We start from the raw sequence: 49151 nt of genomic DNA, 5'->3' as shown, positions 1-49151 counted from the left end.
GCGTATAAAAGGCCGTTTTGCTCAAATATAAAGGCCTTAACAAGGAGAAAAAATGAAAAGGTTTGCCTCTATTTTGTCATTCCCGAGTGTCGTAGTCGGGAATCTGTCGTCATTTAACAAAGGCAACTACAACAACGGATCCCCGACTAAATTCCTCGGGGATGACGACACCTACTACAACGACAACAACAGATCCCGGATAAAGACCTTCCGGGATGACGGCTTAACAGCACCCAGCCATATGCCCACAACCGCAGGTTTTACCCTCATAGAACTTCTGGTCGTTATCCTTATCATCGGTATTTTGGCGGCGGCCGCTATGCCGTCGTACCGGGTGGCGGTGGGCAGCAGCCGCGCGGCAACGATGTATAACCTCGTCCGTGCGGTGGACCAAGCCCAACAGCATTTTTATATGCAAACTAACCGCTATGCCGCCAATTTGGATGCGCTGATTATTGCTATGCCCGCCGGATTTAAAAAGGAAAGCCCAAGCAAAATTTCCAGCACGGATGTTAGTTGCAATATTAGTGGACACGGGGGCACTAACACAGCCTTTTTATGCGAGGATATTAAAGATTTAGTCCTGATAGAAAAATATCACAGAGATACCTTTTTTATTTGCTGGGCTGATATGGATAGCCAGATTTCCAATAAAATCTGTCAAAACCTGTCCGGGCGGGACACCCCAACGAGTCAAGGAGATGCTGTTGGCTCTTGGGCGCATCGTCAATCTTATTTTATGAACAAATAAAAAAACTCCCTAGGATTTCCCCGGGGAGTTTTTATATTTGCCCAATTTTATTTCTGCAATCTGTCCAAACGTCCTTGGGCGCGGGAAGCCAGTTTGTTAGTCGGGTGATTGATAATCAACCGTTTGTACATTTCCACGGCCTGGGCTTTTTTATCCTGCTGTTCGTAGGCGGAAGCCAAATCAAACATAATTTGCGGGGCGCGCGGTCCGGCGGGATGCGCCACGAGGGCTTTTTCCAAGGCCTGCATATATTTGGCTTGGTCGCGCATACGCTTTTTGGCCACATTGGCGGCTTCCAAAAGCGAGAAAGTGCATTTTTCTTCGTCCGTACCAAACACATTAGCCGTTTTTAATAAGGTATTATATGCTTCGCCGTAGTTCTTGGTTTTTACATACACATCCGCTTTGCCGCGGTACGATTCGTACGAAGCCGCGGTGTTGCCCAACAGTTCAATGGATTTATCATAATTGATAAGCGCGCTGTCAAACTGTTTGTTATTCTCGTCCAAAATGGCCATATGCTTATACACTACGCCCGTTTCGGACGAACCCGGAAACTCCCGCAGTACGCGCGTATAGTACGCGGTGGCGTTGGCGGTGTCCTTTAAATTGTCGGCGTAAATATCGCCGATAAGGCGCAAACTGGCGGCTTTATACGGCGTTTTGGGATAAAGTTCGCCTGCTTTTTTGTATTGCGAAATAGCGGCCAAATAATTGCCGTTTACGCGGTGCAAATCCCCGTACCACAGTTCCACCTTGTCGCCGTCTTCGTATTTGGGATGAAACGCAAAAAAGGTTTCAAACGCTTGCGCGGCGGGGGCATATAAGGAACGGCCCGGCAATTTGGAAAGCGCATATAAGGCTTCGGCTTCACGGTCCGCTTCGGTATCGGCTTCGGCGGGGAGCGGAAGCGCAAAGAGTTGGCTGACTAAATTGCGCGAGTCCGACTGCACGGCTTCGGCGGCTTGCGGCAACAGCGCTTTTAAAGTGCTTGTATCAGCCGACGGAAAGCCCTTACGCAGTTTAAGGAGCGTAACGAGCGCGTCGGCATTGTCTTCCGCGCGCAGATAAAGGCGCGTTTGGAGCAAAAGCGCGTCGGCTGTGGCGGATTGGCCCGGGTTTTGCAAGGCCCAAGTGCCTAAATTATCCGCCAAGGCTTTGGCAAAGGCGCGGCCTTCCCGGCCGGGATCGGCGGAAATCGTAAGCGCCTGCTTTTTATAAAAATCCAACGCGGCGGACATATCAGCCGCTTGCAGGGCCGGGGCGGCAATCAAAGCCGCACTTAAAATAAGTAATAGTTTGCGCATAAGTTATCTGTAATTGGTGAATTGGAGTTCCACGCCAAAGTCGCGCCCTCTTAAAAGGGCCATCGTGTTTTGGAGTTCGTCCTTGGATTTGGACGATACACGCAACTGGTCGCCCTGGATAGAAGCGGAAACCTTCAATTTGGCGTCTTTAATGGCCTTGGAAATTTCCTTGGCTTTGTCGGACGGGATACCCTGCTGGATTTTTACCGTTTGTTTGGCGTTCCCGCCCAAAGCGGCTTCAATTTTTTGCGGCAGCATATTTTTAAGCGGAATACCACGTTTGGCAATACGCGTAAAAATAATGTCGCGCAAGGTGTTTACCTTATATTCGTCGCTGGAACCGAGTTTCAGTTCGTTATCCTTTTGATTGAGTTCAATCGTAGAATTGGTGCCTTTAAAATCGTAACGGTTGGTGATTTCTTTATTTGCGGCGCTGACGGCTTCCGCAATTACGTTCAAATCCACTTTGGATACGACGTCAAAACTGTAATCTGCCATATGAAATTTCCTCCTAAAAACGGCGTTTTTCAATTTATTTCCTATATTATATCTTTTTTTGTACAATGGTTTTATCGGCGGGGGCAGTTGCGCCAAGGGCGTTTCCCGTCAATTCTATGGAGGTTTGCAGCCGGAGTTTCCCTGCTTCGGCGGTAATTCGCTTATGAACATCAAAATTCGTTTGACTGCAATGAACTTTCTCCAATACGGCGTTTGGGGTGCGTACCTTACTTCTATGGGTACCTTCCTGGCTGGTGCCGGATTGGCGGAAAATATCGGTTGGTTTTACGCGGTACAAGGCTTTGTATCGCTCTTTATGCCGGCTATTATCGGCATTGTGGCGGACCGTTGGATTCCCGCGCAGAAACTGCTGGGCCTGTGCCATTTGTTGGCGGCGGCCGGTATGGCCGGGGCGGCTTATTTTGGTTCGCTCCCCCAGGTAAGTTTTGCGCTGGTTTTCGCCTGCTATACGTTTAGTGTGGCTTTCTATATGCCTACGATTGCTCTTTCCAACTCCGTGGCTTATACGGCCTTGCGCCAAGGCGGCTTTAATACCGTTTCCGCGTTCCCTCCCATCCGTGTATTCGGTACGGTTGGCTTTATCTGCGCGATGCTGACCTCCAACTTTACGGGCTTCCAAAATACCTATATGCAATGGTATTTCTCCGGCATTTTGGGCGTGCTTTTGGGCTTGTATTGCTTTACCTTGCCCGCCTGCCCCACCTGCACGGAAAAGGCCAAATCGCTGGCCGAAGCCTTGGGCCTCAAAGCGTTTGCGTTGTTTAAAGAGAAAAAGATGGCTATCTTCTTTATCTTTTCTATGCTGCTGGGGATGTCCTTGCAGGTTACCAACGCTTACGCCAACCCGTTTATTAACGGCTTTAACTCCTTGGCGGGTTTTGCGGGCTCTTGGGGGGCCAATAATGCCAATGCGCTTATTTCCCTTTCCCAAATGTCCGAAACGCTGTGCATTTTGCTGATTCCGTTCTTCTTGAAACGCTTCGGTATCAAAAAGGTAATGCTTATCAGTATGTTTGCGTGGGTGCTGCGCTTTGGCTTCTTTGGTATCGGCAACCCGTCCACCGCGGGCGGTATTGTGCTGCTGGTGGCTTCTATGATTGTATATGGGGTGGCGTTTGACTTCTTTAACGTGTCTGGCTCCTTGTATGTAGATAAAGAAACCGACCCGGCCATCCGTTCCAGCGCGCAGGGCGTGTTTATGCTGATGACCAACGGTTTCGGCGCGATGATTGGTACGCTGGGCGCCCAATGGGTCATTAACAAGTTGGTAAACGTCCACATCAACGAATATACGGCGGCAAACGGCTTTTTGCCCAGCGGCGCGGTATATCCGGCGGATGTCTCCCATACCATTATGACGGGGTGGAGCGAATCGTGGTTTATTTTCGCGGGATTCTCCTTGGTAGTGGCTATCTTGTTTGCCTGCATCTTTAAATACAAACACGTCCCGGAAGCATAAGGTTTTGCGTGTGAAAAAAGGCGCCTCTTATCGGGGCGCCTTTTTTGTGGGCAAGTTTTTAAATTGCCATATGGAGAGTGGAAAAATTGCCATAAAAAAACCGCCCGGTCAAGGGCGGTTTTAAAGGTTATTGCAAGACTTATTATTTGGCGGCAGCGGCTTTGTTAGCGGCTTTGGCCAAGCGGGATTTCTTGCGGGCGGCCGTTTTCCAGTGGATTACGTTCTTTTTGGCGGCCTTGTCAATGCAAGATTCGGCTTTTTTCAAGTCTTCTTTCAGCGTGGCGGCTTTCGTGGTAGCGGAAGCGTTCACAGTCTTGGTGGCTAAGCGGACTTTTTTAATCAAGCCCTTGTTAGCGGAAGTTCTTTTTTCGGCTTGGCGCTGCGCTTTGATAGCGCTAGTGTGCCGACCAGTTTTAAGTTTTGCCATTATATAGTTCCTCTAATAGAAAAATCGGGTTACTAATATTTTATCCTTTTATTGCCGCGGGGTCAACTGATTTTTTTCGTTTAAGCAGGCTGCGCGCCTGAAATGTTACAATACTTCTATGGACCCGCGCCTAGATATTTTACCAAATAAACCCGGTGTTTACATAATGCGCTCCAAAGAGGGCACGATTATTTATGTAGGCAAGGCCAAAAATTTGTCCGACCGGGTGAAGCAGTATTTCCAGGAATCCAACCTGTATTCCCGCGGGTGGAAACTGCCGTGCCTGCTGCCGATGATTGCCAAGATTGACTATATCACCACCGCCAGCGAACGCGACGCCTTGGTGCTGGAAGAAAAATTAATCAAGCAGTACCAGCCGTTTTTTAACTCCCTTGGCAAGGACGGCAAAAGTTACCCTTATTTAAAACTGACGATGGGGGAGGACTTCCCTCGCTTGCATTTAACGCGCCGCGTGGTGCGCGGAAAGGACTTATATTTTGGCCCATATCCAAAATCTAGCATTGTAAAAAGTTTAATGCGCTTTTTGTGGAAGAGTAAATACGCGCCCTTGCGCCCGTGCAAGTGGAATTTTTCGCGCGAAAAGGAATTGGACCCGCGCAAAATTAATACCTGTATTTATTATCATACCGGGCAATGTCCGGCGCCGTGTGCGGGCAAAATTTCGTATGAAGATTATCGCAAAATTGCCGAGCGTATGGCGCAATTTTTGGACGGACACTTTGGCAACATTACCGAAAATATCACGCGGCTGATGAAGGAACACTCTGCCAAGTGGGAATACGAACAGGCGGCCGTTTACCGCAATTTTTTGCACGCCTTGGCACATATGCAGGAGCGCGTGCTGGTGGGGCGGTTTAAGGACGATAAAATTACTACCGCTATGGAAAATACGGACAAGTTAAAACGCCTGGCGCAGGTAATCGGTTTAAATAAACTGCCCGCGCATATTGAAGCGTTTGATAACTCCCACTTGTTCGGGCGCGAGGCCGTGGGGTGCGTGGTGTGCTACATTAACGGAGAAAAGAACCACGAGCATTACCGCCGCTTTAAAATCCGCTCCAAACTGCCCGAGCGCGGGGGAAGCGATTTTACGATGATGGAAGAAAGTGTGTTCCGCCGTTTGCGCCAAATAAAAAGGGATCCCACCCAAGCGCCCGATTTAATTTTGCTGGACGGCGGGAAAAGCCAAATTACCGCGGCCTTAAACGCGTTTGACCGCGCGGGCATTTATATCCCGTTTATAGCCCTTGCCGAAACGCACGAGGGTATTTACCTGCCCGGAGCGGCGGAAAGCATTAAACTGCCCATTGGCGACCCGGCTTTAAACTTATTAATGGAAATCCGCGATGAGGTTCACCGCTTTGCCATTACGTACCACCGCACCCTGCGCAACAAGGAAACACTTTCTAACGGACCTATGACCTCCTAGGTCCTTTGGCCCTTGTTTCGGGCCCTGGGCAAACTTATAATAACAGTATGAACAAAACACTTACGCTGATGCTAACGTCTCTTTTTATCCTCGCTTTTTCCGGCGCGGCGCAAGCCCAGCGCGGAAAACCCCCGGCCGTAAAAGTGCCGGCAAGAACCTTGGAAAAGGCCGCCAAAAGCGCCTTGCCAAAAAATTTTTATAACCCCAGTATCAGTTCTGCCATTACCCAAGCCCAACATATGTGGAAACTGCGTGCCTTGCGACAGCAGCGCGATGTAAACGCCGTAAAAGTATGGGCGGGCCAGCAAAATATTCTTCCCGATTCTAAACTTTATAAGGCGGCCACAAAGGATATGTCCTATTTGCGCACGCATTTAAAAAAGGTGGACGTGCTGATTGATAGAAATGTCGTGCACGTTAATTCCGTGCCGTATGCCAAATTACTGCGCGACAAAAACCGCATTTTTATTGCGACGGATTGGAACGAAGGCGCTAAATTGCAACTTTCCAACTTGCTCACGGATTTGCGGATGTTAAACCCGGAGAAACAAATTGTAGTGGCAAGCCCGTATTTCCCAGCGGAAGAAACGTATAAGTCCGGCTCGTATGTGGCTTTTCAGCAGAAGAACGGCTCCGACGCGTTTGTGAAAACGGTCTTGCGCGATTCTAACGCAATGCTAATCCCACTGACGACCGAAGAAGGCGCTACCGTGCAAAACACCTTGGCCTCTTGGAGCGATGAATTGCAGCCCTATTACGCGGCGGCTTCCTTCGGCAAGACGGATGAAGTGCTGGTGATTATTGCTCCGCCGATGTTTATTGAAGGCGGCGCGGGTTCTCTGCGCCGGGCGCATATGCACTCCCCGATTTTGAATAGAGACCAATCGGTTACGTTTTCTATCCGTACCAAGGACGAAAACAATTTGACCGATTACAAATGGGGCATTTTGGCTACCAGTGTAAGACGTCTGTTGCCGCCACCGTATGTTTCCGGCTGGACGCAGAACGCCTTTGTTGATACCGTTGCACCGGAACTTTCCGATGCGGTAGGCACGGATATCTTTATCCGGGTGTGCCCGCAAGTGGTAAGCAACCGTCCTCAGCAATAAAAAATTTTACGGAAGAAAAAGCCGCCCTTTACCGGGCGGCTTTTTTGTGCGTTTTTATACATAAAAAACGGGGTTACCCGAAAGCAACCCCGCAAAAGTAAAGAGCCTTTTATTTGAAACTGGCGGTTCCCAATTTCTGTTGCAAGTAGGTCTTCAAGCCGGACGGGTCGCCCGTGTGAGAAATGGCCTCTTGGTAACTGATTTGCTTGCGGATGTACAAATCGCCCAACGCCTGGTTCATCGTAATCATACCCATACCCACGCTGGTTTGCATTGTGGAGATAATCTGCTCGGCTTTGCCGTCGCGGATTAAACTGCGCACGGCGGAGTTGGCAAGCAACACCTCGCACGCCATCGCGCGCCCGCCCGTTAAGGTGGGGATTAACTGCTGGGACAAAATAGCCTCCAACACGAAGGACAACTGCGTGCGGATTTGCGGCTGTTGGTTGGCCGGGAAGACGTCAATAATACGGTTGATAGACTGTACGGCGTCGTTGGTGTGCAAGGTGGCAAACACCAAGTGCCCGGTTTCGGCCAATGTCAGGCAGGCTTCCATCGTTTCGCGGTCGCGCAACTCGCCGACCAGAATAATATCCGGGTCCTGACGCAAAAAGTGTTTCAACGCATCGGCGAACGAAAGCGTATCGGAGCCCACTTCGCGCTGGTTGACGATACTGCGTTTGTGCGGGTGCACAAATTCAATAGGGTCTTCTACCGTCATAATGTGGTTGCTTTCGTTCATATTCAGGTAGTTAATCATACTGGCCAAAGAGGTTGATTTACCGGACCCCGTGCAGCCCGTTACCAACACAAGGCCTTTGTTTAACTTCATAATGTTATACACCACGGGCGGTAAGTTGAGTTGTTCAAAGGATTTAAATTCGTTCGGAATAGAACGCAAGGCGGCGGCCACGCAACCTTTTTGCTTATAGACGTTTACACGGAGACGCCCGAGCGATTTAAGGCCGATAGAGCAGTCCAACTCCAATTTATCTTCAAACTGCTGGCGTTGCTCGTCGGAGAGAATAGAATAAATTAACGTCTGGGCGGTTTCTTTGGTTAAGGCTTCAAACGGCGTGGCGTACAAGCGGCCCTGAATACGCAGTACGGGCGGTACCCCTACCGTTAAGTGAATATCGGAAGCGTTTTTGGCTTTCATCATTTTGAACAAGTCGTCCATCAATATCATATATAACCCTCGTAGTTATTGAATTTTGCCCAGCAAATCCAGCGCCACATTGTTTAGCGCGCCGGTTAAAGTTCCTTTTGAAACATCCGCCTGGAAGACATATACAATGGGTTCCATACGGGTTTTGGTTAATCTGTATTTTACAATATATGCGTTTTTATGCAAAGGTTCAGCGGACCAATTCCCGGTGTATCCCTGGGAAAGTTTGTCCCGGTACAGGCGGTCCAAATACGCGGCCACTGTACCGCGCCCGCCGGAAAGTGTATAGTTTTGCACCGCCGATAAAGCCTTGTCCGCGGCGGAAACCGTTTGCGGCTTAACCGCAGGCGGCGGGGCTGGCGGTAAAATTTCCTGGTCCGTGGCCGATACGGTTTTTTCTTCCGGCACCAGTTCGGTGGATACCGGGGCGTTTTGCGCGGGTTTTTCCTGTCCGTCTGCGGGGGCTTGGTTAAACATTAATACCAGTCCTAGCGCAATTAAGGCCACCAGTACCGCTAAGGCCGCCATTGCCTTTTTATTATTGCGGGTGGCGGCGATGCGCTCGTTTTGCGTATCGGTTAAAAATTGTTGAATTTCCGGCGTGGGTTTTAGCCGCGGACGCACTTGGTTGACTTCCGGTATTACGGGCACGCTTTTAATGGGCTCCTGTATTTCCGGCGTAGCCTTTACCTTTAAAGCCCCTACTAAAATATCCTCTATGGGTTCAGTACCGGGTTTAGCCAGTTCCTCCACCTCGCCCTCTTGGTTGGCTGCGGGTTCGTCGGGCGTTTCCAGTACGATAGTAGTTTCCGGGTCCGGCTCCGCTTTTGCTTTCTGCGGGGCAGGCGCGGGCTGGTCCGCGGGCGGCGTAACAGGTTCCTCTGCGGAAATTTCCGGCTCGTCTTGTGCTGGTTGAACAGGTGCCTCTGTTACAGGGGCGGGTTCGTTCACCGTCGGGGCGGCAATGTCGGTTAAAGGAGTTTCTGTTACGGTTTCCACCGGGCCTTGCGGTATAGGCGGTAACTCGCTTTCGGGTTGGTCCACTACGGGCAAGGTAAACGTAGGGGCCGCTTCGGGCTCCGTTTCCGTTTGCTCGTTTTTTTGTTCGGTGGATTTCGTCGGCTCGGTTTCTGTTAATTCAGGTTCCGCTTCTTGCGCAGGTTGGGCCGTTTGTTCAGGCTCGGCTTCTGCTTGCTCGGGTTCGGATTGAGCCTCTTCTTCGGTGGGCTCATCCGGTAAAATCTGTGTTTTGGCCCCGTGAACGGTTAGTTCCATTTCCTCTTCCGGATCAGCGGAGATAGGGATAGAAGCGGGTTCCGGTTTTTTTTCTTGTACCGGCGCAGTCGGCGGAACAGGCTGCTCTTTTGCGGGAGCAGCAGGCGCCTGCTCAACCTTGGCTTGCGGTTCCTCTTCTTCCGGCTCCCCGGTAAATTCGTCAAAGGGGTCGTTATCCACCACCTTATCGGCAGGCGGAGTAGTTTTATTAAATTGTTTGGCTAGTGCCCGGGCCAAGTTCATATCCGAATTTTCGTTCGGGTCCGGGATGCCCAAAATATTGCCCAAGTCGCCCCCTTGCATATTGTTGAAATAATCCTCAATCGGGCCGGGTTTGGCTGGCTTTTGGGGCATTTGGAGTGAAGACGGCGGTTCTGTGGGCGGTTCCTGCGGCTCGGATAAGGGGGAACGCTCCTTTAAAAGCGTGTCCATTTCCTTATCAAAGGTATCGGTGTCTAATTCTTCTGCGGCAGGAGCAGATGTGGCGGCCAGTTCCTCAAAGGCGGAGGCCATTTTCCAACTGTCTTCCTGGTCGCTGGTGTTTTCGGGGCAGACTAGACTGGTGGGGGCGAAGCCGGGCCGCGCCGCAAGTTCCTGCGGCGTAAACGGCCCGACTACATCACTTCCGTCAAAAAGCCAATATTTCACGGCTCTCCCTGCCCCCCGGGGCGGTGCTGTTATTTGCAGAATTTCAGCGCGTTATTTAAGCGCGCGAGGACTTTTTCCTTACCCATATATTCCAACATTTTGAACAAGGTCGGTCCGTGCGTGCGGCCGGAAACGGCCACGCGTACCGGGTGGAAGATTTGTCCGGCCTTCATCCCGTTGGCTTTGGCATAGGCGCGTGCGGCGGTTTCCAAGTTGGCTTCGGTGAAGTCGGTTAAATCGCCGTACACTTTAATAATGCCTTCCAACACTTGTTTGGCTTCGGGCTTGGCAAATACTTTGTCCAGGGCTTCCTGTTCAAATACGGGTTCTTCAAAGAAGAAGCGGATTAAATCCGGGATTTCGGTTAAGAGTTTATATTTTTCCTGTTCCAAACCGATAATGCCTTCCAGTTTGGCACGGTCCACGCCGGATACGTTAATGCCCGCTTTCTCAATAAAAGGCATAGCCAAATCGGTCAAGCGGTTTAAGGGCGTGGCGCGGATATATTCCCCGTTCATCCAGTTCAGTTTTTCCGGGTCCATTACGGCCGGGCTGGGCTGGCAGCCGGAGATATCAAATTTCTCTTCCAGTTCGCCGGGTTTAAAGAGTTGCTGGGAATCGGGCGTAGCCCAACCGAGCAAAGCCAAGTAGTTTTTAAGCGCTTCGGGCAAATAACCCATATTGCGAAATTCCACTACGTTGGTTGCACCGTGGCGTTTGGAAAGTTTTTTGCCGTCCGGTCCGTGAATCATAGACAAGTGGGCGAAAATCGGTTCCTTCCAGCCCAAGGCGTGATAAATTTGAATCTGCGCCGGGGTGTTGGAAATGTGGTCATCGCCGCGGATGACGTGCGTCATACGCATTAAATGGTCGTCCACTACTACGGCAAAGTTGTAGGTGGGGTAACCGCTCGTTTTTTGGATGACGAGGTCGTACAAATCCTTGCTGGCGAATTTAACGTGCCCGCGGATCATATCGTCCCACTCCACGTCGCCTTCCTGCGGCATACGGAAGCGGATAACGTATTTGCGGCCTTGGGCTTCCAACTCTTTTTGCTGTTCTACCGTCAGGTGGCTGCACTTGCCGCTGTATTTGGGCGGGCGGTGTTCAGCCAAGCATTTTTGGCGGTTTTCTTCCAATTCTTCCTCGGTGCAATAGCATTTATAGGCTTTGCCTTCGGCTAACAGTTGGTCAATGTATTTTTTGTAAATGCCCATATCGGCACGTTGGGCCTGATAGTACGGAAAGTCCGGCCCCTTGTTGGTACCGTCGGGCATCGGGCCTTCGTCCCAGTTCAAATTCATCCATTGCATACCTTCAAAGATAGCGTCGGTAGAGGCCTGCGTGGAGCGTTCCTCGTCGGTATCTTCAATGCGGAGTAAAAAAGTGCCTTTATTTTTTTTAGCGAAAAGGTAGTTGAAAAGCGCGGTGCGCACGCCGCCGATGTGTAAGAAACCAGTCGGGGACGGGGCAAATCTAACTCTTACGGTCATAGTGTTGTTATGTCCTCTTTTAAATATGATACGTATATAGGTATATTATACTTATTATGGAAAATTTTTTAAAATATAAAAAAGAGTTTTTTAGAAAAAGGAGGAGTTTGTGGGAGCATTTTTTGTGGTAGCCTCGGTGATTATGTGGCTGATGCAGGTAACCATTGGGGCTTGGTTGTTTACGTCTTTTCCGCAGATTGGGTGGAAATACCCGGTTGTATTATTACCTGTTTTATTCTCGGTACTGATGTTTGGGGGGCTTGGTTATACGCGCACGCATTGGGGCGTGTGGGAGAGTGGGCTCTATTATTTTGCCTATACTTGGATGGGGCTTGTGTTTTTGGGCTTTTGCATTTGCGCGGGTTTTGCCGTGCTGCATTGGATTTTAAATTTGTGCCATTTGCATTGCCGCGTATGGCTGGGTGTTTTAAGCGTGGCTACAATGGGCGTGGTGTTTGGTATGGCCATTTACGGGGGAATTTCTGCCCCGAAGTTAAAACATATTTCCGTAACCGTGCCCGGTGCGCCCAAAATGAAACTAGCCCTCTTGTCCGATTCCCACTTGGGGATGGGCGTATCATACAGGCGGTTTGATAAGGCGATGAGCCGCATTGAGGCCGAAAAGCCGGATGCTTTGCTTGTTTTGGGAGATGTGTTTGAATACGGCCCGGCGCGTGAAAAATACGCCGAACGCATTAAAAATTTAGTTACCCCGCAGGGCACTTATGGCGTATTTGGCAACCACGAGTATTATGTCGGGTACGAAAATTCCAAGGAATTTTTTAAGGAAGCGGGCATTACGCTTTTGGAAAACGACCTTGCCCAAATGCCTAATGGCGTGCAAGTGGCTGGTATAAAAGACGCCAAAACCGTGCGTATGAGCGTGCAAGAGGCCGAAGATGTGCTTAAAAAAGCGGATAACAAAAAGCCGCTTATCTTTTTAAGCCATACGCCTGTGTTTGCCGAAGAAGCCGCCCAACACGGGGCCGTTTTAATGTTTAGCGGGCACACCCACAACGGGCAGATTTTCCCTTTCAAATATTTAGTGCGCTTGCAATTCCCGCGTGTGTATGGATTGTTTGAAGTGGAACAAATGAAATTCTACATTACGTCCGGTATGTTCTATTGGGGTATTCCGCTGCGTTTTTTGGCTCCGGCGGAAATCCCGGTGGTAGAGGTTAATTACCGATGAAGAAACTCCTGTTGGCCGCCCTGCTTTTATGTACCTTGCCCTTGGCGGCCGAAACGCGCTTTGAGGATTTGACCCCGCAGGAAAAACTGGGGCAGACCTTGGTGGTGTTTGTGGACGTGGACAGCGCGGAACAGGTGCGCCCGGCGATTGAGCAGGGCAAAATTGGCGGGGTGCTTATCCAATGGGGAAATTACTCGCTGGCGGAAACCAAAAAATTGGTGGATAAACTCCAATCTTGGGCCGCCGTCAGCCCGCATAAAATTCCGCTGTTTATTTCTATTGATTACGAGGGGGGCACGGTCTATACGCCCATTACGCTGGGTTTTGACTATTTGCCTACCAATATGATGCTCTCCGCCTCGCGCGACGAAGAAGGTGCGGCCGCCATAGCCTATTTGGCCGGATTAGAGTTGCGCCGCGCGGGCGTGCATATTAATTTTTCCCCGGTGCTGGATGTAAACAGCAATCCGCATAACCCTATTATCGGCGTGCGCTCCTTCGGCTCCGACCCGGCCAGCGTAACGCGTATGGGCAGTGCGCTTATTAACGGCTTTAAGGCGGCGGATATCGTTAGTGTGGTAAAGCATTTCCCGGGCCACGGCGATACATCGGCTGATTCCCATTACGATGTGCCGGTCGTGCGGGCCAGTTATTCACAACTGCAAAAAATCCATTTGGCTCCGTTTGAAGCAGCCGTTAAACAAGGCGTGCCCGGTGTGATGACGGGGCACATCTTATACCCGGCGTTAGACAGTAAAAATGTAGCCACCTTTTCGCGCCCGATTTTGCAGGATTTACTGCGCGGAAAAATGGGCTTTAAGGGGTTAATTGTAACCGACAGTTTGGATATGAAGAGCGCTACCACTTATTGCACGATTGCCGGGTGCGCCGTGCGTGCGCTGGAAAGCGGGGCGGATATGATTTTACTCGGGCGATATGTAAAGCCCGTATCGGTTTTTGACCAAGTATGGCGCGATGTGCAAGCCAAGCATTTGGAGCCCGTGGTGGAGGAAGCCGCCCGCAAGGTGTTTGAGTTAAAAAAGCAAATGGGGTTATTAGATAATTCCCGTGCGGTTCCTGCGCCGATTGAAGAGGCGTACCATACGGCACTTGCCAAAATAAGTGCGGAATCGGTAACCTTGGTGCGCGACAGAAAGAAATTGCTTCCGTTTAAACCTGTTTCCAATAAAAAACCGACGGTGTGTGCGGTGTTCTTTGCTCCGGCGCGCTTTGCGGATCAACTGATGAATTTTTCCAAACCGTTCTTGCAAAAGGGGTGGACGATACGCAGTTACAATGCGGCCTTAACTCCGCGCAAAAAAGACAGTCAGCGTGCCGCCGCTTGCGCCAAGGGGGCCGATTTGCTGATTGTAACCAGTTTGCAATGGGCCGATAAAACCAATATCAACCAAAAGAACGCCATTAACGGATTGATAGAGGAAAACCCGAACACGGTGTTTATCTCTACAATGAGCCCGTACGATATAAAAAATTACCCGGAGGCGGACGTGGTTATGGCCACCTACGGGTTAAATAAATATGTCTTGCAAACGGCCGCGGACATTATTTTGGGCAACCAATCTGCCCAGGGCGTATTGCCCGTTGCCTTGCCGGACGTACAGGATTAAGACTTCTTTTCCTGCCGCTTGGCGTTGATAAATTCATACACCGCGGGCAAAAGCGAGAGCACAATAATCGCTACAATCACATAGTGAAAATGATTTTGAACGACGGGCAAATCGGCAAAGAAATAACCGCCCAGCGTAAAAAGCATTACCCACAGCGCGGCGCCGATTAAGTTAAACGAAGCAAAATGGAAGTACGTCATTTTGCCAATGCCCGCTACAAACGGGGCAAAGGTGCGGATAATGGGGATAAAACGCGCCAAAATAATGGTTTTTCCGCCGTATTTTTCGTAAAACGCGTGCGCCTTATTTAGGTGGTCTTTATTTAAAAAGATACTGTCTTTCTTGGTAAATACCTTGGGGCCCAGCCATTTGCCAATTTCATAATTGCAAAAATCGCCCAATACCGCTGCCGCAAAGACAATGGGCATCAGCCAAGGCAGGTTAATTGCGCTGTCGTGCGAGGCCGCCAAGGCCCCACAGGCAAACAATAGGGAGTCGCCCGGCAAAAAGGGCGTAACCACAAGCCCTGTTTCGCAAAAGACGACTGCAAAAATAACAATATAGAGCCAAATACCCATCCAGGCGGCCCAAGCGTTCAAATGCACGTCCAAGTGCAAAAAAATATCTGCTAGTTGCGCTAAAAATTCCATATAGTAATTGTAGCAAAAATAAATTTTAAAAATTTGTGCCCGACGGGGCTCATAATATGGTATAATTTTTATAGTTACCTACCGGTAAGTAAAAATAACAAAGAGAGGAAGAAATGAAAAAGTTTTTAGCAGTTGCCGTATGCTTGTTGGGTTTTGCGTTTACTGCGCAGGCCCGCGCCTATCAAACGGGTGATGTTTTATTGGGAGCGGCTTTTGTGGCCTCGCCGCTTGAATTAGGGACCGATTGGGGCGAGGTAAATGTAGATGACCAAACGGATAATATTTCGCACGATGCCAAACTGGGGCATCCGGGCCTTGGGGGCGAAATTTCCGCCTTGTACTTTGTGCATCCGCGCGTAGCCTTGGGCGTACTGGCGGAAGACCAAAATTTTGATACCGACCTTTCCAGCGGCTGGGAAATTAACACCAGCACCCGCCAACGCAACTATATGTTGGCCTCGCGCGTGTTTTTGACCGATACGGAAAATTTGTATAAGGTTTATTTGCCTTTGGCCGTAGGCGTGGCGCGTACCGATATGACGGTAGATTTTACCACGAACGAACATTTCCGTTATACGGGCTTTGCCGGACACGCGGGTTTAGGGGTGGAACGGGCTTTAACGGACCGCTGGGCCGTGGATTTGGAAGTGCGCTACAACGTAAACCGCTTTCACGCGTCTAAACAAATTTCCTCGGGCCCGCACGCGGGGCACCACGTTACTATTTATCCGCGCGCGGCGTATGTAACTACCTCCTTGCGGGTGTTGTACCGGATTTAAGTATCGGGGGGTAGAACCGATAAAAAGGGGCGACTTGTAAAAGCCGCCCCTTTTGCTATTTGTTAAAAAGTGTTAGCAAAATGCCCTTTAAAACGATTTTAGGGTCGGATGCCGTAGAAGATTTAAAGGCGCTGTCTGCATCAATAATGCGGTTTAGCGCGTTTAAAAAATTTTTGGACGGGGGAAACGTCCGGGCCGAACTGACAAGGCGGTTTTCCCAGTACATTAGGCCTGCCGCGCGCAGAATTTCGGACGGAGCCATACCGGCTTCGGATAAGCGTTTAATGCGCGCCATTTTTAAAATAGGGAACGTCATTTTGCTCAAAATACCTACGGGTTCCTCTCCGTCATCCACCAGTTTATCCACCAGTTGTACGGCGCGGTTTTTGTTGCAGGCGGTAATCGCGTTAGACAGCTCAAAAGGGTTTTCCTCTTTGCTAAAACCGATACAGGCAAGTACGTCGTTCTTGGTAATGGTTTTATTTTCCCGGTCTAGGGTGTAGAGGTACAACTTTTCAATTTCGTTATCCAGGGCCGCCAGTTCCCCGCCAATGCTTTCGCACAGTAAATCTACGGAATCAAAATCCGCCTTTAAGCCTTTTTCTTGCATTTTTTGGCGGACCCAAGTATTTAAATCGTCTTTTTTGAGTTCCTCAAAACTAACCACGCGCCCAGCGTCGGAGCAGATTTCCGCCAGCACCTTTTCCGTCTTCATTTTTTTGGAATCGTTATGCGTTAAAATAAGCGTGGTGGTGGGGAGCGGGTTATCCAAATAGCGGATGAGGGCTTCCTTGGGCTCCTTGCGCAGTTTTTCTATACCCGTTAGTACGATAAGGCGCGCATCGGAAAATACCGGGGCCGTGTTGGCTAAGGCGAGAACCTCGCCGAGGTCCGCCTTGTCCGCTTCGCTTTGAAAGGCGTTAAAATCGTCCGGGTGGAGAATTTCGCGGATTTTCTTAATAATTAAATTTTTGCGATAGACATCTTCCCCCGTCAGTAAATAGACGGGGGAGATGATATTTTGTGCAAGTTCTGCGGATAATTTTTCGGCGGTAATTTTAGGCATTTTTAGTGCGTAATGGTGGTATATTCCGGGTTGTTCATTACTTTCTTTTTGTTTTCGCTCATTACCGAGCCAAAACCGTCCACCGTGCGTTTGACGATGTCTTTGGATAGTTTTTCAAAGACCACGTCGCGCGCCTGTACTTCCGTCATCCCGCCTGGAAGCGTGGAAGCCGAGTAAATCTGCGTGCCCAAAAAGGCGGGCTCGCGCCATACGGGGGCGTTGGTGGTTTTATCCATAAACACCACATCCAGCCAAATATCCATACGGTAAACGGTGGGAATCAACTGGCTGTCGTACTGAATAGGAACATTTAAATAGCGCGAAATGGTGGTAACAACCACGCCCTCGGCATTGGAATTTTCGGAAACGATTTGATAGGACCCGTTGCGCAAAAACTCATCATAAAGTTCATTGTAAAATTTATCTTCCAGCGCAAATACTTCCGTTTTATTTAAAATAGGCCGTACCGCAATTTTTTTGATATGCTGCGGCATAATTTGGGCCTGCGGTTTATACACCGCCCCTTCGCTGGCACAAGCGGCCAACGCCGCTACGGCACACAAGGCACAGATAAATTTCTTCATACAGACTCCCTTTATTTTTTAGGTGCGGCCACAATGCTTACCATACGGCCGGGCACGACGATAATCTTTTTGATTTCCAACCCCTCCAAACTGCGGGTAACCTTGGGGCTGGCAAGCGCAATTTTTTCAATTTCCGCGCGTTCGGCGTTTCTGGGCACGGCCACACGGTCGCGCACCTTGCCGTTTACCTGCACGCCGATTTCGGCGGTATCGTCTTGCATTAAGGCTTCGTTGGGTTTCGGCCAGGCCGATTTAACTACAAAGCCTTCGTAGCCCTTTTGCTGCCAGATTTCCTCGGTCAGGTGCGGGGCAAACGGGTGCAAGAGTTTCAGGAACGTTTGGAACGTATCTTGGCTGATTTGCGGCAGTTTGCTGATGTCGTTAAACAATACCATTAAAGAGGAAATAGCCGTGTTGAAGCGGAAGTTTTCAATATCTTCGCCCACTTTGGCAATGGTTTTATTCTTTAAAATTTCGCTCTTGCGCGGGTCTGCTTCGGCTACGATTTTGATAGTATCCGCCCAACCGCAAACGCGTTTTAAGAAGCGCGTTACACCCTCAATCCCCTTCATATCCCAGGGTTTGCTGGCCTCAAACGGGCCCATAAACATTTCGTACATACGGAACGCATCGGCGCCGTACTGCGTAAGGATATCGTCGGGATTGACGACGTTCTTTTTGGATTTGGACATCTTTTCCACCATAGGGGAAAGTTCCTCTCCGGTGGTTTTTAAATAGGCTTTGCCGTCTTTAAAGTCAATTTCGTCATAGCCGTGGTAGTTGCCCATTTTGTCGCGGTACGAGAAGGCTAAAATCATCCCTTGGTGGCGCAACTTGTGGAACGGCTCCTTGTGGCTGACATAGCCCAAATCGTAGAGTACGCGGTGCCAGAAGCGGGCATAAAGCAGGTGGAGTACGGCGTGTTCCGCGCCGCCAATGTAGCAATCCACCGGGCCGTAGGCCTTTTCAATGGCTGGATCCACAAAAATTTTATCGTTGTGCGGGTCCATATAGCGCAGGTAGTACCAGCAGGAGCCTGCCCATTGGGGCATAGTGTTGGTTTCGCGCTTGGCCGGGCCGCCGCAATGCGGGCAGGTGGTGTTGACCCAACTGTCCACCGTGGCCAAGGGGGATTCCCCGGTGCCGGAGGGTTCAAATTTCTCTACTTCCGGCAGCGTAAGCGGCAGTTGGTCTTCCGGCAACGGCACTACCCCGCATTTGGGGCAATGCACTATCGGGATAGGTTCGCCCCAGTAGCGTTGGCGGGCAAACACCCAGTCGCGCAGTTTATAGGTGGTTTTGGCCTTGCCTAAACCGCGTTCTGTGAGCCACTTAATCATAGCGGCTTTGGATTCTTTTACGCGCAGGCCGTTTAAAAAGCCGGAGTTAATGAGTTCCCCGTCGCCCGTGAAGGCTTCCTTTTCCACGCCTTGTTCGCTTTTAATAACTTCAATAATTTCAAGACCGAATTTTTTGGCAAACGCGTAGTCGCGTTCGTCGTGGGCGGGCACAGCCATAATGGCCCCCGTGCCATAACCCATAAGCACATAGTCGGACGTCCACACCGGGATTTTTTTACCGTTTACCGGGTTAATGGCATACGCCCCCGTAAATACGCCCGTTTTAATTTTATTTAAGTCGCCGCGTTCCAAGTCGCTCTTTTTGGCGGCTTCGGCCTGATAGGCGGATACCGCGGCTTGTTGGGCGGGGGTTACGATTTTTTTAAGAATCGGGTGTTCGGGCGAAACCACCATATAGGTAGCGCCGAAGAGCGTGTCCGGGCGGGTGGTAAATACGGTCAAAGTCTCGTCCGTGCCGTCCACCTTAAAGGTTACTTCGGCCCCGTTGGATTTGCCAATCCAGTTGCGCTGCATTGCAAGCGTACTTTCCGGCCAGTCCAATTCGTCCAAGCCTTCTAGGAGTTTTTCGGCGTAATCGGTAATGCGCAAAATCCATTGGCGCAGGGCCTTGCGTTCAATTTCGTGGCCGCAGCGTTCGCACTTGCCGTTAAAAACTTCTTCGTTGGCGAGCCCCGTTTTGCACGAGGGGCACCAGTTTATCGGTACGGTGGATTCGTAGGCCAGGCCCTTTTTAAAGAGTTGCAGGAAAATCCATTGCGTCCATTTATAATACTTGGGGTCCGTGGTGTCAATTTCCCGGTTCCAGTCGTACGCGAGGCCGATGGATTTAATTTGGCGTTTAAAATTTTGAATATTTTTATGAGTGGTAATCCGCGGATGAATCCCCGTGGAAATAGCGTAGTTTTCCGCGGGCAGGCCGAACGCGTCCCACCCCATCGGGTGCAGTACGTCGTAGCCGTTCATTAGTTTGTAGCGAACAAGGATGTCGGAAGCGGTGTATCCTTCCGGGTGGCCGACGTGCAGGCCCGCGCCCGACGGATACGGGAACATATCCAGACAATAAAACTTTTTGCCTTTCGGCATTTTGGGGCTGGCAAAGAGGTTTGCTTTTTCCCAGCGTTCTTGTTGCTTTTTATCAATTTGCGGAAAATTATCAATACTCATAATACCTTTATTTTAACAATTTTTCAGGGGGAAAGGGCAGGCTTTTTACGGGATAACGGTTTATTCGGGTCTGCGCTTTAAAAAAGCGGCTATTTCCTGTTGGTTCCCCAAAAAATAATCTTTGACCGCGTGGCAGGTGTCGTCCAATTCCATTACCCACGGGGTGGCGGGCGGAACGACCAGTTCTTCTACGGCTTGTGGCGGTAATTTTTTGAAATATACGGCAAGGGCGCGCAATAAATCTTCGTGGGCGGCGAGCAACTGGATATCATAATATTTGTATGCCGGGAAAAGCACTTGGTCCAAAAAGCCGGCGGCCCGCTGTTGGGTTTGGTGTAAAGATTCCCCATTGGGAGGCACAACTCCTGCCGGCACCAGTTTTTTGGCCGCCGAATTATCATCAGCGGGCGGTGGGGCACAAAAGAACGTTTGCCTCCAAGAAAGCACCGCGGTAAGCCCGTATTTTTGGGCGGCCTCTTGGCGGGTTTTATCTTGTAAATCGCCATAGTGGCGTTCGTTTAGCCGCCAATCGGTTTGCAAGGGAATTTTATTGGGCATACACGCCAAAACAGCCTGCGCGGTTTGCCGGGCGCGCAGTAAACAGGAGGAATAGGCGGCTTGCGGCAAAAGGCCCGCTTCCTTTAATAATTCCCCGGCTTGCGTGGCTTGGGCGTGCCCTTGCGCGGTCAGCGGAGCATCGGCCCAACCGGTAAAGCGGTGGGCTAAATTGTAGGTGCTTTGTCCGTGGCGCAATAAAATGAGTTTCTTCATAATCAGCCGTGTGGGTGATACTTTTTGTGTTTGGCCTTTAAGTCGCTTACGTCCAAATGCGTGTAGATTTGGGTTGTTGTCAAATTGGCGTGGCCCAGCATTTCCTGCAAACTCCTCAAATCGGCCCCGCCCTGCAACAGGTGCGAAGCAAAGGTGTGGCGGAAGAGGTGCGGGTGGAGCGGTTGGGAGATATTGGCCTTGCGTCCCAAGGCGGCAAGGTCCTTCCATACGGCCACACGGCTTATCTTTTTGCCGTTTTTGTTTAAAAATAGTTCAGAGCCCACCTCTTTGGCCGCAAAGTGCGCCTCGCGCTCCGCCAGATATTGCTTGATACGCGCTACGGCGCGGTCGTGGATTGGCACAAAGCGTTGCTTGCCGCCCTTTCCCAGTGCTAAAACCCACTTTTCCACCAAGTTTACGTTTTCCAACCGCAGGTTGATAAGTTCGCTTACGCGCAGGCCCGCCGCGTACAAAAGTTCAATAATGGTTACGGTGCGAATTTCGTCAAATTTTTCGGCCGGGTAAGAAAGAAGGCGCTCCATTTCCTCGTGCGTGAGTTGGGTGGGGATTTTTTGCGCCAGTTTGGGCGATTTTAAAAAGCGGGTTGGGTCGTCCTTTATTTTTTCCTCAATCAGCAGAAATTTGTAAAAGCATTTAACGGCTTCCATTTTGCGGAAAATACTCGTAGCGGCCAGTTTTTCAATGACGCGCAACTGGTAGTTGTATTGGTCCAAAAATTCGGGCGTAATAGTTAAGGGGTCCTTTTCGTTGGCTTCGCAATATTCCAAAAAGTGTTCCGCATCGCTGCCGTAGGACGCGGTGGTGTTGGGCGATAGTTGGCGTTCAAAGGTTAAATGGTTTTTAAAATCTTCCAGTAAGGTTTGGTTAGTCATTTTTAATAATCCGTCCCGGTTTGGCGGATAAAATGCAAATATCCGGCGCAAAAATAAGCGGCTCTTGGGCTTCTTCCAGTCCGTAGGTGGTTTCTGTAAAAATAAGATGATGAACCGAACAAACCGGGATTAACACGGGCAGTTTTTCGCCCGTGAACGCAAGTTTGCGGTTTTGTAGAGTAAGCGGAATTAATTCCAGCGCGTAATTTTTAGGCGCATAAAAGGTGTACATCACTTGCAGAGCGGCGGGCGGATAGCCCGTTTTTGCCGTATCTACCAAAAGAGTATGGCGTTTTTCCAACTGGGTTAAATGCGTGAGCGCGTTTTTAAGCCCGGTGGGCTCTTGCTTGGCGTTATGCACAAATTCCCAATGTTCGCCTATCCAACCCATCAGCAAAAGCGGCAATAGGACAATTAATATTTTGTGCCGCGCTTGTAAATGGAACAGGGCATAAGCCAGTAATAATAAAAAGGAGGGCATTGCGGCCAAAAAGTAACGGTCCAGCCACAAGTTGTATTTGTGCGAAACTGCCGCCACCACGCCTAATAAAATAAGGCTTTGGCCCAAGGGTACAATAAAATCGGTGCGGAGCAGAAGCGTTTTTTTGTAGGCAAACAGAATAGACGTTCCCGCCAAAACGGTTAAAACAACAAGTCCGCCCAAGAGGCGGTCCGAGCCAAAGAGGAATTGGGCAATTTCAAAACTGGCCTGCAAGGGGGGCGTAGCGTACCACCAAGAGGACCCCGGAGAGGCCATTAGGGTTACTGTATGATACACCCATGGCAGCCAGCACGCAAAAACGGCGGCGGTTCCCCAAAAAACAGTTTTGCGCCCTGTTTTAAAATAGCAGGCATAGAAGAATATAAGTAGCGCCGTGATAAAAAAGAGAGCGGACGAAAAGTAATGCAGGTATGCGGCAAAGAGCCCGGTAAGGAAAAACGCCGCCCACCGTTTGGCGGACGGGTTTTTATGGGTGGCCAATAAGTCCAAAAGTGAAAGTGCCTGCAAGGTGAGTGTGGCTACCGCCAGCACCGCAAACGAATAGGCGCGGATTACGCCCGCAAATTGCACCAAGGCAAACGAGCCTGCCATTAGCGCGGTAAAAATAAAGCGTTGGATAGGGCTCCACCGTTTGGGCGCTAAAAACCAAACCAAAGGAACCGTGGCTGCCGAAACAAGTGCGCTTAACAGCCGCATATAAAAGGGCGTTAGCGGGAACAGGTGGTTCCAGCCGTAAAGAATAAAGTTATAAAGCGGCAGATTTACGTCTTTTAACAGCATTTCCCGCCAAATGTACGCCCACGAAAACCCCGGAAAAGCCGTAGCCATAGAGTAGAGTTCATCGTATAGCAGGCCCAAATGCAGGAGCGCAAAGCGTTGGCAGAACATATAAACGCCCAGCACGCCGGAGACCGCGAGCGAAACGGCCGTGATAATGGAATAAAATTTCTTCATACAGGTTATCCATATTATAGAAAATTCCGTTTACGGAAAGGGACAACGCGTGCGGGTCGCCAGTTCAGAATGCCCTCTATTTTTATAATACCTTTTTTCTTTGTCATCCCGTAGTGTTTTTATACGGGATCTGTCGTTTCGGAAGAGAACAACCACGGCAAAAACAGATTCCCGACTACAACTTTCGGGAATGACGGCTTTTCCTCTTTTGTTTGTCATCCCCGAAGGTTTCTGTCGGGGATCTGTCGTTGTTGTTTGGCTGTTTATTATAAAGGGGTTGTTTCGTTTTTTTTTTTGTTAAAATTTTGATAAATTGCGGTAGTCGTACCCGGATGTATCCGCCATATAAAAACGCGTATAAAAGGCCGTTTTGCTCAAATATAAAGGCCTTAACAAGGAGAAAAAATGAAAGGATTTAGTAATGTTTTGTCATTCCCGAGTGTTGTAGTCGGGAATCTGCCGTTATTTAAAAAAGAAAACGACAACAACGGATCCCCGACTAAATTCCTCGGGGATGACGGCTTAACCACAAGTGGTTGCCCGGCGAATATTTCTTGTACAGCAACGTCAGGTTTTACCTTGATAGAACTTCTTGTCGTTGTTCTTATTATTGGAATATTATCAGCGGTGGCATTGCCGCAATATACCAAGGCGGTTACTAAATCTCGTTTTACAGAAGCGATGAGCAATTTAAAAACTATTGCCCAAGCAGATAAAGTTTGTCGCTTGGCAAAAGGTGGAGACGAGACTTGTTCTATGGACGAATTGGATATTTCTATTGCTGGTAGTAATGAGGACGGTTGGGCAGAAACAAAAGATTTCTATTATTATGCGAGTGGAGGTCCAAGCGGTATTCCATCTGCCCAGTATAAGAAAGAAGGAGTCTGTCTATGCTATTTAGATTCTGGTGAATTTGCAGTTTGGTATGATGAAAGTTGTATAAGCAGCGGAGTAGAACATTCTATGGATTATGCCAAATTACTTAATGTAAAGCCCAGTACTAATGATGACCCTTGTTGCTGTTGTTAGTTGGTGAATTTAAAAAATGCCCTAGGCTTTTAGTCTAGGGCATTTTTTGTAGAGTCTATTTCTTTGTAGCCTTTTTCGGTTCTTTGGCGGGTTCGGCTTGCGCTTGTTCCGCCGCGTCGGCCTTTTTGCCGTTGTAGTGGTGGCCAAGATATTTTACATACAATTTATCTTCAATCTCGGCGGCCAGTTCGGGGTTGTCCTTTAAATACTGGCGGGCGTTTTCGGCCCCTTGGCCCAGTTTTTCATCCCCATAGATAAACCAACTGCCGCTTTTTTCAATAAATCCGGCCTCTACGCCTTTATCAATAATGCAGGCTTCGCGCGAAATACCGTGGCCGAGAATCATCGTAAATTCGGCTTGGCGGTACGGCGGCGCCACTTTGTTTTTGGTTACTTTGGCGCGCACGCGGGTGCCGATGACTTCGTCGCCCTTTTTCAGGTTTTCAATGCGGCGTACGTCAATGCGGACGGACGCGTAAAATTTAAGCGCAAGTCCGCCGGGGGTGGTTTCCGGGTTACCGAACATTACGCCGATTTTTTGGCGCAACTGGTTAATAAAAATAATGCTCGTTTTGGTTTTGTTGAGCAGGCTCGTCAGTTTGCGCAGGGCCTGGCTCATCAGTCTGGCCTGCAAGCCGACGTGGGAATCGCCCATTTCGCCTTCAATTTCGGCTTTCGGCACAAGGGCGGCCACGGAGTCCACCACGATTAAGTCAATCGCGCCCGAGCGCACGAGTTTTTCGGCGATTTCCAGGGCTTGTTCGCCGGAATCGGGCTGGGAAACCAATAATTCGTCCACGTTTACGCCCAAATTAGCGGCATAAACGGGATCCAAGGCGTGTTCCGCGTCAATAAAGGCCACGGTGCCGCCCATTTTTTGCGTTTGGGCCGCCACGTGCAAGGATAATGTCGTCTTGCCGCCGGCTTCCGGCCCGTAAATTTCAATCACGCGCCCGCGCGGGAGCCCGCCCACGCCCAAGGCCAAATCCAAGGACAGCGCGCCCGTGGGGATGGCTTCCACGTTCTTTACGCCGCCTCCGCCCAGTTTGCAAATCGCTTCTTTGCCAAACGCTTTTTCAATCTGGCCCAGGGCCAAATCAAGCGCTTTTTGTTTGTTTGCGTCCATACAACTCCTCCAAGTAGGTTTAAATGGTTACGGCGTCTTTTTGTTCCACCGCCGCGCCGTGAAAGGTCAACTTTCCGGCGGATTTATCAAAATCTACAATAATTTTGGTGTGGTCCGGGTAGCGGCTGATAAGGATATTTTCCGCCAGCGGGTCTTCCAGTTCGCGCTGTAACGTGCGAAGTAAAGGGCGCGCCCCGTATTTCACGTCAAAGCCCTTTTCCACCAAGAAGTTTTTGGCTTCCTTCGTAAGTTCCAAGGACAGGTTTCTGTCGGCCAGTTTGTCGTCCACTTCGTCTAAGGCCAAGTCCAAAATCGCGCCGATGTTCTCTTTGGTGAGCGAGTGGAAGACGACAATTTCATCAATACGGTTGATAAATTCCGGATTGAAGGTTTTTTTGACCTCTTCCATTACGTTCTTGCGCATATCTTGGTATTCTTGTTCCTCGGTGTGGTGCGCGGCAAAGCCCAAGGTGTTGCCCTTGTTGGTAATTTCGCGCGCGCCGACGTTAGACGTCATAATAATCACGCAGTTTTTAAAACTTACTTTATGGCCCAAATTGTCGCTCAAAGCCCCTTCGTCCAGCACTTGCAATAAAATATTGTAAATGTCCGGGTGGGCTTTTTCCAGTTCGTCCAGTACCACCACGCTGTACGGGCGGCGGCGGACGGCTTCGGTCAGTTGGCCGCCTTCTTCATACCCCACGTAGCCGGGCGGCGCACCAATCAGGCGCGAAACGGCAAACTTTTCCATATATTCGGACATATCCAACCGGATCATAGCGTCTTCGTCGCCAAACAGGAAGGTAGCCAAACTTTTGGCCAGTTCCGTTTTGCCTACGCCCGTAGGACCTAAGAACAAAAATCCGCCAATCGGGCGGTGCGGATTGCCTAATCCGGTGCGGTTGCGGCGGATGGCCTGCGAAACGGCCTTTACGGCATCGTTTTGCCCGATAATGCGCTCGTGGAGATGTTCCTCCATATGCAAAATCTTATCGGTTTCGCTTTGCGTAAGGCGCGTAACCGGGATGCCCGTCCATTTGGAAGCGACAAGCGCAATGTCCTCTTCGGTTACTTGCGGTACTTGCTTGTCGTGCTCCTCGTGCCATTTTTGTTTTAAATGGTCAATATAACCTTTCAAGCGGGCTTCGGTATCCTTGGCCGCGGCGGCTTTTTCAAATTCTTTGTTCGCCATTGCTTCGTCTTTTTCCTGCACGGCCTGGTTGTATTCCAGTTGCTTTTGTTTGATTTCGGGCGGAAGTGCGGCGTTTTTCAGGCGTGCGCGGGCCCCGGCTTCGTCAAACAGGTCAATGGCTTTATCCGGCATAGCGCGGTCGGTAATATAGCGGTCCGCAATAGAGGCCGCGGCGCGGACGGCGCCGTCCGTATAGTGCACCTTGTGGTGCGCTTCGTATTTGGAGCGGACGCCCTTTAAAATGTTAATGGTGTCTTCCACGTCCGGCGGGTCGGCCACCACGGGCTGAAAGCGGCGTTCCAAGGCGGCATCTGTTTCAATGGATTTGCGGTATTCGTCAAAGGTAGTAGCGCCGATGCACTGCACTTCCCCGCGGGCCAAGGCCGGCTTTAAAATATTGGCTGCGTCAATAGAGCCTTCCGCCGCGCCCGCACCGATAATGGTGTGGAGTTCATCAATAAAAATAATCGCATCTTTGGCGGCGGCGAGTTCGTCAATAATGTTTTTTAAGCGTTGTTCAAATTCGCCGCGGTACTTGGTTCCCGCCACCACAGAGGCTAAATCCAACGCCAAAATACGCTTGTTGGAAAGCACGTCCGAAATTTCCCCTTGGGCAATTTTTTGCGCCAAGCCTTCCACAATAGCGGTCTTGCCTACGCCGGGTTCCCCGATAAGCACCGGGTTATTTTTGGTGCGGCGGGCCAGAATTTGTACCAAGCGTTCAATTTCTTCCTCGCGCCCGATGACCGGGTCCAACTTGTTTTGGGCGGCCAATTTGGTCAGGTCGCGCGTGTATTCGTCCAGCGTGGGCGTTTTGCTCTTGTTGACGGTGTTTTCGCGTTCTTTTTTAGGGGTGTTTAAATTGATTTCCTGCGAAAAAACGGCGTTGTCCTCGTTTAAGTCGCCGGGTTCCGCATCGCCGATAAAGTTAAGCACGGTGTCGCGCACGGAATCCAAATTAAGGCCTAAATTGGCTAAAATTTTGCCAGCCATCCCCTCTTCTTCGCGGATGAGGCCCAGCAAAATATGCTCGGTGCCGATATGGTCCGAGCCCAGCATTTGGGACTCCTCTACGGACAGTTCCAGCACTTTTTTGGCGCGGGGCGTAAAAGGAATTTCGCCCAGCAACATAATTGTATCGCCAATGCCCACCATTTTTTCAATTTCTTGGCGGACCTTGCGGAACGTTACGCCTAGGCCGGATAAAATTTTATTGGATACGGTGCCTTCCAAGGCGGAAAGCCCCAGCAAAATGTGTTCGGTACCCACATAGTCGTGGTTGAGGCGTTTGGCCTCTTCTTGCGCAATGAGGATAATTTTTTGCGCATTTTCGGTAAATCTTTTTGCCATCTGTATAAAACCCCTTTCAAACGATTACTACCATTATATAAAATAACGTGCCTGTCCGCGGGGATTACACCGGGCCCGCCAAAAGGGGGTAAAACTTGCAGCGGGGGGATATTTTGTATAATACCTTATATATGGAACAAGCAATAGAACGTGCCCGCAAAATCCGGGCCATTTTAACCGACGTAGATGGTATTTTAACGGACGGAAAAGTAAACTTTTTCGTACGGGACGACGGCAAAATAGACGAATTTAAATCCTTTAACACGCAGGACGGCTTGGCAGTAATGCTTTGTAACAGTACAAATATTGTGTGCGGCATTATTACGGGCCGCCGCCACCCGACCACGGTGGACCGCGCCCGCAACTTGGGCTACAAATATATGTACCAAGGGTTTTTGACCAAAATGGGGCCGCTGAACGATATTTTAAAGAAGGAAGGCCTTACGCCTGACCAAGTGGCGTATATCGGCGATGACATTACCGATATGCCGCTTTTAAAGGCTGTGGGCTTTGCGGCTACCGTGCCCAACGCGCTAGACGTAGTCAAAAATTGCGCGCATTACGTTACCAAGCGCAACGGCGGGGACGGCGCCTACCGCGAGATTATTGATTTTATTTTAAACGCCCAAGGCAAATTGGCCCCGCTTTTGGACCAAGTGAATAATTCCGCCTGGAAGGTAAACAAAAAATCTCAGTTGGAAATCGTTACGTCGCAGGAAGGCATTGCGTAATGAAAGGCAAGTTTATTGTTTTAGAGGGGCCGGACCGTTGCGGCAAATCCACCCAAGCCAAGTTGCTCTATAACCGGCTGGTGGAGTGCGGGCACGAGGTAATTTTAACGCGCGAGCCGGGCGGCACGCCTACGGCGGAGCGTATCCGGCAGATTGTGCTGGAACCGGGGCTGGATATCCGCCCAATGGCGGAGTTAATGCTGTATGAAGCCTCCCGCGCCCAACATACGCAGGAAAAGATTTTGCCCGCGCTGGAAGCCGGTAAAACCGTCATTTGCGAGCGTTATACAATGTCCACCTGCGCCTATCAGGGGTATGGCCGGGGCATTGATTTAAAAGTAATTGATGCTTTAAATAAAGTGGCTTCGCTTAGTTTACAGCCCGATTTGACGCTTGTATTTTTAATGTCGGATAAGTATTTTACCGAACGCGGCGAATATTTATTTTCGGACCGTTTGGAACAGGAAGACATCGCCTTCCGCCAAAAAATGCGCCAAGGGTATTTGGAAATGGTTAAAACCACACCCAATGCCTATTTGGTAGATGCAGATAAACATATAGACGAAATTCAAAACCAAGTGCGCCAACTGCTGTTGGAACGCCATATTATAGACTAATGCCGTTTGCCGATATTTTGGGGCAAGAAAAAGCCTCCTCGTACTTAAAGCAACTGGTCCGGAGCCAAAAGGTTCCGGGGGCTCTTTTGTTTTTTGGTCCGGACGGGGTGGGCAAACGCTTGGCCGCGCTGGAATTTGCCAAGGCGCTTAATTGCTTGGACGAAACCGCCCGCCAAAACGGCGATGCCTGCGGCGTGTGTGCCAACTGCGAGGCTATTGATAAAGGCACAAACCCGGATGTAACGTTCGTAGATTTTACCTATCAGGCACGGCTAGAAGTAAAAAAAGATTTTACCAGCAAGGGCTACGCCGAGGAACTGGAAAAGGAAATTACCAAACAGCAGCACATCAGCGTAGATACCATCCGCGATGTTACCGCCAAATCCCAGCAAAAGGCGGTGGGGAACGGGTGGAAGGTGCTGATTATTGACCAAGCCCAAACAATGCAGGGCGCGGCGGCCAATGCGCTTTTAAAATTTATTGAGGAACCGCCCGCCAAGACGGTGTGGATTTTAATTACCAATAAGCGCGCGGCTATGTTGCGGACGATTTTGTCGCGCTGCCAGCCCTTATCGTTTGCACCGTTATCCTTGGAAAACGTCAAAGACATTTTAACCAAAACGCAGGCCGATGTGTCCAATGCGGACTTGTGCGCCAAGTACAGCGCGGGCTCGGTCTCCGGTGCGTTAAAGGCCGCGGAAGCGTTGGATTTGTTGCAGGCGGGCGGCTTTGGCACCCCGCAGGGACCCAGCGGCGTGGCGGCGGGGCTTTCCCGCACCTTGGTAACGGCCAGGCAGGAAGCGCAGGCTATTTTGGACGTGCTGATAATGGCCTTGCACCAAGCCTGGATAAACGAGCCAGACGAAAACAAGCAATATGCTTATCAGGCAATGCTAAAACGATTTGAAAATTATAAACGCAGTATCGGGCGGAACGTATCCCCCGCGCTGGTGTTGGAAACCGCTCTAATGAGTTTGGACGGTTTAAACTTGCAGATTTTTTAATACGGAGAGAATATGACTAAGAAATTCTATATCACCACCCCTATTTATTATGTGAACTCGGTTCCGCATATCGGGCACGCCTACACGACGATTGCGCAGGATGTGCTGGCCCGCTACAAACGCTTAAAAGGCTTTGACGTGCGGTTTTTGACGGGTACCGACGAGCACGGCGCCAATATTGAAAAATCTGCCGCCGCCGCCGGCGTAACGCCCAAAGAGTGGACGGACCAAGTTTCGGCCAAATACAAAGAATTGTGGAAACTGCTTAATATTTCCTATGACGATTTTATCCGCACCACCGACAAAAAACACGAGCAAGTGGTGCAGGCTATTTTTGAAAAATTATTAAAAAGCGGCGATATTTACTTGGGCTCCTATTCGGGTAAATATTGCTTGTCTTGCGAACAATATTACAACGAAAGCGAAATTTTGGAAGGCAACCTCTGCCCTGTTCACAAAAAACCGCTGACCGAAGTGCACGAAGAAACCTATTTTTTTAAACTCTCCCGCTACGAAAAACCCCTCTTAAAATATTACGAGGAACACCCGGACTTTTTAAGCCCCAAATACCGCGCCAACGAAATTATTAACTTCGTTAAGGGCGGCTTGCAGGATTTGTCCGTTACCCGTACCAAAGTGGCGTGGGGTATCCCGGTGTTAAGCAACCCCAAACATACCATTTATGTATGGTTTGACGCTCTTATTAACTATATTTCCGCCGCGGGCTACGGCACACACATTTGCGAGGATAAAACCTTGCACGAAGCGCAATTAAAGCAAATCAAGGCCGATAAGTTTGAAGACTTGTGGCCGGCTGATTTGCATATGGTGGGCAAAGAAATCTTCCGCTTCCATACGGTTATTTGGCCCGCTGTGTTAATGGCGCTCGGGTTGCCGCTTCCTAAAAAGGTGTTTGCCCACGGCTGGTGGACGGTGGAAGGGGAAAAGATGTCCAAGTCCTTGGGCAACATTGTGGACCCCGCCAAAGTGGCCGCCGAATACGGCGTGGACCCGCTCCGCGCGTTCTTATTCCGAGAGGTTCCCTTTGGCCAGGACGGGGACTTTTCTATGACGAGTTTCAAAAACCGTTATAATTCCGATTTGGCCAACAACATCGGCAACTTGCTTTCCCGTACGCTTAATATGGCGGCCAAAAACATTGGCGAATTGCCGGAAAAAATTGAAGGCGATTACAAATTGCTCGCGCACGCCAACGAGGTGGACGAAGCCATTGATAAGGCCTATGACGAATTGGCCTTTGATAAAGTGCTTGAAAACATTTACGGCTATGCCAGCGAATTGAACAAACTGGTGGACGAGAAAAAACCGTGGGAACTTGCCAAGCACGATGTGGAAGCCGCCAAGGCTGTTTTGCTGGAACTAGTGGCCTGCCTGCGCAAAGTGGCGGTGTGGTTGGAGCCGTTTATGCCGACGATTGCCAAGGAAATGCAGAGAAGACTCCTGCCCGGCAAGATTGAAAAGTACGCTCCGCTCTTCCCGCGTTTGGATAAATAAAATAGAGATGTTTTTCGGGTGGCACGCTTATAAACAGGCGTGCCGCTTTTTTATCCCTTGCTAATTGGGGTAAAATAGATTACACTAACCTTATGAGAAAATTCTTCCTCCTCTTGCTTGCTTTAATGTGTACGGCGGCTGCCCGGGCTGACATTTTGGGCGCGTCGTTTTTTGCCGTGGTGCGTTCTGGTGATACGGATAAGGCGGAGGAAATGATTCGCGCGGACAAAACCTTGGTGTTTGTGGAAGAGCCCGGCGGGACAACGGCCTTTTTGGCGGCTGTAAAAAATAAAGACGTCAAAATGGCGCAGTTGCTGGCGGATAGTTTTTCCCGCTTGGATGTCCGCACCGATGAGGGCAATGCTATTCATTTGGCGGTTATCAATAACGACGAAGCAATGCTGCGTATGCTTTTTGCGTTTATGGACGAGGTGGAGCCGGATTTGTTTGAGTATTTGGTTAATGCCCCGCGCGGCAGCCGCACTTCGCCCGCCAGCGACCGCAATACGCCGCTACACTTGGCCGCGTTAAATTGCAACCGGGCTATTTATGATTTTTTGGTTCAGCACGGGGCGAGCGAAAAAGCCTTAAACCGCCGCCGCCAAACGCCCAAGCGGTTACTTTCTTTTTGCAAACAAACTACGGCTCCCAAAAGCACTCCGGCCCCGACGCCCGTTCCCGCGCCGGAAAAACCCACCTTGCAAGAGCCAGTTCCCGCTCCCGCGGCTGTTTCTGTACCGGAAAAATCCACCTTGCAAGAGCCAGTTACCGTTCCCGCGGCGGCTGTGCTTTCCAACTAATTTTAGGCTAACTTAAATCAATCAGGTGCCAGTTCTTTTGGTAGAGTTCCGTCAGTTTTTGGCGGAATAAAAAGTGTTCCGGTTTTGTTAGAGCGGGGTCCTGCGCCAGCAGTTCGTCGCGGTCCTCAATGGCTTGGTATAAAATATCCCGGTCCTGAAAAATATCCCCGGCTTTAAATTCCAGTTCGCCGCTTTGGCGCGTGCCTAAAATTTCGCCCGGTCCGCGCAACTGCATATCGCGCTCGCCGATTTTAAAGCCGTCGCGCGTGGCGCAAATAATGTCCACACGTTCCTTGGCAATGCTTCCCGCGTGCTGGGGTACCAAAATACAGAAACTTTCGTGCTCGCCACGCCCCACGCGTCCGCGCAACTGGTGCAAACTGGCCAGCCCAAAGCGCTCTGCGTTTTCAATGACCATTACGGTAGCGTTTTTTACGTCAATGCCTACCTCAATTACCGGGGTAGCCACCAAAATATCGGTTTTGTGCGCGGCAAAATCGGCCATTACGCTTTCCTTTTCCGCTTGGGACATTTGCCCGTGCAAAATAGCCAGGCGGAAATCTGGGAATACCTTTTTTAATTTTTCAAATTCTTCCGTAACGGCCTTGGCAGAAACTTTTTCGCTTTCTTCAATGAGCGGGAAAACGATGTACGCCTGTCTCCCCTTTTCCACTTCCTCTCGCACACGGTCGTAGGCCAGTTTAGAAGTGGCCGATTCCGTTTTAATCGGTTGGCGGCCGGGGGGAAGTTCGTTTAATGTGGAAACATCCAAATCGCCGTAGAACGCAAGCGCCAGGGTGCGCGGAATAGGCGTAGCCGTCATTGTCAAAAGGTCCAACTTGGCGGTTTTTTCTTTTAGTTTACTGCGCTGCTTCACGCCGAAGCGGTGCTGTTCATCAATGACCGCGAGGCGTAAATTGTGGAATTTTACATCGTCTTGTATGACGGAGTGCGTGCCCACCAAAATATCAATTTTTCCTTCGGCCAGTTCCTTTAAAATTTTCTTTTTGGCCGCGGCTTTGGTGCTGGACGAGAGCACCGCCAAGTTTACCTTTAACCCCTTTAAAATGCGTTTAAAGGTTAAAAAATGCTGTTCGGCCAAAATCTCCGTCGGCGCCATTAGCGCGGCTTGGTAGCCGTTTTCTACGGCCAGCAACATTGCGCACAAGGCCACCACCGTTTTGCCGGAACCCACATCGCCTTGCAACAGGCGGTTCATTGGGCGCGGGGAGCATAAATCTTTAAAAATTTCGTTGATAACCTTTTTTTGGCTGTTTGTAAAATCAAAGCCCAGTTGCTCGCGGAACGGCGTTAAAAGATTTTTTTTGATTTCGTAGGAATAATCTTTTGCTAAAATTTTTGTTTGCGTGCGCTTAATGCCCCAAGCCGTAGCCAGAAGCAAAAACTCCTCGTACGCCAAACGTGCGCGGGCGCTTTCCAACTCGGCAATGGAGTTGGGGAAATGGATGGCCTTTAAGGCTTGCGGGGCGCTTAACAGTTTGCGCTTGGCAAGCAAGGTGGGGGGCAAGGCTTCGGGCTCGGCCGCCAAAGAGGGCGTTTGCAGGGCCTCATACACAAATTGCCTAAATTGCTTGTTGGTCAGCCCCTCGGTAAGCCCATAAATGGGCGTTAAGCGGCCCGCGTGCAATTTTGTCAAAACATCTTCCGCGGGATAATGTTCGTCCACGGTAACTTTATTGCCGAAGAAATTGTTTTTGTCCTCGCGCTTGCCGATAATCCACACTTCGCTGTTGATATGAAAATCTTTTTTAAGCGTTCCGAACGGGTCAAAGCGGAACGCCTTAAAGGTGCGTTTTTTAAACCAGGTGCATTCAATTTGATGGCCCTTTTCATCCTCTAAAAACGCCTTAAAAATCAGCACGCTGCGGGCCGGAATTTGCTGGGTGCGCAACACGCGGCCTTTAAAAACCACGAGAGATTCGGAATTGTATTCGTTGGGCGTGGAGTTTAAACGGCGGTCCTGATATGTCCGCGGATAATAATGCAGTAAGTCCTCTACGGTTTGGATTTCCAACCGCTCAAACAGTTTTGCTTTGGCTGGGCCGATGCCCTTTAAATATTGGATTTGCGTGCTTGTCGTCATACCTATATACTTATTTTACAAATAATATATGCTACAATTTAAAAAAAGGAGGACATTTTATGGATTTGGAATTAATTTCCGCGCAAGTTAGTGAACATTTATTGCAGGTAGGGCAGAGCAGTTTGAAGGTATTGGGCGCGTTGGTGGGCGCTGTTTTGATTTTGGTGGTGGGGTTGTACATTTCCCGCTTTGTGGGCTCTTATGCCAAAAAGATTTTAAACAAAATTTCGTTTGATGACAAAACCTCTAAACTCGGCATTAACGAATTGTGCGTGCGCTTTGGGTTGGGCAAATCGCCGACGTACATCATTTCGTTTGTGCTGGCTTGGGCGGTAATTTTTTACGCCATCGTATTGGCGGCGGATGTGCTCCACTTGGCGATTATCCGCAACTTGTTTACGCAATTTTTGGAATTTATCCCCACGCTCTTTGTGTCCGTGCTGATTTTGTTTGCGGGCTTGCTGTTTGGCAAATTGATGGGGAATATTATTGAAAACTCCGCTAAGGCCAACAACTTAAAGGGCGGGTTTTTTATCTCCCGTGCGGTCAATGCGTTTATTGTGTTCTTCTGCGCGCTCGTGGCGGTGGAAAACTTGGGCTTTGCCAACCAGTTGGTAAATAATGTGGTAATTATTGTGCTGGCTTCGTTAGGATTGGCCTTTGGTATCGGCGTAGGGTTGGGCTCCAAAGAATTGGTGGCTGAATTTTTGCGCGACTTGTTTAAAAAAGAAGAAAAATAAATTTGTCTGAAAAAATCCCGGGGCGGTAAATGCGCTCCGGGATTTTTTTGTCTATACAAGTTTAAAACATTGTGGCGAGTAGCAAGATAAGCAAGCCCAAGAACACACAGCACAGCAAGAACTTGGTAAGCCCCAAATGCTTTTTGAGCCACTCGTTAAACGTGGCTGATTCTTTGCCGCACAGCGTAAGCACAAATACGAGCACCAGCGGCAAGATAAACATCAAGTTGTACAGGAGCAAAAACTCCGTGGCGCGCCAGAAATGCTGGTTTACTTCCTTCAAAATAACCACAATCGTCGGCAAATAAACCTGTCCGGTGCATACGGCTTCCACGCCGGAGACCACAAAGCCCACAATAAACGCCGCCAACAGGAGCCGCCACATAGAACTGTGCTTATCCTTTAAGAAGAAGCGCATTACTTTATGGATATAAACCTTGTAATTAGTGGGCAGTTGCAGGAGCATTTTTTCGGACTTTTTGGTGCGCTGGTAAACCACAAAGTCGTAAATGCTCAGCAGTAAAAACACACCGCACAGCCCCACCATCCCCCATTGTACCACCAAGGTTACATAGCGGAAGGCCTTCATTGCGTACAAAATGTGGAACGCGCCGAGCCCCATTAACACATAGGCCAAAAATACGGCCAAGCAATAGGCCGAACCCACGACAATAATTTCTTTTTTGGTGTATTTATAGGCCGCCAAAAAGGACACAAAGAACACGATTACCGCGAACGCACACGGGTTGACCCCATCGGCAAGCCCCGCGCCGATAATGGCCCAGAGCGTGATTTGGCTAAACAGCGTTTCGTGCGTTTGCAGGGTATCTTCCTCTTTTTGCAAACCGGGCACGCGGGTTTCCTCGTTGTTTTCTATCGCCTTTTGTACGGCGGCATCCGCCCCGGGGCCGATTTGGGTGGGGTAGCCTTGCAAAACGGTCTCGCCCACGATTAGCATAGGAATCCCGGCATTATCTAGGTGATAGGCCTCTAACGTCTGCGAAAAAAGGACGTTGTTGGCGTCTTTGGTCAAGTCAAACTCGGTCAGGCGGACTTGGCCTTTGTATTTTTCCGCAAATTCCTTCGGGAAGCCGTCTTGCTTTAAGTGGCGGCAATGCGGACAGTAAGGCGAAGTGAACAATACGGCGTCCACCGGCTTGGCCCACGCGCCGAACGAAGCGGCAAAAAACGCGAGCGTAAGTAATAATGGCTTAATGATACGGCTAATCATTTCTCACTCCTAACATTGGGTCTGGCACGCGGCCAGCCCGGCTGATTGAATTTTTGAATTTTCGTCCAACAAGGTTTTGGGGTCTTGTTGGTAGAAATCGGTTAGTTTTAAATGGCAGGTTTTGCTGTGCACACAAGTGGAATTGGTGCAGGTGCAATCCGTCCACTTTTTGGTGCAGGAGCAATTTTTGCCGTCGCAGGTAATTTCGGCCGAGAGCAAAAATTGCGGGCCGGATTTTTTGCATTGGAGCATTTGCGGCTGTGCGGTGCTAGTAGCCGGAGCGGAGTATTCCCTTGCGCTCCAATGTGCGCCCGTCAGGGCCCCTAATGCAAGCAATACGGCGGCGCAAACGCCCCACGCTATGGAGCGTTTCCAGGGGTGGGTTGGACGCTCCTGTAAGCGGGTCCACACGCGCGCTTGGGCGCGGCCCTGCGGGTCAAAATCGGTTTGTGCGGCGCGTTCCTGCCAAGGTTGTTTAGTCATAGTTCTTCATCCATTTGCGCATTTTGGTTATGGCACGGTTTACAATCGTGCCCACGTTGGATTCGCTTAATTGGGATAGTTGCGCGATTTGCCGGTTGTTTAGGCCGGAATAAAATTTAAGGGCCACTAAATCCCGCTCCCGGGCGGATAACTTGCCGAGGGCCTTTGTCAGGTCTTGGCGGAAGAAATCCTGTTCCAGTTCTGTTAGCGGGGAGTGCCCCGCAGAAACGGGATTCTGCTCCTCCTCCGCCAGCGAAAACACGTTTTTTACCCAATACAGCCGCCAATACATATTGGTTTGGTTACGCGCAATCGTAAAAATCCATTGGGTAAATTCGCCTTTTTGTGCGTCATACGAAGCCCAATGCTCATAAGCGTTCTTCCACGAGGCGGCGCATAAGTCTTCGGCTATGGCGTGGTTCCGCACGCGTGAAAAAATATACGCGTACACCCGCTTAAAATAAGTATTGTAAAGGTCTTCAAATGACGTCATCTATATAGAATATGCCTGACTAACAAAAGTATCACACTTATTATTTTATCTTTTATGGAGGACAAAAAAATCCCGGCCTTTTTAAGACCGGGAGCAAAACTATTTTAAACTGTTTAACCAAGAAATAATTTTGTTGGTTTCGGCTTGGCGGTATTTTTCATCCACGTTATTAAAGGCCGCGCCGTCTAACACCTGGGCGTTTTGGGCCTGTTTTTTAAAGTCCTCAAAATAGGTCCCGTAGTTACTGCCTTGGGTAGAAAAGGGAACTACTTTTTTGCCCTTAAAGTCTGCTTCCTGCCAGAACTGCCAAACGGGCGTAGCCGCCGTGTACCACCAAATGGGGGCCCCTACAAAAATTATGTCGTACGCACTCATATCGGGGGCGCTTTCGGCCAGAGCCGGATATTCGTGGGTTTTAAGTTGCTTTTTTACCTGGGCGTAAAAGGCCGGGCCCAACTTAAAGGTTTCCTGCGTTTGGATACGGTACAAATCTCCGCCTGTAAAATGCGCGATTTGTTCGGCGATGTTTTGCGTGTGCCCGGTAAGCGAATAATACACCACCAGCACCTTGCCCAATTTGCCCGTGTAAGGGATTTGCTCCCCCGCAAAGGCGGATAAATCCTTTTGGTTGTAGCGGGCGACGCGGTATTGGTGAAAGCCCGCGATTGCGCCGCCGATGACGGCTAAAATTACCACGATATATAAGATTACTTTTAACATTTTTTCTCCTTTAAATTAATGTTGATGATGTAATGCGTCAGCAGGGCTATGGCGGGCAAAATGACGGCCAGCCGTGCAAATAGCCCCGGCAGGGTCATCTGTTCGGGGACGCTTAAAAAGAACGCTTGAAAGGCTAACCGCTCAAATAACCGAAACGAAATAAATTCGTATATTCCCGCCAGTATGATGCAGGCGGCGGCCCCGTGTATAAGCTCGCGTGCTTTGGCGGAAAATTTTAAGGTAATTGGAGCAAAAAGTTGCTTTAAGTGCAGTCCCAAGTGTACGGCTACCAAGAGGAGCCCCCAGTAAGCAAAAAACGTATGATACTGCTTGGCGCTCCAACTGCCGGATAACCCCAAAAAGGCAAACACGTCGCGCGAGAGCATTATCCCGCTAACACCTAGCCCAATTATATCGGCCAGTAACAATAGATTAACGGCGGCCCAGCCGATGCGTTTCATTGGCCACGCCCCGCGGAAAAGCGTTTTGTACCAGCCCCGGTTTAACAGGTTGTGCCATATAAAAAGGGCAAATAAACCAACGCCCAGAATTTCGTGCACCCGGTTGCCCGTGCGCGGATAGCACAGGCATAACAAAAAGAGAACGGTTATGCTGATGTCCACACTAATGCGAATAATCCGTTGCATAACCGTTCTCCTTGTTTTAGGGTAGTTTATTTTATTACACTATTGACCCATTTTTCAAGCGCTTCTTGGGGTGCGCCCGAAGAACGGCCGGAGAAGGTAATCCCTTTTGCTACGGTAGAGCCCGCCAGTTGGCCGCGCATATCACTTTCGCAATGTTGCATACCGCCGCCCCCGTGCGTAAAGAACGGGGCCACGGTTTTGCCTTTCAGGTCAGTTTGGGCGATAAACGAGCCTACCGCCGGGGCAAAGGTGCCCCACCAGTTGGGCGAGCCGATAAAAACGACGTCGTATTTGGAAATATCGGTTACTTTGTTTTTAAGTTCCGGTTTGTAGCCTGCGTTAATTTCCTTTTTGGCCTGGTCAATCAGGTCGTTGTAGGAAGCGGGATAGGTTTGAACGGTTTGAATTTCAAACAAATCTCCGCCCGTTAATTGGGCAATTTGCTTGGCTATGGCCTGCGTATTGCCCGAATAGGAATAATAGGCCACCAACACTTTATGTTCCTTTTGCGGAGCCGTTTTGGCGGCGGGGGCGGAAGAAGCCCCGGTGTCCGCTGTACCGTTACCGCAGGCGGCAACGGACAAAAACATCATCCCTGAAAATAAGATACTGCTTACTTTGTGCATATTTCCTCCTATTTCTTTAAGCAAGCGGCCGCATCTTTTACGATTAATTCCGGCGTTAAGTGGTAACGCGCATAGAGTTCATCCAAAGATACGCGGTCGGTAAATTCCTTCTTAGAGCCGAAGTTGAGCACCTTCATTTCGCTGTTTCCGTAGAAGGAGGCGATTTTCTCGCCAAAGCCGCCGTTTACTTCGCCGTCTTCCAGCGTGAGCACCAGTTCGTGGCCTTTTTTAAGGTTGTTGAGCACCTCTTCGTCCAGTCCGGTTAAATAGCGCGGGTTGATAAGCGTAGCGTTAATGCCCAGTTTGGCTTTGAGTTCGGCGCAGACTTTTTCGCCCAGTTGGAAGAAGGACCCCGCCGCAATAACGGCTACGCGGGAACCTTTTTCCGCCACTTCGTAGCGGTTCAAGACGGAGTAGTCTTTTTCTACGGGGCGGGTGGCGTGAGAAATCGGCGCAAACGGCACGCGGATAGCCACCGGGTATTGCGTTTGGTTGACGGACCAATCCAACATTGCCAAATACTCTTCCTTGGATGTAGGAGCCAAGTAAACCATATTGGGAATATTGGAAATTAAGGGAATATCAAAGGTGCCCAAGTGCGTGGCGTCCCCGGCGGAAATGCCGCCCCAATAAACCAAAATGGTGGCCGGATTTTTGTTAAGCGCCAAATCTTGCGACAGTTGGTCGTAGGTGCGCTGGATAAAGGAACTCAAAACAGCCAGCACCGGTTTGGCTCCACCCGCGGCCAAGGCGGACGAAGCGGCTACGGCGTGTTCTTCGGCGATGCCCAAATCGGCAAACCCTTTGCCAAGTTTCGCGCGCACATCGGGCGTTAAGGCGACGGCACCGGGCGTGGCCGGGTTCAGCACGATGAAGGAAGAATCCTCCGCGCGCTTTTTAAGCATATAGTCCACGGTTACGGAATCGTATGTTTCCTGCGGGGCCGGAGCGGGTTTGTGGTCCAAGGTGCCGGGCATAATCCAGTGGAAGGCTTCTTTATTGGCTACGGCTTCGGCGCAACCCTTGCCCTTTAACGTGTGCAAGTGTACCACGGTGGGGTGAGTAGTGTCTTTTACTTGTTTGAAAGCCGCAATCAAGGACGCTAAATCGTTACCGTCGTCCACATATACATAATCAAAGCCCAAGGCTTTAAAATAGTTGCACTCGGCCTTGCCCTTGGTTTGGCGCAAGAGAGACAAGTTGCCGTACAAGCCGCCGTGGTTGGGGGCGATAGAGATTTCGTTATCGTTTACCACAATAATAATGTTGCTCTTTAATGCGCCTGCGTTGTCTAACCCTTCAAAGGCTTCTCCGCCGCTTAAAGAACCGTCGCCGATGACGGCCACGATGTTGCTCTTTTCGCCTTTTAAATCACGCGCCATCGCTAAGCCTACTGCCAAACTGGGGGCGGTAGAGGTGTGGCCTACCACAAAGTGGTCGTGCGCGCTTTCCTGCGGGTTGGTGTAGCCGGAGATTTGGCCATAGTGGGCCGGGTCCGTAAAATATTGTTTGCGTCCGGTCAGCATTTTGTGCGGGTAGCATTGGTGCGACACGTCAAACACAAACTTATCTTCGGGCGAATTGAACACATAGTGCATCGCAATCGTGGGTTCAATAAAGCCCAAGTTCGGGCCAAAGTGCCCGCCCGTGGCGTTTACTTTGACGATTAAGGTTTGGCGGATTTCGTCCGCCAAGGAGGTTAATTCCTCCAAAGAGAGATTTTTTAAATCCTTCGGTTCGTTAATTTTGTTTAATACGTTCATTTTTTAAAAATCCTTACTTATATTCTTCATCCGTTACCGGGTCCAACCAAGCGGTGGAACCATTTTGGTGGGCGTTGGTTTCCACAGAAATATGCACAAACCAACTGTCCGGCGCGGCACCGTGCCAATGGATAACGCCGGGTGCAATGCGTACCACGTCGCCTTTCTTTAACACGCGGATTTCGCCGCCCTTTTCCTGGTAGCGGCCTTCGCCGTTTAACACGAGTAGGATTTGTCCGCCGTCGTGTTTGTGCCAGTTGGTGCGGGCGCCGGGCTCAAAGGTTACGTTGCCAATCGGCGCGTTAAAGGTGTTGTCCCGCCCGCTTAACATCGTTAAGTAGGTGGTACCCGTAAAATATTTGCCGTAAGGGTTTACTTTCCCTTGTGCAAATACAGTATCAATCGGTGCTTTCTTCATACTTTCATCCCCCGGTTTGCCCGGCGTGCAAGCGGCCAATACAAGTAGCCCCAAGCACCCGGCAAACCTTAAATGTTTGATTAATTTCTTCATCTGTCTTATAAAGTATATACCTTGGAGTTTGCTCCAAGTCAAGGCCTATTTTCCGGCCCGTGCGGCCAGTACGTCGTTCATCGCCTTTAAACCGTACACCGCAATTTTTTTGCCGACGCTGTCCTTTACCACGGACATAATCCCCGCCATTTCCTTGGGGGTAACGCCCACGTTAAGTGCCAAATTCATATGCGCTTTTAATTGTGGGGTTACGTTGGCCAGCGCAGCCAAGGCGGCTACCGTGCCGACTTCGCGCTCTTGGTAGGTCAGTACGCCGCGGGCAAAAATATCCGCGAACAAATGTTCCTTTAAAAAAGTATCCGTATCTTGGATGAAGGCGGCCGGGTGGCTGGGAAGCGGCCCCGCAACCAATACTTCCAAGTTCTTTTTGCCGAGTTCGTATTTATCGGTCCCCGCGGGGATTTTTTGCGGTTCGGGCCCGGTTAAATCCTCTTTTCCGGCGGCTTGGCGGGCTTTAACTACCTTTTCCAAGGTGGCGGCCGCATTTAAACAGCGCGGGAAACCTGTGTAAGCATACAGTTGCAGGACAAGTTCTTTTAGTTCATTTACGGCTAGGCCGTTATTAAGGGCGTTATCAAAGGCTTTTTCCAGTCCGTTCAAATCGCCCACCGCGCTAAACGCGGCCACAGCGGCCAAACTTTGGCGTTTAACTGTTAAATTTTGGCGGGCTTCGTTCCAGTCATAGCCCTCGGCATTGGCGGCACCTAATAAAGTGGCCGCGGCTACAATTCCAGTAATGTGTTTATTCATTTTATCCTCCTAGCAATTTTTTCCGGCTTCGTAGGCTTCTTTAAAGACGGGCAGGTTTTTCACTTCGCCCTTCTGCCAAGCGCCGGTACCGTAGATAATGCCCTTTTCGCGGGCGCCGTCCAGGCAGCCCTCGGTAAATCCGCGCAGGGCTTCCAAGGTGCGTTGCATATTTTTATGGCTGGTGTCGGCGGCGGCAACAATAAAGTAGAAATCTTTATTGGAAATTTCGGTATAGCGCGGGACGGTGCGGTCAATAAACGTCTTTAACTGGCCGTCCATACTGTAAAAGTAAACAGGCGTAGCCAAAACGATTACGTCCGCTTCCACCATTTTGTTTAAGAGTTCGGCCATATCGTCTTTTTGCACGCATTTGTGCGCGGTGTTGCAAACGCCGCAACCCAAGCAGTAGTTAATTTTATGCTCGCGCAAGGCAATTTTTTCGGCGTGGTGCCCGGCATCCAGGGCCCCCTGTAAAAATTGGTCGCACAACAGGTCGGAATTGCCGCCCTTTCTGGGGCTGGCGGAAATAATTAATACATTTTTAGACATAGTTTCCTCACTTTAAAAGTTTTTTCTCACAGGCGACGATTCTGTCGTCGTAAATCGCAATTTTATGGTTCAAGCGTTCCAGCGTTTTTTGCATTTCTTCAATGTGTTGTTTCAAGCGGTCGCGCTCGGCAATCAGCAGGTTCTTGCGTTTTTGCAAGGTGCGATTGCCCTTGCGGTAGAGCGCCACATATTGCGTAAGCGTTTCTATGGATAGTCCCGCCCCGCGCATACACTTGATAAACTCCACCCAGCCGCAATCTTTTTCGGTGTAATCGCGTACGCCGCTTTTCTTGCGGTTGACAGGGGGGATAAGCCCGGCTTTTTCGTAATAGCGCAGGGTATCCACGGGCAGACCGTATTTTTCGCTCACTTCCGAAATGGTCATCTTCGCCTCCTTTTACATCTGTATATATATTTTAGTCCTTGGAGTTGGCTCCAAGTCAAGGGGTAATTTGAAAATAAAAAAGGCCCCCGATGAAGGGAGCCTCTTTAAAAGCAGTTGTTTTTAGGCAGGATTTGTAGCGGCAGTTTGCGCAGAACGCCCCTTTTGGGTGCCCAGCAGGCCGCATATTAAGGCGCCTAGCGCACAGATAACAAAGGTAATTCCGGCGGAGTGCATCATATTGCCAAGGCCCACCAGCGGGGAAACAATACTGCCGAATAAAAAACCCGCCGCGCCCAACACGGCCGAGCCTGTGCCCGCCTGCCCGCGTACGGCGTCCATCGCAAGCGTAGTTGCCGCCGTAAAGGAAAGCCCCGCCATAAACAGCAGTACAAAAAGTAGTCCTTCAAACAGGATAATGGAAGCGTCCGCAAACAAGGCCGCGCTTAATAAAATACTGCAAATTAGCATCCCCAAACAACTGGTTAAAATGCAGTTTTCCTGTCGTTTAAATTTAACCGACAGCCCTGCCCCAATGCCGATAGCCACCGCATTGGCCGCAAAAAACAGGCTGAACGCCAGCGGGCTAAATCCGTAATGCTCCTGTATGATAAACGGCGAAGCCGCAATATACGCAAACAAAATGCCCAGCGCAAAGGCTTGCTCCAATACGCAGAAAATATATTTGCGGTTTTGGAAGACATTTTTAAAAAGCCCAAAGGTTTTGGAAAGTTTTTCCTTGGAGCGTTTGGCGTGGGATAAGGATTCGTTAAAGTGCAAGCACGCCCCGGTGAGCATAATGCCGACAACCAAGAGTACCACAAATACGCCCTGCCACCCGGTTACCTTTAAAATACCCCCGCCGATAACAGGCGCGGCTACGGGTGCAATGCCGTTAATCGCCCCGATGATTGCCAAGGCCTTGGCTAAACTGGCGGATTTGAATTTATCCGTAGCAATGGAGCGGGAAATGACAATCCCGCCCGCGGCGGCCAAGCCCTGTATCAATCGCAAGGATACAAAGATTTCTATGGTGGGGGCAAAAATACAGGCCACCGTGGATAATAAAAACAGCACCATAGAGACTAACAAGGGTTTTCTGCGCCCGTATTTATCACTTAACGGGCCGAAGATAATTTGCCCGGCGGCCAGCCCCAGCATAGAAAACGTCAGCCCCAACTGCACCATAGAAGCATTGGTGTTAAAGAACGACGTCATCGCCGGAAGACTGGGTAAGTACATATCGGTTACAAACGGGCCGAAGGCCGTCAGCATACCCAGAAAGACAAATAAAAAAAAGGCCGTGTTGCGCCTTTTTGCGGAGTTTCCCTGCCAGGTTTTGTTGTGTTTCATACTTATATTGTAACTTTTTTGGAGCCAAAACAGAGCCGTTTAAACTAATCCTTTTTTGGGCTTGGCGGGGGGAGAAACGGCGGGTATAATAATAATTTGCAACCGGTAAACTCGGTTAGGAGGACTTATGCAGAAATCCGGCGAAAAGAAGACAAACGCTATGGAAAAAGAAATTTACCTTGTACAAAGTGCACTTAGTGCCAAGCAAACCGTAGAGCGCGTGCGCTGTATCTTGCGGGAAAAAAGTATCCCCATTAGTTTAATTATAGACCACGCCCAAGAGGCCGCCGCCTGCGGCGTTAAACTCCGCCCCACCTATACCATTTTGGCGGGTTCCCCGGCTATGCGCGCCCAACTGCTTTTGTTGCAGCAGGCCTTATCCGTATTGCTCCCGCTGCGCATTAGCGTATGGGAGGATGCGGACGGAAAGGTGTGGCTTGCTTACCTACGGGTGGAAAGCGTGATGAAGCGCTACGGTGTTAAAAAAACGGTGCCCTTGGTGTATTTAGAGCATATTATGGAAAATATTTCCCACCGTGCGTGTAAACCTGCCCCGCGCAAAAAGTAGCCGCCTTGGCTTGCCGGGGATTAACTGAAACAGGTACAATATATATATGAAGCGTACTTGTTCCTATCTTGCGGTTTTTACCTTGCTGGCTTTCTGTTCCCCGTTTGCGGCGGCGCAGAAGCGTTTGCCGTCCGTGCGTGTGCCGGGCAAAGTGGCTACGGGAATAGTTCCCAAACCGTTCCGCGTTCCCGGGGTAAAAATCCCGTCTCTGCCGCCGTTGCGGCTTTCGGTCGGCCCGCAAGTATCTTCTTTGCTCTTGCGCCCGGTAGCCGTTCCGGCTGTAACGGTGCAAACGGTACAAACGCCGTTTCGCCCGGTGGTTTTCCCCGGCAAGAAGGACATTGACGCCGTTATTTTTGATTTGGACGGAACACTCTTGGATTCTTTATGGGCGTGGGAAAATTCCGGCGTGAACTTTTTGCGCACGCAAGGGATTAATCCTCCCGAAGGATTTAACGACCAGTTGGCGCAACTGTCGCTAATGGACGGGGCCAAACTCGTGAAAGAAAAATATAACTTGCCCCAATCGCCCGAGGAAATTTTGCGCCTGACGCTGGCCCCTATCCGCGAGCGGTACTTCCATACCATTATGCCCAAGCCCGGCGTGCCGGAACTCTTGCGCCGCTTGAAAGCCGAGGGCGTGAAGATGTGCGTGGCAACCGCTTCGGACAAAGAATTAACCGTAGCCGCTTTAAAGCGCACGGGACTATTGCCTTATTTTGATTTTATCTTAACGTGCGACGAGGTGGGCGCGGGCAAAAGAACGCCTGTTATTTATGAAGCCGCCCTTAAAAAATTAGGCACGCCAAAAAAGCGTACCTTGGTGGCGGAAGATGCCCTCTACGCGCTGACTACCGCCAGTCAGTCAGGTTTCCCTACGGCGGGTATTTTTGATACGCACTCCGCCAAGGACCAGCCGTCGGTGCAAAAACTTTCCACTTATTATATTCCGTCCTACACCGCCGTGCAGCCGTAACGCTAAAAAAGTATAATAAAGCATAACTTTATGAAAGGAGCCGTCTGTGCGCGCACAAGCCAAAAAATGGGTCGTTACCGGGGGAGCGGGGTTTATCGGCTCGCATATTATTAAAGAACTGGTCTCCCGCGGGCAAGAAGTAGTGGCGGTGGACGATTTTTCAACAGGTTCTCTTTCCAATTTATCTTCCGTTCAGCAAAAAATTAAAATTGTTTCAGCCGATATTTGCAACTTTTCCGCCCTTTTAAAAGCCTTTCAAGGGGCCGATTATGTGCTCCATCACGCGGCGCTTGTTTCGGTGCCCCGCTCGGTAGAGGAACCGCAATTAACTTGGCAAATTAACGTGTCCGGCACGCTTAACGTGTTGGAAGCCGCCCGCCAGGCAGGCATAAAACGCGTGGTGTTTGCCTCGTCCTGCTGTGTGTATGGTACTTCGTCTAAACCGTGCAAGGAAACCTCGCCCAAGCGTCCCGGTTCGCCCTATGCGCTTTCCAAACAAATCGGCGAAGAGTTATGCCGTTTTTATACGCAAATGTATGGGTTAGAAACGGTTTGCTTGTGCTATTTTAACGTCTATGGGGCAGGACAAAACCCTAACGGCGCGTATGCGGCGGTTATCGCCCAATTTTTACAGCGCGCCCTAAACGGCGAGCCCGTGCGCATAGATGGCACAGGGCGGCAAAGCCGCGACTTTATCGCCGTAGAAGATGTGGCCCGCGCCAATATTTTGGCAGCCCGAAAAGGCGTGCCCGGCGAAACGTATAACGTTGCCTGCGGGAAAAGTTATTCCCTGCTTGCACTGCTGCGCCTGATTGAACAAACCACGCACCAAAAGTTGGCCCGCACCTTTGCACCCAGCCGCGCGGGCGATGTGCGCACCTCGTCGGCCGATATTTCCAAAATTTCCCGCTTGGGTTTTACTCCGCGCGTAACGCTAAAAACGGGGATTGCCCGCCTGTGGCACAGCCTTAAAAAATAATCCTTTTGTACGCTTCCGCTCCGCCCCGAATTATGCTATATTATGGGGGAAGAAGTAACCATATTAAGGAGGGGAAAGTATGTGGGAAAAGGACATTAATATCAACGAAGTTCGCGAAATTCGCAGCCGTACGTTGGTTTATTTTGGCGTGGGTGCCATTGCCAAAATTGCCGATATCTGCAAAGATTTAAAAGCGCGCGGTATTAACAAAGTGTTAGTAATGACCGGGCGCGGCGCCTACAAAAAAACAGGCGCGTGGGACCACGTTACCAAAGCGTTTGAAGCCACGGGGATGCAGTATGTGCATTACGACCAGGTAACGCCGAACCCGAATACCCACCACGTCAACGATGCCGTAAAAATGGCGCACGATTTCGGCGCGCAAGCGGTTATCGCCATTGGCGGCGGTTCCGCCATTGACGCGGGTAAGAGCGCGGCTATTTTGCTCAAATATCCGGGCAAAACCGCCGAAGACTTATATACCTTCCAATTTACGCCGACCGAGGCCGCCCCGGTTATTGCGATTAACCTCACGCACGGTACCGGCTCCGAAGCCAACCGTTTTGCCGTGGTCAGCATTGAAGAAAAAAACTTCAAACCGGCCATTGCGTACGATTGCATTTATCCGCTCTATTCTATTGACGACCCGGCCTTGATGACGGGCCTCGCCGAAAACCAGACCCGCTATGTGTCTATTGACGCGGTCAACCACGTGGTAGAAGCCGCCACCACGAAAGTAGCCTCCCCGTTTGCGATTGATTTGGCTATTTCCGTAGTCAAATTGGTGGCCGAATACCTGCCGGTGGCCTTAAAAGACCCCAAGAATTTGGAAGCGCGCTATTTCTTGGCCTATGCGGCGTTGGCGGCCGGTATTGCGTTTGATAACGGGATGTTGCACTATACGCACGCGTTGGAACACCCGCTTTCCGGTGTGAACCCGAACTTGACGCACGGCTTGGGCTTGGCGATGTTACTGCCGGCGGTGTTAAAGAACATTTATCCCGCCCGCCCGGCGACCTTGGCCGATGTGCTTGCGCCTATCGTGCCCGGCTTAAAAGGCTGTGGCTGTGAAGCCGAAAAAGTGGCCGAAGGAGTGGAAAAATGGCTCTTCTCCGTCGGTTCTACGCATAAACTGCTGGACGAAGGTTTTAAGGCCGAGGATGTGGATAAACTCGTGGAATTGGCGTTCAATACGCCGTCCTTGGACGGTTTGTTGGGCTTGGCTCCTACCGCAGCCACGAAGGACGCCGTCCGCGCGATTTACACCGAATCGCTTAAACCCTGCCACAAATAAGTTTTACTTGGCACAAAAAAGCCCCCGGACAACTGGGGGCTTTTTGATGTTTGTTTTTGCCTTGTTGTTGTCGTCATCCTGGAAAGTTAGCCGGCGCGGAGCGTTCCAGGATCTGTTGTTATGAAATAAGGATTAGATTCTGGACAGAAACCTTCCAGAATGACTTTTTAGATAACAACTAACTACCCAAGCAGTAGATCCTGAAATAAATTCAGGATGACCTCTTTTTTAATAAGAGGCCTTTTTCCCTTTTGTCATCCCCGAGTGTTTTTGTCGGGGATCTGTCGTTTCGTAAGGGTATAACAACAGCAAAAACAGATTCCCGACTACAACCTTCGGGAATGACACCAAAAAGGAAAATAATTTTCCCTTATCGTCATCCCGGAAGGTTTTTATCCGGCATCTGTTGTCGTTTTTGCTGTTGCTTTTTCGCTGTTTATCGTAGAG

General features: G+C 50.1%; 48 protein-coding genes. 18 read left to right on the top strand and 30 right to left on the bottom strand.

Annotated elements, in window-relative coordinates:
• The first annotated feature begins 52 nt into the window (after positions 1 to 52).
• Complete coding sequence (locus ACR0QV_RS06615) at positions 53 to 751, top strand: type IV pilin protein (RefSeq protein WP_432635614.1); 699 nt, start codon at positions 53 to 55, stop codon at positions 749 to 751.
• 47 nt (positions 752 to 798) lie between these two features.
• On the opposite strand, the gene ACR0QV_RS06610 is transcribed toward ACR0QV_RS06615, so the two are convergent.
• Both ACR0QV_RS06610 and ACR0QV_RS06605 read right to left on the bottom strand, forming a co-directional pair.
• Positions 799 to 2058 (bottom strand): tetratricopeptide repeat protein, encoded by a 1260-nt coding sequence (locus ACR0QV_RS06610; protein ID WP_432635612.1) that lies wholly within the window; start codon positions 2056 to 2058, stop codon positions 799 to 801.
• Between the two features lie 3 nt (positions 2059 to 2061).
• Positions 2062 to 2556 (bottom strand): YajQ family cyclic di-GMP-binding protein, encoded by a 495-nt coding sequence (locus ACR0QV_RS06605; RefSeq protein ID WP_428054578.1) that lies wholly within the window; start codon positions 2554 to 2556, stop codon positions 2062 to 2064.
• A gap of 163 nt (positions 2557 to 2719) precedes the next feature.
• Between ACR0QV_RS06605 and ACR0QV_RS06600 the strand changes: the two genes are divergently transcribed.
• A complete protein-coding gene (locus ACR0QV_RS06600) occupies positions 2720 to 4036 on the top strand; it encodes an MFS transporter (protein ID WP_432635609.1) in 1317 nt (438 codons plus the stop codon).
• A gap of 142 nt (positions 4037 to 4178) precedes the next feature.
• Here ACR0QV_RS06600 and rpsT read toward each other — a convergent pair whose 3' ends face one another.
• Positions 4179 to 4463: a 30S ribosomal protein S20 gene (gene rpsT, locus ACR0QV_RS06595; protein WP_177747817.1), complete on the bottom strand. Its 285-nt coding sequence runs from the start codon at positions 4461 to 4463 to the stop codon at positions 4179 to 4181.
• A gap of 118 nt (positions 4464 to 4581) precedes the next feature.
• Here rpsT and ACR0QV_RS06590 point away from each other — a divergent pair, with 118 nt between their 5' ends.
• Positions 4582 to 5913 carry a GIY-YIG nuclease family protein gene (locus ACR0QV_RS06590; RefSeq protein ID WP_428061087.1) on the top strand — a complete coding sequence of 444 codons (1332 nt, stop codon included), beginning with the start codon at positions 4582 to 4584 and terminating at the stop codon, positions 5911 to 5913.
• A gap of 47 nt (positions 5914 to 5960) precedes the next feature.
• Entirely contained in the window at positions 5961 to 7022 is a 1062-nt protein-coding gene (locus ACR0QV_RS06585; RefSeq protein ID WP_432635607.1) for a hypothetical protein, read from the top strand.
• Between the two features lie 109 nt (positions 7023 to 7131).
• Here the strand turns inward: ACR0QV_RS06585 and ACR0QV_RS06580 are convergent, their stop codons facing one another.
• Genes ACR0QV_RS06580 through gltX form a run of 3 tightly spaced genes read right to left on the bottom strand, consistent with a single transcriptional unit; the run spans position 7132 to position 11606 of the window.
• Positions 7132 to 8211, bottom strand: coding sequence for a type IV pilus twitching motility protein PilT (locus tag ACR0QV_RS06580; protein WP_432635605.1), 1080 nt, complete (start codon positions 8209 to 8211; stop codon positions 7132 to 7134).
• Positions 8212 to 8226: 15 nt separating this feature from the next.
• Positions 8227 to 10113 carry a hypothetical protein gene (locus ACR0QV_RS06575; RefSeq protein WP_432635603.1) on the bottom strand — a complete coding sequence of 629 codons (1887 nt, stop codon included), beginning with the start codon at positions 10111 to 10113 and terminating at the stop codon, positions 8227 to 8229.
• A 29-nt stretch (positions 10114 to 10142) separates the two neighbouring features.
• Positions 10143 to 11606: a glutamate--tRNA ligase gene (gene gltX / locus ACR0QV_RS06570; protein WP_432635601.1), complete on the bottom strand. Its 1464-nt coding sequence runs from the start codon at positions 11604 to 11606 to the stop codon at positions 10143 to 10145.
• A gap of 109 nt (positions 11607 to 11715) precedes the next feature.
• Here gltX and ACR0QV_RS06565 point away from each other — a divergent pair, with 109 nt between their 5' ends.
• Complete coding sequence (locus ACR0QV_RS06565) at positions 11716 to 12798, top strand: metallophosphoesterase (protein ID WP_432635599.1); 1083 nt, start codon at positions 11716 to 11718, stop codon at positions 12796 to 12798.
• Positions 12795 to 14426, top strand: a complete 1632-nt coding sequence (locus ACR0QV_RS06560) for a glycoside hydrolase family 3 protein (protein ID WP_432635597.1) — start codon at positions 12795 to 12797, stop codon at positions 14424 to 14426. The genes ACR0QV_RS06565 and ACR0QV_RS06560 overlap by 4 nt, the downstream gene beginning before the upstream one ends.
• Here ACR0QV_RS06560 and ACR0QV_RS06555 read toward each other — a convergent pair.
• Positions 14423 to 15076, bottom strand: a complete 654-nt coding sequence (locus ACR0QV_RS06555; RefSeq protein WP_432635595.1) for a DedA family protein — start codon at positions 15074 to 15076, stop codon at positions 14423 to 14425. The two genes, ACR0QV_RS06560 and ACR0QV_RS06555, sit on opposite strands and share 4 nt — an antisense overlap.
• 113 nt (positions 15077 to 15189) lie before the next feature.
• On the opposite strand from ACR0QV_RS06555, the gene ACR0QV_RS06550 reads away from it, so the two are divergent.
• The gene (locus ACR0QV_RS06550) at positions 15190 to 15855 is read left to right on the top strand and encodes an outer membrane beta-barrel protein (RefSeq protein WP_432635593.1); all 666 of its coding nucleotides are present in this window, start codon (positions 15190 to 15192) and stop codon (positions 15853 to 15855) included.
• A gap of 55 nt (positions 15856 to 15910) precedes the next feature.
• Here the strand turns inward: ACR0QV_RS06550 and holA are convergent, their stop codons facing one another.
• Genes holA through ACR0QV_RS06515 form a run of 7 tightly spaced genes read right to left on the bottom strand, consistent with a single transcriptional unit; the run spans position 15911 to position 23369 of the window.
• Positions 15911 to 16921 (bottom strand): DNA polymerase III subunit delta, encoded by a 1011-nt coding sequence (holA, locus tag ACR0QV_RS06545; protein WP_432635591.1) that lies wholly within the window; start codon positions 16919 to 16921, stop codon positions 15911 to 15913.
• A gap of 2 nt (positions 16922 to 16923) precedes the next feature.
• On the bottom strand, positions 16924 to 17505 hold the full coding sequence (lptE, locus tag ACR0QV_RS06540; RefSeq protein ID WP_428054554.1) for an LPS assembly lipoprotein LptE: 582 nt from the start codon (positions 17503 to 17505) through the stop codon (positions 16924 to 16926).
• A gap of 11 nt (positions 17506 to 17516) precedes the next feature.
• A complete protein-coding gene (leuS, locus tag ACR0QV_RS06535) occupies positions 17517 to 20030 on the bottom strand; it encodes a leucine--tRNA ligase (RefSeq protein ID WP_432635589.1) in 2514 nt (837 codons plus the stop codon).
• Positions 20031 to 20090: 60 nt separating this feature from the next.
• The gene (locus tag ACR0QV_RS06530; RefSeq protein ID WP_432635587.1) at positions 20091 to 20801 is read right to left on the bottom strand and encodes a 2,3-bisphosphoglycerate-dependent phosphoglycerate mutase; all 711 of its coding nucleotides are present in this window, start codon (positions 20799 to 20801) and stop codon (positions 20091 to 20093) included.
• Positions 20802 to 20803: 2 nt separating this feature from the next.
• On the bottom strand, positions 20804 to 21694 hold the full coding sequence (gene xerA / locus ACR0QV_RS06525) for a site-specific tyrosine recombinase/integron integrase (RefSeq protein ID WP_432635585.1): 891 nt from the start codon (positions 21692 to 21694) through the stop codon (positions 20804 to 20806).
• Positions 21687 to 23150: a hypothetical protein gene (locus ACR0QV_RS06520; protein WP_432635583.1), complete on the bottom strand. Its 1464-nt coding sequence runs from the start codon at positions 23148 to 23150 to the stop codon at positions 21687 to 21689. Before ACR0QV_RS06520 ends, xerA begins: the two co-directional genes overlap by 8 nt.
• Before the next feature lie 30 nt (positions 23151 to 23180).
• Positions 23181 to 23369 carry a hypothetical protein gene (locus ACR0QV_RS06515; protein ID WP_432635581.1) on the bottom strand — a complete coding sequence of 63 codons (189 nt, stop codon included), beginning with the start codon at positions 23367 to 23369 and terminating at the stop codon, positions 23181 to 23183.
• 186 nt (positions 23370 to 23555) lie between these two features.
• On the opposite strand from ACR0QV_RS06515, the gene ACR0QV_RS06510 reads away from it, so the two are divergent.
• A complete protein-coding gene (locus ACR0QV_RS06510; RefSeq protein ID WP_432635579.1) occupies positions 23556 to 24179 on the top strand; it encodes a type IV pilin protein in 624 nt (207 codons plus the stop codon).
• 55 nt (positions 24180 to 24234) lie between these two features.
• On the opposite strand, the gene recA is transcribed toward ACR0QV_RS06510, so the two are convergent.
• Positions 24235 to 25305, bottom strand: a complete 1071-nt coding sequence (gene recA / locus ACR0QV_RS06505; RefSeq protein ID WP_432635577.1) for a recombinase RecA — start codon at positions 25303 to 25305, stop codon at positions 24235 to 24237.
• A 19-nt stretch (positions 25306 to 25324) separates the two neighbouring features.
• Entirely contained in the window at positions 25325 to 27847 is a 2523-nt protein-coding gene (locus ACR0QV_RS06500) for an ATP-dependent Clp protease ATP-binding subunit (protein WP_432635575.1), read from the bottom strand.
• 131 nt (positions 27848 to 27978) lie between these two features.
• Here ACR0QV_RS06500 and ACR0QV_RS06495 point away from each other — a divergent pair, with 131 nt between their 5' ends.
• The 5 genes from ACR0QV_RS06495 (at position 27979) to ACR0QV_RS06475 (ending at position 32514) form a co-directional block, all read left to right on the top strand.
• Positions 27979 to 28578: a KdsC family phosphatase gene (locus ACR0QV_RS06495; RefSeq protein WP_432635573.1), complete on the top strand. Its 600-nt coding sequence runs from the start codon at positions 27979 to 27981 to the stop codon at positions 28576 to 28578.
• Entirely contained in the window at positions 28578 to 29195 is a 618-nt protein-coding gene (tmk, locus tag ACR0QV_RS06490) for a dTMP kinase (protein WP_432635571.1), read from the top strand. The genes ACR0QV_RS06495 and tmk overlap by 1 nt, the downstream gene beginning before the upstream one ends.
• Positions 29195 to 30199 (top strand): DNA polymerase III subunit delta', encoded by a 1005-nt coding sequence (gene holB / locus ACR0QV_RS06485; protein ID WP_432635569.1) that lies wholly within the window; start codon positions 29195 to 29197, stop codon positions 30197 to 30199. The genes tmk and holB overlap by 1 nt, the downstream gene beginning before the upstream one ends.
• A 12-nt stretch (positions 30200 to 30211) precedes the next feature.
• Positions 30212 to 31714, top strand: a complete 1503-nt coding sequence (metG, locus tag ACR0QV_RS06480; RefSeq protein ID WP_432635567.1) for a methionine--tRNA ligase — start codon at positions 30212 to 30214, stop codon at positions 31712 to 31714.
• A gap of 92 nt (positions 31715 to 31806) precedes the next feature.
• The gene (locus ACR0QV_RS06475; RefSeq protein WP_432635565.1) at positions 31807 to 32514 is read left to right on the top strand and encodes a hypothetical protein; all 708 of its coding nucleotides are present in this window, start codon (positions 31807 to 31809) and stop codon (positions 32512 to 32514) included.
• 7 nt (positions 32515 to 32521) lie between these two features.
• Here ACR0QV_RS06475 and recG read toward each other — a convergent pair whose 3' ends face one another.
• The gene (recG, locus tag ACR0QV_RS06470; RefSeq protein ID WP_432635563.1) at positions 32522 to 34618 is read right to left on the bottom strand and encodes an ATP-dependent DNA helicase RecG; all 2097 of its coding nucleotides are present in this window, start codon (positions 34616 to 34618) and stop codon (positions 32522 to 32524) included.
• A 59-nt stretch (positions 34619 to 34677) separates the two neighbouring features.
• On the opposite strand from recG, the gene ACR0QV_RS06465 reads away from it, so the two are divergent.
• The gene (locus tag ACR0QV_RS06465) at positions 34678 to 35358 is read left to right on the top strand and encodes a mechanosensitive ion channel family protein (protein ID WP_428054526.1); all 681 of its coding nucleotides are present in this window, start codon (positions 34678 to 34680) and stop codon (positions 35356 to 35358) included.
• Positions 35359 to 35419: 61 nt separating this feature from the next.
• Here ACR0QV_RS06465 and ACR0QV_RS06460 read toward each other — a convergent pair whose 3' ends face one another.
• The 12 genes from ACR0QV_RS06460 to ACR0QV_RS06405 form a co-directional block, all read right to left on the bottom strand.
• Positions 35420 to 36589 (bottom strand): cytochrome c biogenesis protein, encoded by a 1170-nt coding sequence (locus ACR0QV_RS06460; protein ID WP_432635561.1) that lies wholly within the window; start codon positions 36587 to 36589, stop codon positions 35420 to 35422.
• Between the two features lie 9 nt (positions 36590 to 36598).
• The gene (locus ACR0QV_RS06455; RefSeq protein WP_432635559.1) at positions 36599 to 37072 is read right to left on the bottom strand and encodes a hypothetical protein; all 474 of its coding nucleotides are present in this window, start codon (positions 37070 to 37072) and stop codon (positions 36599 to 36601) included.
• Complete coding sequence (locus tag ACR0QV_RS06450) at positions 37065 to 37565, bottom strand: RNA polymerase sigma factor (RefSeq protein ID WP_432635557.1); 501 nt, start codon at positions 37563 to 37565, stop codon at positions 37065 to 37067. Before ACR0QV_RS06450 ends, ACR0QV_RS06455 begins: the two co-directional genes overlap by 8 nt.
• A 99-nt stretch (positions 37566 to 37664) precedes the next feature.
• Positions 37665 to 38285, bottom strand: a complete 621-nt coding sequence (locus ACR0QV_RS06445; protein WP_432635555.1) for a flavodoxin — start codon at positions 38283 to 38285, stop codon at positions 37665 to 37667.
• A complete protein-coding gene (locus ACR0QV_RS06440) occupies positions 38279 to 38932 on the bottom strand; it encodes a DUF4405 domain-containing protein (protein WP_432635553.1) in 654 nt (217 codons plus the stop codon). Before ACR0QV_RS06440 ends, ACR0QV_RS06445 begins: the two co-directional genes overlap by 7 nt.
• 26 nt (positions 38933 to 38958) lie before the next feature.
• Positions 38959 to 39558 carry a flavodoxin gene (locus ACR0QV_RS06435; RefSeq protein ID WP_432635551.1) on the bottom strand — a complete coding sequence of 200 codons (600 nt, stop codon included), beginning with the start codon at positions 39556 to 39558 and terminating at the stop codon, positions 38959 to 38961.
• An 8-nt stretch (positions 39559 to 39566) separates the two neighbouring features.
• Positions 39567 to 41321 (bottom strand): 1-deoxy-D-xylulose-5-phosphate synthase, encoded by a 1755-nt coding sequence (locus ACR0QV_RS06430; RefSeq protein ID WP_432635549.1) that lies wholly within the window; start codon positions 41319 to 41321, stop codon positions 39567 to 39569.
• A 13-nt stretch (positions 41322 to 41334) separates the two neighbouring features.
• Entirely contained in the window at positions 41335 to 41739 is a 405-nt protein-coding gene (locus tag ACR0QV_RS06425) for a cupin domain-containing protein (RefSeq protein ID WP_432635616.1), read from the bottom strand.
• Between the two features lie 138 nt (positions 41740 to 41877).
• Positions 41878 to 42603 (bottom strand): carboxymuconolactone decarboxylase family protein, encoded by a 726-nt coding sequence (locus ACR0QV_RS06420; protein ID WP_432635547.1) that lies wholly within the window; start codon positions 42601 to 42603, stop codon positions 41878 to 41880.
• Positions 42604 to 42612: 9 nt separating this feature from the next.
• Positions 42613 to 43152: a flavodoxin family protein gene (locus tag ACR0QV_RS06415; RefSeq protein WP_432635545.1), complete on the bottom strand. Its 540-nt coding sequence runs from the start codon at positions 43150 to 43152 to the stop codon at positions 42613 to 42615.
• A gap of 7 nt (positions 43153 to 43159) precedes the next feature.
• Entirely contained in the window at positions 43160 to 43537 is a 378-nt protein-coding gene (locus ACR0QV_RS06410) for a MerR family transcriptional regulator (protein WP_432635543.1), read from the bottom strand.
• Positions 43538 to 43657: 120 nt separating this feature from the next.
• The gene (locus ACR0QV_RS06405; RefSeq protein ID WP_432635541.1) at positions 43658 to 44887 is read right to left on the bottom strand and encodes a multidrug effflux MFS transporter; all 1230 of its coding nucleotides are present in this window, start codon (positions 44885 to 44887) and stop codon (positions 43658 to 43660) included.
• Positions 44888 to 45014: 127 nt separating this feature from the next.
• Here ACR0QV_RS06405 and ACR0QV_RS06400 point away from each other — a divergent pair, with 127 nt between their 5' ends.
• From ACR0QV_RS06400 to ACR0QV_RS06385, 4 genes are all read left to right on the top strand, one after another.
• Positions 45015 to 45455 carry a DUF302 domain-containing protein gene (locus ACR0QV_RS06400; RefSeq protein ID WP_432635539.1) on the top strand — a complete coding sequence of 147 codons (441 nt, stop codon included), beginning with the start codon at positions 45015 to 45017 and terminating at the stop codon, positions 45453 to 45455.
• Between the two features lie 46 nt (positions 45456 to 45501).
• A complete protein-coding gene (locus tag ACR0QV_RS06395) occupies positions 45502 to 46431 on the top strand; it encodes an HAD family hydrolase (RefSeq protein WP_432635537.1) in 930 nt (309 codons plus the stop codon).
• Positions 46432 to 46477: 46 nt separating this feature from the next.
• The gene (locus ACR0QV_RS06390; RefSeq protein WP_432635535.1) at positions 46478 to 47410 is read left to right on the top strand and encodes an NAD-dependent epimerase/dehydratase family protein; all 933 of its coding nucleotides are present in this window, start codon (positions 46478 to 46480) and stop codon (positions 47408 to 47410) included.
• 79 nt (positions 47411 to 47489) lie between these two features.
• Positions 47490 to 48704: an iron-containing alcohol dehydrogenase gene (locus tag ACR0QV_RS06385; protein ID WP_432635533.1), complete on the top strand. Its 1215-nt coding sequence runs from the start codon at positions 47490 to 47492 to the stop codon at positions 48702 to 48704.
• Positions 48705 to 48932: 228 nt separating this feature from the next.
• Here ACR0QV_RS06385 and ACR0QV_RS06380 read toward each other — a convergent pair.
• Positions 48933 to 49151, bottom strand: a 219-nt coding sequence (locus ACR0QV_RS06380; RefSeq protein WP_432635531.1) for a hypothetical protein, incomplete at its 5' end; no start/stop codon positions are given.

It is taken from the genome of Candidatus Avelusimicrobium sp. (assembly GCF_050873505.1).
Classification (GTDB): Bacteria; Elusimicrobiota; Elusimicrobia; order Elusimicrobiales; family Elusimicrobiaceae; genus Avelusimicrobium.
Note: the sequence above shows the minus strand (reverse complement) of the source record. Positions and strands in the feature narration are given on the sequence as shown.

Excerpts from the sequence above, each read along its gene's own strand:
- xerA (WP_432635585.1), bottom strand. The coding sequence starts at position 21,694 with ATGACTAACCAAACCTTACTGGAAGATTTTAAAAACCATTTAACCTTT.
- leuS (WP_432635589.1), bottom strand. The coding sequence starts at position 20,030 with ATGAGTATTGATAATTTTCCGCAAATTGATAAAAAGCAACAAGAACGC.
- tmk (WP_432635571.1), top strand. The coding sequence starts at position 28,578 with ATGAAAGGCAAGTTTATTGTTTTAGAGGGGCCGGACCGTTGCGGCAAA.
- ACR0QV_RS06580 (WP_432635605.1), bottom strand. The coding sequence starts at position 8,211 with ATGATATTGATGGACGACTTGTTCAAAATGATGAAAGCCAAAAACGCT.
- ACR0QV_RS06385 (WP_432635533.1), top strand. The coding sequence starts at position 47,490 with ATGTGGGAAAAGGACATTAATATCAACGAAGTTCGCGAAATTCGCAGC.
- holB (WP_432635569.1), top strand. The coding sequence starts at position 29,195 with ATGCCGTTTGCCGATATTTTGGGGCAAGAAAAAGCCTCCTCGTACTTA.
- ACR0QV_RS06450 (WP_432635557.1), bottom strand. The coding sequence starts at position 37,565 with ATGACGTCATTTGAAGACCTTTACAATACTTATTTTAAGCGGGTGTAC.
- ACR0QV_RS06435 (WP_432635551.1), bottom strand. The coding sequence starts at position 39,558 with ATGCACAAAGTAAGCAGTATCTTATTTTCAGGGATGATGTTTTTGTCC.
- ACR0QV_RS06395 (WP_432635537.1), top strand. The coding sequence starts at position 45,502 with ATGAAGCGTACTTGTTCCTATCTTGCGGTTTTTACCTTGCTGGCTTTC.
- ACR0QV_RS06430 (WP_432635549.1), bottom strand. The coding sequence starts at position 41,321 with ATGAACGTATTAAACAAAATTAACGAACCGAAGGATTTAAAAAATCTC.
- ACR0QV_RS06515 (WP_432635581.1), bottom strand. The coding sequence starts at position 23,369 with ATGACAAACAAAAGAGGAAAAGCCGTCATTCCCGAAAGTTGTAGTCGG.
- ACR0QV_RS06400 (WP_432635539.1), top strand. The coding sequence starts at position 45,015 with ATGCAGAAATCCGGCGAAAAGAAGACAAACGCTATGGAAAAAGAAATT.
- rpsT (WP_177747817.1), bottom strand. The coding sequence starts at position 4,463 with ATGGCAAAACTTAAAACTGGTCGGCACACTAGCGCTATCAAAGCGCAG.
- ACR0QV_RS06530 (WP_432635587.1), bottom strand. The coding sequence starts at position 20,801 with ATGAAGAAACTCATTTTATTGCGCCACGGACAAAGCACCTACAATTTA.
- holA (WP_432635591.1), bottom strand. The coding sequence starts at position 16,921 with ATGCCTAAAATTACCGCCGAAAAATTATCCGCAGAACTTGCACAAAAT.
- lptE (WP_428054554.1), bottom strand. The coding sequence starts at position 17,505 with ATGAAGAAATTTATCTGTGCCTTGTGTGCCGTAGCGGCGTTGGCCGCT.
- ACR0QV_RS06410 (WP_432635543.1), bottom strand. The coding sequence starts at position 43,537 with ATGACCATTTCGGAAGTGAGCGAAAAATACGGTCTGCCCGTGGATACC.
- metG (WP_432635567.1), top strand. The coding sequence starts at position 30,212 with ATGACTAAGAAATTCTATATCACCACCCCTATTTATTATGTGAACTCG.
- ACR0QV_RS06455 (WP_432635559.1), bottom strand. The coding sequence starts at position 37,072 with ATGACTAAACAACCTTGGCAGGAACGCGCCGCACAAACCGATTTTGAC.
- ACR0QV_RS06615 (WP_432635614.1), top strand. The coding sequence starts at position 53 with ATGAAAAGGTTTGCCTCTATTTTGTCATTCCCGAGTGTCGTAGTCGGG.
- gltX (WP_432635601.1), bottom strand. The coding sequence starts at position 11,606 with ATGACCGTAAGAGTTAGATTTGCCCCGTCCCCGACTGGTTTCTTACAC.
- ACR0QV_RS06460 (WP_432635561.1), bottom strand. The coding sequence starts at position 36,589 with ATGATTAGCCGTATCATTAAGCCATTATTACTTACGCTCGCGTTTTTT.
- ACR0QV_RS06560 (WP_432635597.1), top strand. The coding sequence starts at position 12,795 with ATGAAGAAACTCCTGTTGGCCGCCCTGCTTTTATGTACCTTGCCCTTG.
- ACR0QV_RS06520 (WP_432635583.1), bottom strand. The coding sequence starts at position 23,150 with ATGAAGAAATTTTATTCCATTATCACGGCCGTTTCGCTCGCGGTCTCC.
- ACR0QV_RS06475 (WP_432635565.1), top strand. The coding sequence starts at position 31,807 with ATGAGAAAATTCTTCCTCCTCTTGCTTGCTTTAATGTGTACGGCGGCT.
- ACR0QV_RS06610 (WP_432635612.1), bottom strand. The coding sequence starts at position 2,058 with ATGCGCAAACTATTACTTATTTTAAGTGCGGCTTTGATTGCCGCCCCG.
- ACR0QV_RS06420 (WP_432635547.1), bottom strand. The coding sequence starts at position 42,603 with ATGAATAAACACATTACTGGAATTGTAGCCGCGGCCACTTTATTAGGT.
- ACR0QV_RS06510 (WP_432635579.1), top strand. The coding sequence starts at position 23,556 with ATGAAAGGATTTAGTAATGTTTTGTCATTCCCGAGTGTTGTAGTCGGG.
- ACR0QV_RS06445 (WP_432635555.1), bottom strand. The coding sequence starts at position 38,285 with ATGTTAAAAGTAATCTTATATATCGTGGTAATTTTAGCCGTCATCGGC.
- ACR0QV_RS06415 (WP_432635545.1), bottom strand. The coding sequence starts at position 43,152 with ATGTCTAAAAATGTATTAATTATTTCCGCCAGCCCCAGAAAGGGCGGC.
- ACR0QV_RS06465 (WP_428054526.1), top strand. The coding sequence starts at position 34,678 with ATGGATTTGGAATTAATTTCCGCGCAAGTTAGTGAACATTTATTGCAG.
- ACR0QV_RS06500 (WP_432635575.1), bottom strand. The coding sequence starts at position 27,847 with ATGGCAAAAAGATTTACCGAAAATGCGCAAAAAATTATCCTCATTGCG.
- recA (WP_432635577.1), bottom strand. The coding sequence starts at position 25,305 with ATGGACGCAAACAAACAAAAAGCGCTTGATTTGGCCCTGGGCCAGATT.
- ACR0QV_RS06600 (WP_432635609.1), top strand. The coding sequence starts at position 2,720 with ATGAACATCAAAATTCGTTTGACTGCAATGAACTTTCTCCAATACGGC.
- ACR0QV_RS06555 (WP_432635595.1), bottom strand. The coding sequence starts at position 15,076 with ATGGAATTTTTAGCGCAACTAGCAGATATTTTTTTGCACTTGGACGTG.
- recG (WP_432635563.1), bottom strand. The coding sequence starts at position 34,618 with ATGACGACAAGCACGCAAATCCAATATTTAAAGGGCATCGGCCCAGCC.
- ACR0QV_RS06590 (WP_428061087.1), top strand. The coding sequence starts at position 4,582 with ATGGACCCGCGCCTAGATATTTTACCAAATAAACCCGGTGTTTACATA.
- ACR0QV_RS06440 (WP_432635553.1), bottom strand. The coding sequence starts at position 38,932 with ATGCAACGGATTATTCGCATTAGTGTGGACATCAGCATAACCGTTCTC.
- ACR0QV_RS06605 (WP_428054578.1), bottom strand. The coding sequence starts at position 2,556 with ATGGCAGATTACAGTTTTGACGTCGTATCCAAAGTGGATTTGAACGTA.
- ACR0QV_RS06585 (WP_432635607.1), top strand. The coding sequence starts at position 5,961 with ATGAACAAAACACTTACGCTGATGCTAACGTCTCTTTTTATCCTCGCT.
- ACR0QV_RS06495 (WP_432635573.1), top strand. The coding sequence starts at position 27,979 with ATGGAACAAGCAATAGAACGTGCCCGCAAAATCCGGGCCATTTTAACC.
- ACR0QV_RS06425 (WP_432635616.1), bottom strand. The coding sequence starts at position 41,739 with ATGAAGAAAGCACCGATTGATACTGTATTTGCACAAGGGAAAGTAAAC.
- ACR0QV_RS06405 (WP_432635541.1), bottom strand. The coding sequence starts at position 44,887 with ATGAAACACAACAAAACCTGGCAGGGAAACTCCGCAAAAAGGCGCAAC.
- ACR0QV_RS06550 (WP_432635593.1), top strand. The coding sequence starts at position 15,190 with ATGAAAAAGTTTTTAGCAGTTGCCGTATGCTTGTTGGGTTTTGCGTTT.